The 57,100-nt window shown below is 53.5% G+C and carries 59 protein-coding genes, 1 other RNA gene and 2 riboswitches (2 of these 62 only partly in view); of the genes, 17 read left to right on the forward strand and 43 right to left on the reverse strand.

Annotated features, from left to right (window positions below; translation table 11 throughout):
* The 5 genes from M467_RS27650 to M467_RS27665 form a co-directional block, all read right to left on the reverse strand.
* Positions 1–215 carry the 5' end (the start) of a DUF58 domain-containing protein gene (locus M467_RS27650; protein WP_021067454.1) on the reverse strand. The gene continues 814 nt to the left of window position 1, outside the view, so 215 of the gene's 1,029 nt are visible here — the first part of the coding sequence; it begins with the start codon at positions 213–215; the stop codon falls past the left edge of the window.
* Between the two features lies 1 nt (position 216).
* A complete protein-coding gene (locus M467_RS27655; protein ID WP_021067455.1) occupies positions 217–1,125 on the reverse strand; it encodes an AAA family ATPase in 909 nt (302 codons plus the stop codon).
* 110 nt (positions 1,126–1,235) lie between these two features.
* A complete protein-coding gene (locus tag M467_RS31755) occupies positions 1,236–1,409 on the reverse strand; it encodes a hypothetical protein (RefSeq protein ID WP_021067456.1) in 174 nt (57 codons plus the stop codon).
* Positions 1,410–1,519: 110 nt separating this feature from the next.
* Positions 1,520–2,215 (reverse strand): amino acid ABC transporter permease, encoded by a 696-nt coding sequence (locus tag M467_RS27660; RefSeq protein ID WP_021067457.1) that lies wholly within the window; start codon positions 2,213–2,215, stop codon positions 1,520–1,522.
* A gap of 6 nt (positions 2,216–2,221) precedes the next feature.
* Positions 2,222–3,070: a transporter substrate-binding domain-containing protein gene (locus tag M467_RS27665; RefSeq protein ID WP_021067458.1), complete on the reverse strand. Its 849-nt coding sequence runs from the start codon at positions 3,068–3,070 to the stop codon at positions 2,222–2,224.
* Positions 3,071–3,403: 333 nt separating this feature from the next.
* On the opposite strand from M467_RS27665, the gene M467_RS27670 reads away from it, so the two are divergent.
* Complete coding sequence (locus M467_RS27670) at positions 3,404–3,799, forward strand: hypothetical protein (RefSeq protein WP_021067459.1); 396 nt, start codon at positions 3,404–3,406, stop codon at positions 3,797–3,799.
* Between the two features lie 80 nt (positions 3,800–3,879).
* Positions 3,880–4,422: a GNAT family N-acetyltransferase gene (locus M467_RS27675; protein WP_021067460.1), complete on the forward strand. Its 543-nt coding sequence runs from the start codon at positions 3,880–3,882 to the stop codon at positions 4,420–4,422.
* A gap of 155 nt (positions 4,423–4,577) precedes the next feature.
* Here the strand turns inward: M467_RS27675 and M467_RS27680 are convergent, their stop codons facing one another.
* Genes M467_RS27680 through M467_RS27690 form a run of 3 tightly spaced genes read right to left on the reverse strand, consistent with a single transcriptional unit; the run spans position 4,578 to position 6,387 of the window.
* The gene (locus tag M467_RS27680) at positions 4,578–5,027 is read right to left on the reverse strand and encodes a GNAT family N-acetyltransferase (protein WP_021067461.1); all 450 of its coding nucleotides are present in this window, start codon (positions 5,025–5,027) and stop codon (positions 4,578–4,580) included.
* Between the two features lie 17 nt (positions 5,028–5,044).
* On the reverse strand, positions 5,045–5,761 hold the full coding sequence (locus tag M467_RS27685; protein WP_021067462.1) for an MBL fold metallo-hydrolase: 717 nt from the start codon (positions 5,759–5,761) through the stop codon (positions 5,045–5,047).
* 14 nt (positions 5,762–5,775) lie between these two features.
* Positions 5,776–6,387 carry an NUDIX hydrolase gene (locus M467_RS27690; protein WP_021067463.1) on the reverse strand — a complete coding sequence of 204 codons (612 nt, stop codon included), beginning with the start codon at positions 6,385–6,387 and terminating at the stop codon, positions 5,776–5,778.
* A 147-nt stretch (positions 6,388–6,534) separates the two neighbouring features.
* Here M467_RS27690 and M467_RS27695 point away from each other — a divergent pair, with 147 nt between their 5' ends.
* Positions 6,535–7,035 (forward strand): DinB family protein, encoded by a 501-nt coding sequence (locus M467_RS27695; RefSeq protein WP_338041856.1) that lies wholly within the window; start codon positions 6,535–6,537, stop codon positions 7,033–7,035.
* 65 nt (positions 7,036–7,100) lie between these two features.
* Here M467_RS27695 and parC read toward each other — a convergent pair whose 3' ends face one another.
* The 3 genes from parC to M467_RS27710 form a co-directional block, all read right to left on the reverse strand.
* On the reverse strand, positions 7,101–9,506 hold the full coding sequence (gene parC, locus M467_RS27700; RefSeq protein WP_021067465.1) for a DNA topoisomerase IV subunit A: 2,406 nt from the start codon (positions 9,504–9,506) through the stop codon (positions 7,101–7,103).
* Between the two features lie 2 nt (positions 9,507–9,508).
* Positions 9,509–11,476 carry a DNA topoisomerase IV subunit B gene (gene parE, locus M467_RS27705; RefSeq protein WP_031200243.1) on the reverse strand — a complete coding sequence of 656 codons (1,968 nt, stop codon included), beginning with the start codon at positions 11,474–11,476 and terminating at the stop codon, positions 9,509–9,511.
* Between the two features lie 129 nt (positions 11,477–11,605).
* Positions 11,606–12,010 (reverse strand): CoA-binding protein, encoded by a 405-nt coding sequence (locus M467_RS27710; RefSeq protein WP_021067467.1) that lies wholly within the window; start codon positions 12,008–12,010, stop codon positions 11,606–11,608.
* A gap of 353 nt (positions 12,011–12,363) precedes the next feature.
* On the opposite strand from M467_RS27710, the gene M467_RS27715 reads away from it, so the two are divergent.
* Positions 12,364–13,419: a GGDEF domain-containing protein gene (locus M467_RS27715; RefSeq protein ID WP_021067468.1), complete on the forward strand. Its 1,056-nt coding sequence runs from the start codon at positions 12,364–12,366 to the stop codon at positions 13,417–13,419.
* Between the two features lie 15 nt (positions 13,420–13,434).
* Positions 13,435–14,445: a tyrosine-type recombinase/integrase gene (locus tag M467_RS27720; protein ID WP_021067469.1), complete on the forward strand. Its 1,011-nt coding sequence runs from the start codon at positions 13,435–13,437 to the stop codon at positions 14,443–14,445.
* Positions 14,446–14,508: 63 nt separating this feature from the next.
* On the opposite strand, the gene M467_RS27725 is transcribed toward M467_RS27720, so the two are convergent.
* The 3 genes from M467_RS27725 to M467_RS27735 form a co-directional block, all read right to left on the reverse strand.
* Entirely contained in the window at positions 14,509–15,651 is a 1,143-nt protein-coding gene (locus M467_RS27725; protein ID WP_021067470.1) for a hypothetical protein, read from the reverse strand.
* Positions 15,648–16,859, reverse strand: coding sequence for a hypothetical protein (locus tag M467_RS27730; protein ID WP_031200244.1), 1,212 nt, complete (start codon positions 16,857–16,859; stop codon positions 15,648–15,650). The genes M467_RS27725 and M467_RS27730 overlap by 4 nt, the downstream gene beginning before the upstream one ends.
* Positions 16,860–16,929: 70 nt before the next feature.
* Positions 16,930–18,102: a MalY/PatB family protein gene (locus M467_RS27735; protein WP_021067472.1), complete on the reverse strand. Its 1,173-nt coding sequence runs from the start codon at positions 18,100–18,102 to the stop codon at positions 16,930–16,932.
* A gap of 116 nt (positions 18,103–18,218) precedes the next feature.
* Between M467_RS27735 and M467_RS27740 the strand changes: the two genes are divergently transcribed.
* Positions 18,219–18,875: a M48 family metallopeptidase gene (locus M467_RS27740; protein WP_021067473.1), complete on the forward strand. Its 657-nt coding sequence runs from the start codon at positions 18,219–18,221 to the stop codon at positions 18,873–18,875.
* A gap of 37 nt (positions 18,876–18,912) precedes the next feature.
* On the opposite strand, the gene M467_RS27745 is transcribed toward M467_RS27740, so the two are convergent.
* From M467_RS27745 to M467_RS27765, 5 genes are all read right to left on the reverse strand, one after another.
* Complete coding sequence (locus tag M467_RS27745) at positions 18,913–19,818, reverse strand: methyl-accepting chemotaxis protein (protein WP_021067474.1); 906 nt, start codon at positions 19,816–19,818, stop codon at positions 18,913–18,915.
* 203 nt (positions 19,819–20,021) lie between these two features.
* The gene (locus M467_RS27750; RefSeq protein WP_021067475.1) at positions 20,022–20,426 is read right to left on the reverse strand and encodes a hypothetical protein; all 405 of its coding nucleotides are present in this window, start codon (positions 20,424–20,426) and stop codon (positions 20,022–20,024) included.
* Between the two features lie 34 nt (positions 20,427–20,460).
* Positions 20,461–21,717, reverse strand: coding sequence for a hypothetical protein (locus M467_RS27755; RefSeq protein WP_144060670.1), 1,257 nt, complete (start codon positions 21,715–21,717; stop codon positions 20,461–20,463).
* Positions 21,718–21,728: 11 nt separating this feature from the next.
* A complete protein-coding gene (locus M467_RS27760; RefSeq protein ID WP_021067477.1) occupies positions 21,729–23,021 on the reverse strand; it encodes a hypothetical protein in 1,293 nt (430 codons plus the stop codon).
* A gap of 104 nt (positions 23,022–23,125) precedes the next feature.
* The gene (locus M467_RS27765) at positions 23,126–23,509 is read right to left on the reverse strand and encodes a DUF302 domain-containing protein (protein ID WP_021067478.1); all 384 of its coding nucleotides are present in this window, start codon (positions 23,507–23,509) and stop codon (positions 23,126–23,128) included.
* 172 nt (positions 23,510–23,681) lie between these two features.
* On the opposite strand from M467_RS27765, the gene M467_RS27770 reads away from it, so the two are divergent.
* Positions 23,682–24,077 carry a Spx/MgsR family RNA polymerase-binding regulatory protein gene (locus M467_RS27770; protein WP_021067479.1) on the forward strand — a complete coding sequence of 132 codons (396 nt, stop codon included), beginning with the start codon at positions 23,682–23,684 and terminating at the stop codon, positions 24,075–24,077.
* A 27-nt stretch (positions 24,078–24,104) separates the two neighbouring features.
* Here the strand turns inward: M467_RS27770 and M467_RS27775 are convergent, their stop codons facing one another.
* The 5 genes from M467_RS27775 to M467_RS27795 all read right to left on the reverse strand — a co-directional run bounded on the left by M467_RS27775 (position 24,105) and on the right by M467_RS27795 (position 29,010).
* Positions 24,105–24,767, reverse strand: a complete 663-nt coding sequence (locus tag M467_RS27775; RefSeq protein WP_021067480.1) for a methionine ABC transporter permease — start codon at positions 24,765–24,767, stop codon at positions 24,105–24,107.
* Positions 24,739–25,773, reverse strand: coding sequence for a methionine ABC transporter ATP-binding protein (locus M467_RS27780; protein ID WP_021067481.1), 1,035 nt, complete (start codon positions 25,771–25,773; stop codon positions 24,739–24,741). Before M467_RS27780 ends, M467_RS27775 begins: the two co-directional genes overlap by 29 nt.
* Before the next feature lie 9 nt (positions 25,774–25,782).
* Positions 25,783–26,604: a MetQ/NlpA family ABC transporter substrate-binding protein gene (locus M467_RS27785; RefSeq protein ID WP_021067482.1), complete on the reverse strand. Its 822-nt coding sequence runs from the start codon at positions 26,602–26,604 to the stop codon at positions 25,783–25,785.
* A gap of 72 nt (positions 26,605–26,676) precedes the next feature.
* Positions 26,677–26,781: riboswitch (SAM riboswitch) on the reverse strand.
* 40 nt (positions 26,782–26,821) lie between these two features.
* Positions 26,822–27,838: an iron-containing alcohol dehydrogenase family protein gene (locus M467_RS27790; RefSeq protein ID WP_021067483.1), complete on the reverse strand. Its 1,017-nt coding sequence runs from the start codon at positions 27,836–27,838 to the stop codon at positions 26,822–26,824.
* Entirely contained in the window at positions 27,835–29,010 is a 1,176-nt protein-coding gene (locus M467_RS27795) for an aminotransferase class I/II-fold pyridoxal phosphate-dependent enzyme (protein ID WP_021067484.1), read from the reverse strand. The genes M467_RS27790 and M467_RS27795 overlap by 4 nt, the downstream gene beginning before the upstream one ends.
* Positions 29,011–29,087: 77 nt before the next feature.
* A riboswitch (SAM riboswitch) is annotated at positions 29,088–29,188 on the reverse strand.
* Between the two features lie 173 nt (positions 29,189–29,361).
* Between M467_RS27795 and M467_RS27800 the strand changes: the two genes are divergently transcribed.
* The 3 genes from M467_RS27800 (at position 29,362) to M467_RS27810 (ending at position 33,610) form a co-directional block, all read left to right on the forward strand.
* Entirely contained in the window at positions 29,362–30,462 is a 1,101-nt protein-coding gene (locus M467_RS27800) for an AI-2E family transporter (RefSeq protein ID WP_021067485.1), read from the forward strand.
* Positions 30,463–30,727: 265 nt separating this feature from the next.
* The gene (locus tag M467_RS27805; protein ID WP_021067487.1) at positions 30,728–31,972 is read left to right on the forward strand and encodes an MDR family MFS transporter; all 1,245 of its coding nucleotides are present in this window, start codon (positions 30,728–30,730) and stop codon (positions 31,970–31,972) included.
* A gap of 144 nt (positions 31,973–32,116) precedes the next feature.
* Positions 32,117–33,610 (forward strand): peptide MFS transporter, encoded by a 1,494-nt coding sequence (locus tag M467_RS27810; RefSeq protein WP_021067488.1) that lies wholly within the window; start codon positions 32,117–32,119, stop codon positions 33,608–33,610.
* A 49-nt stretch (positions 33,611–33,659) separates the two neighbouring features.
* On the opposite strand, the gene M467_RS27815 is transcribed toward M467_RS27810, so the two are convergent.
* Positions 33,660–34,955 (reverse strand): glutamine synthetase family protein, encoded by a 1,296-nt coding sequence (locus M467_RS27815; protein WP_021067489.1) that lies wholly within the window; start codon positions 34,953–34,955, stop codon positions 33,660–33,662.
* A 192-nt stretch (positions 34,956–35,147) separates the two neighbouring features.
* Here M467_RS27815 and M467_RS27820 point away from each other — a divergent pair, with 192 nt between their 5' ends.
* Positions 35,148–36,185, forward strand: coding sequence for an SDR family oxidoreductase (locus tag M467_RS27820; protein ID WP_021067490.1), 1,038 nt, complete (start codon positions 35,148–35,150; stop codon positions 36,183–36,185).
* Between the two features lie 40 nt (positions 36,186–36,225).
* On the opposite strand, the gene M467_RS27825 is transcribed toward M467_RS27820, so the two are convergent.
* The gene (locus tag M467_RS27825) at positions 36,226–36,549 is read right to left on the reverse strand and encodes a YflT domain-containing protein (RefSeq protein ID WP_021067491.1); all 324 of its coding nucleotides are present in this window, start codon (positions 36,547–36,549) and stop codon (positions 36,226–36,228) included.
* A gap of 103 nt (positions 36,550–36,652) precedes the next feature.
* The gene (locus M467_RS27830) at positions 36,653–36,880 is read right to left on the reverse strand and encodes a hypothetical protein (protein WP_021067492.1); all 228 of its coding nucleotides are present in this window, start codon (positions 36,878–36,880) and stop codon (positions 36,653–36,655) included.
* 112 nt (positions 36,881–36,992) lie between these two features.
* On the opposite strand from M467_RS27830, the gene M467_RS27835 reads away from it, so the two are divergent.
* Positions 36,993–38,051, forward strand: coding sequence for a GTP pyrophosphokinase (locus M467_RS27835; RefSeq protein WP_021067493.1), 1,059 nt, complete (start codon positions 36,993–36,995; stop codon positions 38,049–38,051).
* Between the two features lie 91 nt (positions 38,052–38,142).
* Complete coding sequence (locus tag M467_RS27840) at positions 38,143–38,580, forward strand: MarR family winged helix-turn-helix transcriptional regulator (protein WP_021067494.1); 438 nt, start codon at positions 38,143–38,145, stop codon at positions 38,578–38,580.
* Between the two features lie 101 nt (positions 38,581–38,681).
* On the opposite strand, the gene M467_RS27845 is transcribed toward M467_RS27840, so the two are convergent.
* From M467_RS27845 to M467_RS27865, 5 genes are all read right to left on the reverse strand, one after another.
* Positions 38,682–39,320 carry a class F sortase gene (locus M467_RS27845; RefSeq protein WP_235045189.1) on the reverse strand — a complete coding sequence of 213 codons (639 nt, stop codon included), beginning with the start codon at positions 39,318–39,320 and terminating at the stop codon, positions 38,682–38,684.
* Entirely contained in the window at positions 39,268–40,065 is a 798-nt protein-coding gene (locus M467_RS27850; RefSeq protein WP_021067496.1) for a DUF4397 domain-containing protein, read from the reverse strand. Before M467_RS27850 ends, M467_RS27845 begins: the two co-directional genes overlap by 53 nt.
* A 253-nt stretch (positions 40,066–40,318) precedes the next feature.
* Entirely contained in the window at positions 40,319–41,032 is a 714-nt protein-coding gene (locus tag M467_RS27855) for a glycerophosphodiester phosphodiesterase (RefSeq protein WP_021067497.1), read from the reverse strand.
* 11 nt (positions 41,033–41,043) lie between these two features.
* Positions 41,044–42,510 (reverse strand): carboxypeptidase M32, encoded by a 1,467-nt coding sequence (locus M467_RS27860; RefSeq protein ID WP_021067498.1) that lies wholly within the window; start codon positions 42,508–42,510, stop codon positions 41,044–41,046.
* Positions 42,511–42,576: 66 nt separating this feature from the next.
* Entirely contained in the window at positions 42,577–44,109 is a 1,533-nt protein-coding gene (locus M467_RS27865; protein WP_021067499.1) for an FAD-dependent oxidoreductase, read from the reverse strand.
* A 162-nt stretch (positions 44,110–44,271) separates the two neighbouring features.
* Between M467_RS27865 and M467_RS27870 the strand changes: the two genes are divergently transcribed.
* A complete protein-coding gene (locus M467_RS27870) occupies positions 44,272–45,288 on the forward strand; it encodes a D-alanyl-D-alanine carboxypeptidase family protein (protein ID WP_031200246.1) in 1,017 nt (338 codons plus the stop codon).
* A 358-nt stretch (positions 45,289–45,646) separates the two neighbouring features.
* On the forward strand, positions 45,647–47,128 hold the full coding sequence (gene putP, locus M467_RS27875) for a sodium/proline symporter PutP (protein ID WP_021067501.1): 1,482 nt from the start codon (positions 45,647–45,649) through the stop codon (positions 47,126–47,128).
* A gap of 145 nt (positions 47,129–47,273) precedes the next feature.
* Here putP and M467_RS27880 read toward each other — a convergent pair whose 3' ends face one another.
* The 6 genes from M467_RS27880 to M467_RS27905 all read right to left on the reverse strand — a co-directional run bounded on the left by M467_RS27880 (position 47,274) and on the right by M467_RS27905 (position 51,780).
* On the reverse strand, positions 47,274–47,498 hold the full coding sequence (locus tag M467_RS27880; RefSeq protein ID WP_021067502.1) for a hypothetical protein: 225 nt from the start codon (positions 47,496–47,498) through the stop codon (positions 47,274–47,276).
* Positions 47,499–47,581: 83 nt separating this feature from the next.
* Entirely contained in the window at positions 47,582–48,136 is a 555-nt protein-coding gene (locus M467_RS27885) for a hypothetical protein (RefSeq protein WP_021067503.1), read from the reverse strand.
* 79 nt (positions 48,137–48,215) lie between these two features.
* The gene (locus tag M467_RS27890) at positions 48,216–49,037 is read right to left on the reverse strand and encodes a YihY/virulence factor BrkB family protein (RefSeq protein ID WP_021067504.1); all 822 of its coding nucleotides are present in this window, start codon (positions 49,035–49,037) and stop codon (positions 48,216–48,218) included.
* A 108-nt stretch (positions 49,038–49,145) separates the two neighbouring features.
* Positions 49,146–50,564, reverse strand: coding sequence for an alanine/glycine:cation symporter family protein (locus tag M467_RS27895; protein WP_021067505.1), 1,419 nt, complete (start codon positions 50,562–50,564; stop codon positions 49,146–49,148).
* 59 nt (positions 50,565–50,623) lie between these two features.
* Complete coding sequence (locus tag M467_RS27900; RefSeq protein ID WP_021067506.1) at positions 50,624–51,529, reverse strand: Gfo/Idh/MocA family protein; 906 nt, start codon at positions 51,527–51,529, stop codon at positions 50,624–50,626.
* A gap of 68 nt (positions 51,530–51,597) precedes the next feature.
* Positions 51,598–51,780, reverse strand: a complete 183-nt coding sequence (locus tag M467_RS27905) for a hypothetical protein (protein ID WP_021067507.1) — start codon at positions 51,778–51,780, stop codon at positions 51,598–51,600.
* 256 nt (positions 51,781–52,036) lie between these two features.
* Between M467_RS27905 and M467_RS27910 the strand changes: the two genes are divergently transcribed.
* A complete protein-coding gene (locus M467_RS27910; RefSeq protein WP_021067508.1) occupies positions 52,037–52,903 on the forward strand; it encodes a DNA/RNA non-specific endonuclease in 867 nt (288 codons plus the stop codon).
* Between the two features lie 45 nt (positions 52,904–52,948).
* On the opposite strand, the gene M467_RS27915 is transcribed toward M467_RS27910, so the two are convergent.
* From M467_RS27915 to rnpB, 4 genes are all read right to left on the reverse strand, one after another.
* Positions 52,949–53,446, reverse strand: a complete 498-nt coding sequence (locus tag M467_RS27915) for an NUDIX hydrolase (protein ID WP_021067509.1) — start codon at positions 53,444–53,446, stop codon at positions 52,949–52,951.
* Positions 53,447–53,468: 22 nt separating this feature from the next.
* Positions 53,469–53,951 carry a VOC family protein gene (locus M467_RS27920; protein ID WP_031200248.1) on the reverse strand — a complete coding sequence of 161 codons (483 nt, stop codon included), beginning with the start codon at positions 53,949–53,951 and terminating at the stop codon, positions 53,469–53,471.
* A 441-nt stretch (positions 53,952–54,392) separates the two neighbouring features.
* On the reverse strand, positions 54,393–55,559 hold the full coding sequence (locus M467_RS27925) for a THUMP domain-containing class I SAM-dependent RNA methyltransferase (protein WP_021067511.1): 1,167 nt from the start codon (positions 55,557–55,559) through the stop codon (positions 54,393–54,395).
* A gap of 106 nt (positions 55,560–55,665) precedes the next feature.
* Positions 55,666–56,033: RNase P RNA component class B (rnpB, locus tag M467_RS31645), an RNA gene on the reverse strand.
* Positions 56,034–56,154: 121 nt separating this feature from the next.
* Here rnpB and M467_RS27930 point away from each other — a divergent pair.
* Entirely contained in the window at positions 56,155–56,559 is a 405-nt protein-coding gene (locus M467_RS27930) for a hypothetical protein (protein ID WP_021067512.1), read from the forward strand.
* Between the two features lie 39 nt (positions 56,560–56,598).
* On the opposite strand, the gene M467_RS27935 is transcribed toward M467_RS27930, so the two are convergent.
* Positions 56,599–57,100 carry the 3' portion of a S8 family peptidase gene (locus tag M467_RS27935; RefSeq protein WP_021067513.1) on the reverse strand. 953 nt of this gene lie beyond the right edge of the window, so the window shows 502 of its 1,455 coding nt (coding positions 954–1,455); the start codon falls outside the window, past its right edge; the stop codon is at positions 56,599–56,601.

Genomic DNA, 57,100 nt, shown 5'->3' on the forward strand with positions numbered 1-57,100 from the left:
TCATCGTTCGGGAACAGCTTCAGCTCGTCGGTCACTTCGACATGTACGTATTCAGCGAGCCGGAACAACAACTCCGGCATGATGAGCGCATACAGGCTGAAACCGATAATCACACTCGCGAGGAAGACGTTGCCGTATAGGGCGGTGAACACCCCGACGACGAACAAGAGCCACATATACCCGGACTCGAGGTAGCGAGGGCTGACGAGTTGCATATCACACCTCTGACGGGACCGGGATGGTCTCCAAAACGGACTTGATCAATTTAGACGGCTTCGTCTTGAGCGACGCCTCGACCGTCAAGACGATGCGGTGTCCGAGAATCGGCAAGGCGAGCGCGCGGATGTCTTCCGGTGATACGTAATCCCGTCCGTCCATATAGGCATGCGCCCGAGCCGCCATCGTGTAGGCGAGCGTCGCCCGCGGGCTCGGTCCGACCTCGATATCCCGGTGATGACGGAGCGCCTCGACGAAATCGAGGAGATAGTCCTCCATCGCCTCGTGGAACAAGACATCACGGACGGCTTGCTGCATCTCGGCAAGTTCGGTCTGTTGCAACGTGAACGGGGTCGCACTCAAATGCTCGTTCCGTAGCAACCGGCGTTCCGACTCCCGAGACAACGGAGCGAGCGACAGTTTGAACAAGAAGCGGTCGAGTTGAGCCTGCGGCAACGGGAACGTCCCTTGCCCATCGAACGGATTTTGCGTCGCGATGACGAAGAACGGGTCCGGTAGACGAAGCGACACCTCACCGAGCGTCACTTGTCGCTCCTGCATCGCCTCCAGCAGTGCCGACTGTGTCCTAGGTGTCGTCCGGTTAATCTCATCGACGAGCAAGATTGACGTGAAAATCGGTCCAGTCCGGCGTTCGAACGTGCCCGTCGTCGGATTGAACAGCTCCATCCCTAAAATGTCACTCGGTAGCGTGTCCGGTGTACATTGCACGCGTTGGAACGCGGCTGAGACCGATGTGGCCAGGCTTCGTGCAAGCGTCGTCTTGCCAGTACCAGGCCGGTCCTCGAGCAGAACGTGGCCCCCGGAGAGGAGAGCGATCGTCGACAGCTTAATCGCCTTCGACTGCCCGATCACTTGATCGTTTAAATGTGTCGTCCATTGTTGCACCATAATGTAAGTCCCCCGTCTATTTTCTGAATATTTATAAAAATCATAGCACACTCGCGGACCGAGATGGAACGCTAAAGAACGGTGTTGCTAAATATGTAGGTCGATCATGGTCAATCCGAAGAAGACGTTTTCGCTTTCTTACGGCTCGGGAACTCGATGATCAAGTAATACAAGACAATCATGCTTGTGAAAGGTTGCAGGACGCTGACCCATGTTGGCCCGTCGAACAAAATATACGTAAGTGTGATGAGAACGGATGATCCGAATAATAATTTTGAGAACATAGGCGACGTCTCTCCTTTGAATCGCAATATGGAATAGGTTGACTATACCATGTCACTTTCGCAATAACCGCCCGACAAAAAAACTGACCTGCCTGTATGAGGCAAGTCAGTCATCGTTTCGGTGTATCCAAATAGCGTTCGAAATGCCGCTCCAGCCAGTCCTGGAAGAACGACATGAACGTACAGATGCCCCAATAGATCAAGGCGACGACCAAATAGACGGTCATATAATCGAATTCCCGACCCCCGACGATTTTCGCCTTATTGAAAATCTCCGGAACCGTGATCATGGCGGCGAGCGAACTCGCTTTAATCAAATCGAGGAACACGTTCGAAAGCGGGGGGAGGGCAATCCGCGTCGCCTGAGGTAAGATGACCCCTTTCAGCGTCAACCACTTGTTCATCCCGAGCGAGCGGGCCGCCTCGACTTGTCCTGGATCGACGGCACGGATCGCAGCCCGGACGATCTCCGCGATATAGGCCGCCGAGTTCAGACTGAACCCGATGATTGCCGCCGTCAGCGCTGCGAACTCGATGCCGATGAATGGAAACCCTGAATATAAGATGAACAGGATAATCAAAATCGGTACCCCCCGCATGAACGAGATATAGAACGTCGACGGGAACCGTAGCAACCGCGACGGTGACAGTTTCCCAAGGGCGAGCACGAGACCGAGCAACAAGCCGAAGAACATGCTGACGAATGAGATCCAAAGCGTGTTCGGCAAACCGCCTAGCAGATAAGGGAATGAGCGCACAGCCAGGTCGACGTCAAAAATCGCTTCCCATTTCACACCTTCGAACATAAGTGCTTAGTCCAATTCGACGATGGTCGCGTCGACGTCTGGTTCGACCGAGACATCGGCACCGTTATAGAACGTTTCCGACAACTCTTTCACCGTGCCGTCTTCAAGCATCTCGGCAAGGACGCGATCGATGTTCTCTTGAAGCTCTGCGTTCTCCTTATCCATCAAGAACGCAACTTCCTGCGGGTTATAGGCGATATCCGGGTGAATCGTGATATCGAACTCCGGGAAGAAGGCGAGGGCGAGCGTCTGGAGATAGTAGTCGTTCAAGATGACGTCGGTCCGTCCTGTCGAGACGTCACGAAGGTACTGGTCGTTCGTGGCGTTGTCATAGATGACTTCCTCGGCCCCGTATTGACGTGCCACGTCCATGAAGACGGTTGTCGCTTCTCCAGCGGCCTTTTTGCCTTTCAAATCCTCAAGTGACTCGATCCCAGACAGGTCGCTCTTCCGAACGATGGCCGTCCCGTACGTGTACTTATATGGCGTCGAGAAGGCGAACTTCTCTTTACGGTCCTCTGTGACCGAGATATCGTTTGCGGCGACGTCAACTTGTCCGTTTTGGACGCTCGTCAACATGTTGTCGAACGCCATCTCTTTGAATTGGACCTCGAGGTCGAGGCGTTTCCCGACCTCTTTCATGAGCTCGACGTCAAACCCCGTCAACGTATCGCTATCCTCTTCCCGGAACGAGGCCGGGTAGAGTGTCCCCGCTGTACCGACCGTGAGTGTACCGTCTTCTTTGATTTCGTCCCAGCGCGAAGTTTCGGCCTGATCGGTGCTAGAATCACCACACGCCGCGAGCGGGACAGCCAGTAATAGTGATGCTGCCAAACCTTTTGTCATACGTTTCATTCAAGTTCCTCCTTAAGTTATCATCTGTCTAAAAATAGCATGACATACGCTTACAGGCAACTCCTAAAAGCGGATGAACAGCGTTAAAGTTATTTTTGAAACATAAATCCATAAAGCGCTAACATGTTGATGAATGAAGGATTCAATCGAATGACACAGTTTAGTAATTATGATGAAACAGATCAATGGATGTCGGTTTGAACAATACGGTTTAAGCAAAAATATCATCGTGTTGATCAGCCGACTCCGACCCATGTGAACTTTAATAATTCATGTATGATAGATAGTAAAGGCATATTCGTAACATATTAAAATGAGGAGAGCGGGGGGCAAATGAAAAAATGGGAGAGATGGACAGTCAATCCAGAGATACCGGCCAAACTATATCTGCAGGCTCTAATTGATGATAAAGACGGATTAAGACTCGTGTTTATGGATACGCATGAGAACACGTATACATTCTTGTTTGACGGACTAGTGCTGTCGTATCGACATACAGGCGAAGGAACGCTTATTAGAACGCTAGAACATTTATACAAACATTATGACATTGATTTTTTTAGCAATTGGACACTCTTTCAAGTGACCGATTCCAGCTATTTAAAATGGCTAGCTGAAGAATCAACAAACATTTACGAAGCGGTTTATAATATTCAGCATTACGTGTTTCTGACATCAAATGATGTAATTGAAGTGTTGTCGACAGACCCACCGACTTTGATTTCATGACCGCCATTTTACGGCTAGTCTAGTGAGACCATTTGGTTTTGGGATGGAGCGGTCATTACATTTGAAGGGAGAAAGATGCAATGGAAGAAGCACCGAACATCTCGATCAAAGCGTTAGATGAGTATTCCATCAGCGTCGTAAACGAAGCCAATAATGCGTTTCCAGTCATCGGGAAAATCATCCCGAGCTTTTGTGACGGGGTTTGGATGTATGAGGAACAGTTATATGAGAAAGCCCATGAGACGAGCTTCCCAGACGATTCACTAGACTGGCATGAATACATCAACAGTGAGGACAAACAAGTATTCTTGGCATTCGACGAGACGACATGTATTGGACAAATCCGTGTGGTGAAAGACTGGAACCGTTTTGCTTATATCGAGAACATCGCGGTCCGTGGCAGCTATCGCAACAGCGGGCTTGGGCATTTGCTGATAGAAGCTGCGCAGACGTGGGCAAAAAAGCAATCGTTGCTGGGATTGTCACTCGAAGCGCAGAACGATAACGTGATCGCGTGTCGATTTTATGCGAAAGAAGGGTTCGCGCTCGGCGGTGTCGATACGCTCAAACAGACCGGCAATCCGAGGATCGACATGACGTTGTATTGGTACAAGATATTCTGATTTTTTCGAGAGGAGAGACGTCAAATCTGACATTGAGTTTCTCTTTTTTTCTTCTAGTTAACATAACATATATTATCAGTAAAAATAAAACTCCGTCTCAATCCTTTAGTATACTTAAAGTAGTGAGACGGAATCTGAAATTTGAGATAAGGGATTCAAGATCGCGTAAATCGAATCAATGTGACACCCGGTTCCGGTTCGAACTCAGCGCTCGGTTCGAACCCGAGCTTCGTGTACAGCTTCTTGGCCGGACCGTTATGTTTTCCCGTATGCACATAGACAAGCTTGTCTTCATGCAAGCTGAGCACATGTTCGAGCAACGTCGTCGCGAGCCTCGCCCTGAAATATGTCGGATCGATACATAACTTCGTGACCTCGACCGTGTTCTCAGCCGCTTCGACCGTGATGAATCCGATCAACCGCTCGTCGTTATATAAGCCATAGCTTGTTCCTGGCAGATTTTGAATCACTTCGACCGTCTCATAACGCGCTGGAATCTCATCGAATCCGATCAGCTCGGCCTCGACTGCATAAGCGTTCCGTTGAATCTCGAGCATCTGCTCGGCCAGTTGATAATCTGTCGTCTGAATCTCGCGTAACTCCATCTGTCAGCACCTCCGGCTTATCGTGAAAATAGACGTGCTTGCTTGCGTTTGGCCCGTTTGAGTGCCAAATAGAGTCGGTGTGTCCCAGCGACGGGCTGTCCGTGCCCGACGAACGTGTGGCGCGGTGCCAGGTCGATCAATTTCTCCGCATGCTCGACCGCTGCCCGTTTGTCCCATGTCGCGACTCCCGGGAGCGGGAACAACGGGCGCACATCCCCTGCCACGGCGACTCCCCCGCGTGTCTGGAACGCGTCACCAGCAAACAAGTTCCGCTCCTTCTCATCGAAATAGGCGATGGAGCCCGGGGTATGACCGGCTGCGGGATAGACCTTCAGGCCGAACAAACGCTCACCTGGATCGAGCAACTTATCCGGCAAAGAGTGGATGGTCGGGAGCGATCCTTTTAGTTTAAGTGGCCGCTCATCCGGGTCGGTCGTCTTGTCCCCTTCAAGGAGACGGGCATCCCGACGTGAGACATATAGCTCGGCGTGCGGATGCGCCTTCAAGATGGCGTCGACACCACCGACGTGATCGCCATGGGCGTGCGTCAGCAAGATGGCGAGCAGCGGACGCTCCTGTGCCTCGATATAGGCTAAAATCGCTTCCGCATTGCGCTCGAGGGCGGTGTCGATCAAGATGAGTCCGAGCTCCCGTTCAATCAACTGGACGTTAATCGGTAATATAGGCGCATAGAATGTCAGTTGATGGACGTGATCAATCCGTGTGACTTTCATAGTATCCCCTCCCCTTAATCAAACAACGTGATCCAATCTTCTTGCCATCTAGCCTCAAAACACATATAAAGCTGTTCCTGTGTGTTCCGTGCGGTCGATAAAGGTGGTAAGTTGTCCCGCGTGAAGAACGCGACCTCGCTCGTCTCATGGCTCACCTGCGCCTCTCCACCAATCAGCTCGCATTCGATGAACAGTTTATAGTAATGCTGCGACAGCGGTGGATGGTCGTGATGATGCATGTCGAACAACGCGAGCAGCCGCACCGGTACGACATCATACCCGGCCTCTTCCTCAATCTCCTTAATGATATTTTGGGCCGGGGACAGCCCGACCTCACAAAAACCACCTGGTAACGTCCAAAGCCCGTCCGAACGCTCTTTGACGAGCAAGATTGCATCGTCCCGGAAGACGACACCACGCACATCGAGTTTCGGTGTCGGGTATCCATCGACGTGCGTCAATTTCGTGACCTCCTCCAAGGCGAGGTCTGACTGTCGTTCGAACATCTCGGTCGCGATTCGTTGGAGCTCGACGTAACGTTCGCGATCGAACTCGTCTTTCGTAAACGTCAAGCCAGCCTGTGCCAGCGCCTGGAGCCGTTTGGCCCAGTCGAGCCATTGAGACATAGTGATCCCTCCATGATTTATCCTCTTATCCCATTCGCCATACAATGGGCTTGTTCCTTTTAGCAATACCCGCTCCCATAAGAAAGTACCTATCCTCCCCGTGATATACTGAAGTGAGAACAGTGGCAAAGGAGGAACGATATGTCGATGGCAGTGTTATCCCAGTTCAAAGAAGACTTGGACGGCTATACCGAACGGCAGTTGCGCTATCAGGCAGCAGCAGACGTCTGGTCAATCGGGCAGATGTACGACCATATCATCGTGGTGGCCGAGGAATATGCAGACGAGATTGAACGGTGTCTCGCTTCACACGAAGAGCAACCGCTCGGAAAGACCGAATTCGGTGAACGATTGTTTCAGGCCGGTGGGTTCCCTCCGATTAAAATCCGTTTACCTGATGAGATGAACCAACCTCCGAACAACACGGACAAGCGTGAGACTCTCGAGCGACGACTCGACGAGTTGTCTGCGCGTTTGAAGCGACTTGAACCGCTCGTCCGCTCAGCTAACCGTGACGTCAAAGCCCGGCATGGTGGTTTTGGCTGGCTGAACGCACAGGAGTGGTACGACCTCATCGAGATGCATACCCGGCATCACTTGCGCCAACAGGCCGATTTGGAGCGCTATCTGATAGAGGCCGAGCTTTGAATCCATAAGAAAAACCCTGTATCAAAGACAATGGTCTCTGGTACAGGGTTTTCTTTAGTTCGATCTCAATCGAGATACACGTCCTCAATCTCTCCGAACGTCTCTTCATCAAACACGAACGAGCCGTTGGCGTAGCGGTCCAAGAGCGTCAACTGCTTCGTTTTGACCGTCTTCGCTTTCTCTTTCCCGATGATGTGGAGGGTTTCATCGTCATGCACCGGGAGCACACGGCGAATCTGATGCGGTTTCGATTTGACTTCGCGGATGAGCATCGTCCCGCGCAAGTTGCGGTTCGTGCAGTCGAACTGATCCTCGAGCTTCATCTTCTTGACCGCTCCACGTTGCGTCACAAGGACGAACAGCGGCGGTGTGAAGAAGGCGAAGGCATCGGCGACCATGTCCCCATCCTTCAAGTTCATCGCTTTGACGCCGGCAGCGCGCTGACCGACGACCGGCACGTCATCTTCTTTGAACCAGAGGCCGTAACCGCGCTCAGAGACGAGGAACAGTTGGCCAGGCCCGTCACTGATGCCGGCGAAGACGACCTCGTCGTCGCCTTTCAGTTTGAGCGCCATGAGCGCCTTCGACTTGCGTTGGGCGTCATAGTCACGGAGCGGTGTCCGTTTGACCATCCCTTCACGCGTCACGAACAGACAGTGTGCGTCGGTGTCGAACGTCGAGACGACATCGGCCGAAACGACTTGTTCGCCTTCGATCGGCACGAGGTTGGCGACATGCTGTCCGGCGTCTTTCCATTTCGACTCTGGAATCTGATGGACCGGGATGAGCAAGTAACTGCCTTTGTTCGTCCAGACGAGCAAGTGGTCCGTCGTCATCGCCTGGGTGACGAGGACGGGACGGTCTTTCTGCTTCATCTCCGGCATCTCGTCGCTCGAGGCGCCATATGAGCGCATCGATGAACGTTTGACGTACCCGTCGCGACTGACGAACACCATCGTCTCTTCGACGGCGATCATGACCTCTGTCTTCAGTTTCAACTCTTCGACCTCGGACTCGATGACCGAGCGTCGTGCGTCGCCGAACTCGTCACGGAGTGCGGTCAACTCTTTCGAGATGAGCTTCCGTTTCGTCGCGTCGACGTTCAAGATGTTGGCGAGGCGAGCAATCTCTTTTTGGAGCGCCTTCGCCTCTTTTTGGAGCTCGACGATATCCGTGTTCGTCAACCGATACAGTTGGAGCATGACAACCGCTTCGGCTTGACGGTCTGAGAACGAGAACCGCTCCATGAGCTTCTGCTTCGCCTCGGACTTGTCTTTGGCCGAACGGATGAGTTCGAGCGTCTCGTCAAGGACCGAGATGGCCTGTTCGAGCGCATCGACGATCTCGGCGCGTTTCTTCGCCTGGTCGAGCTCGAACGTCGTGCGTCGAGTGACGACCTCTTCGACGTGCTTCAAGTATGCGTCGATAATCGACAAGAGACCCATCTGTTTCGGTGTCCGGTTGACGATGGCGACCATGTTGTAGTTATAGGCGAGCTGCAGATCGGTATGCTTCAAGAAGAAATGGAGCACACCTTCCGCATCGGCTTCCTTCTTCAACTCGATGACGACGCGGACACCGGTCCGGTCAGTCTCGTCACGGACTTCGGCGACGCCTTCGACTTTGCGGTCGAGGCGAAGCTCTTCCATCTTCTTGACGAGGTTCGCCTTGTTCACCTCATACGGGAGCTCGGTGATGGTAATCTGTTCACGACCTCCCTTAAGTGGCTCGATGACCGATTTGGCACGGATGATGACCTTGCCTTTTCCGGTCTCGAACGCCTTCAAGATGCCGTCTTTGCCCATGACGATCCCGCCAGACGGGAAGTCAGGTCCTTGCATGTAACGGAATGCGTCATTCGTCGTCTCGACCTCACCTTTCAAGCGGGCGATGGCGAGGTTGAGCACCTCGGTCAAGTTGTGCGGCGGAATCTCGGTCGCATAACCGGCAGAGATTCCCGTCGTCCCGTTCATGAGCAGGTTCGGGAGGAGTGACGGCAAAACGAGCGGCTCTTCGGTCGAATCGTCGAAGTTCGGCGTATAGTCGACCGTGTTCTTAGAGATCGACGTCAGCATGACGCCGGCGATCTTCGACAGACGGGCCTCGGTATACCGCATCGCGGCGGCCGAGTCGCCGTCCATCGAGCCGTTGTTCCCGTGCATGTCGATGAGCGGGTAACGCAACTTCCAGTCCTGCGATAGGCGTACCATCGCCTCATAGACGGAACTGTCACCGTGCGGGTGATAGTTACCGATAACGTTACCGACCGTCTTGGCCGATTTGCGGTACGGTTTCTCGTTCGTGTTGCCTTCATGGTGCATCGCATACAGGATGCGGCGCTGAACGGGTTTGAGCCCGTCGCGCGCGTCCGGGAGGGCCCGGTCCTGGATGATATATTTCGAGTAACGCCCGAAGCGGTCACCGACGACCTGTTCGAGCGACAAGTTTAAAATGTGTTGAATCGTCGACATCTTTACATCACTTCCTCAATCGCTTTAGTCACGTGTTCATTGGCGATGATCGAATCATCTTCCTGGAGGCCGAAGGCGACGTTCTCTTCAATCCATTCCCGGCGATGGGCGACATTGTCTCCCATGAGCACCGAGACGCGCTTGTCGGCGACGGCAGCGTCGTCGACCGTGACACGGATGAGCGTCCGTGTGTCGGGGTTCATCGTCGTCTCCCATAGCTGGTCGGCGTTCATCTCACCGAGACCTTTGTAGCGCTGGAGGATATAACCCTTCTTATACACTTTGACGAGCTTCTCGAGCGCTTCTTCGTCCCAGGCGTACTCGAACTGTTCCGACTTGCCTTTCCCTTTCGAAATCCGATAGAGCGGTGGCAAGGCGACGAACACTTTGCCGGCCTCGACGAGAGGGCGCATATAACGGAAGAAGAACGTCAACAGGAGCACTTGGATGTGGGCCCCGTCCGTATCGGCATCGGTCATGATGATGATCTTGTCGAAATTACAGTCCTCAAGGTCGAAGTCGTGGCCGACCCCAGCCCCGATCGCGTGGATGATCGTGTTGATCTCCTCATTTTTCATGATGTCCTGGAGTTTCGACTTCTCCGAGTTGATGACCTTCCCGCGCAGCGGCAGGATGGCCTGGAACGTCCGGTCGCGGCCCTGTTTGGCCGAACCGCCGGCCGAGTCACCCTCGACGAGGAACAGTTCGTTCTTGGCGGCGTTCTTCGACGTCGCCGGCGTCAGTTTCCCGTTCAAGATGCTCGAACGTTTCTTCTTCTTGCCGTTGCGCGCCTCTTCCCGGGCTTTCCGGGCGGCTTCGCGGGCCTGGGCGGCGCGGATCGCCTTCTTGATGAGCATCGTCGCCATCTGCGGGTTCTCCTCGAGGAAGATCGTCAGTTGTTTGGCCATGACACCATCAGCGCTCGTACGGGCCTCGGGCGAACCGAGTTTCGATTTCGTCTGCCCCTCGAACTGGAGGAACTCTTCCGGGATCCGTACCGAGACGATGAGCGTCAAGCCTTCGCGGACGTCACCGCCGTCAAGGTTCTTGTCTTTTTCTTTCAACAATCCGTTCTTTCGGGCGTACTCGTTCACGATGCGGGTCATCGCCGTCTTGGCGCCGACCTCGTGCGTGCCGCCGTCACGAGTCCGGACGTTGTTGACGAACGAGAGGACGTTCTCGGAATAGGCGTCCGTGAACTGGAAGGCGAGCTCGAGCTCGATATCGTTCTCTGTCCCTTCGAAATAGACGATTGGATGAAGCGTCGCCTTATCGTCGTTCAAATATTGGACGAACTCGGCAATCCCTTCCTCGTAATGGAACGTCTCTTCTTTATCCGAGCGCTCGTCCGTCAACGTGATCGTCAATCCTTTTAACAAGAATGCCGATTCGCGGAGCCGTTCAGCGAGCGTGTCGTAGTTATATGTCGTCGTCGAGAAAATCGAGGCGTCCGGTTTGAAGTAGACGCTCGTCCCCGTCTGACGCGTCTTTCCGGTCTCGAGGAGCGTCGTCTGCGGGATCCCGCCGTCGGCAAACGTCTGCTCGAACACTTTGCCGTCGCGATAAATCGTGACGAGGACCTTGCTCGAGAGTGCGTTCACGACCGAGGCGCCGACCCCATGGAGTCCACCTGACGTCTTGTAGCCACCTTGGCCGAACTTACCGCCGGCGTGGAGGACCGTGAAGATGACCTCTGGCGTCGGTTTCCCGGAAGCGTGCATCCCAGTCGGCATACCACGCCCATGGTCGCGTACCGTGATGGCGTCATCTTTATGGATGGTCACATCGATTTGGCCACCGAATCCAGCGAGCGCCTCATCGATCGCGTTATCGACGATCTCATAGACGAGATGGTGCAAGCCGCGATGGTCGGTCGAACCGATATACATCCCCGGACGTTTCCGGACAGCAGTCAGTCCTTCGAGCACCTGGATGGCGTCTTCATTGTAATTAAATAAGTCTGTTGACATCTTCGTCACCTCAATTTCGAACACACGTTCGTTTTTCTATCCTATTGTATAGCTGTTTTTGGATTCTGGCAAGCCTCCCTCCGCGAGCGGGGCTCGTGAAAAAAAGGAGACCTACCAAGGAGGTAGGTCTTAACCGAGAAGGCGGGCGTGCTCGACATAGATGCATCGATTTTCGATGTAGTCGAGTCCGGCATCGCGAGCAATCCGCTCGGCGTCCGGGCTGGTGAGCCCGAGCTGGTTGAAGACGAGACCGACATCCCCATGTCGGACGGCATCTTCGGCCACGCCGGCCAAATACTCATTGCGTCGGAAGACGTCGACGATATCGACGCGCCCCGGGATGCTCTCGACCGTCGGATAGACTTTGCGTCCGTTCCACGTCTCGAGCGTTGGATTGACAGGGATGACCGTGTAACCTTGCAAAATCAAATAGTCTGCGATTTGGTTCGCGGTCTTGTTCGGGTTCGCTGACACGCCGACGACAGCGATCGTCTTCGCCTCGGTGAGCCATTGTTTCAAACGTTGATCGTCCATCCTGAAATCCCCCTTTTGTTTACGTTCTCAGTGTACCTTTACCTGAATCACCGTTTCAAGCTTTATTTTCTTTTAACATACAACTGTAACTCTTTCAAATTTTTAAAACAAATCAATTGGTTCACCATAACTAATTATGTAAACCGGATTATATGACGTTATTTCTCGGGTTCGTAGGTCGATGTGTGTCTCGGGTGGAAATGACGTGTAAACGAACGTTGCGTGAAATATCTATTTCACGCAATCATAAGGACGGATTTAAAGCGTTTCAGATAGTAAAATTGACTCGTTTCTCGAACGCCCATGGGCAAATCGATGGCAGTTCGGTATACTAAGGTTCAGGAGGTGTTCGCGTGGGAACTGCCTATGAGGAACGTCGCGGTACACTATATAATTACCGCATCACTTTTTACGGGAACGCGCTCGCTTGGCTCATCCATGTCGTGTTCTTGATCACGTTTTGGCAACTCGGCGTCACGGTACTCGCCTGGTCGAATCTACTCAGCATTCTGTATTACACGCTATCCTTTTATTTTGTACATAAACGATATTATCGGGCGTTCTTCGTCGGTCTGTTCATCGAGGTCGTCTATAACGCGATCATCTCGACGGTCGTGCTCGGTTGGGGTGCGAACGTCCACTACTTCATCATCATGGTCGCCTATGGCGTGTTCTTCATGCCGAACGTCCGTCGGTCCATCCGGGTCGCCTCGACGATACTCGCCATGACCATCTACGGTTTCCTATATATGAATGTGACGACAGGGACGCAACCGCTCACGCCGTCCTTCGAGCAAATATTGGGCCTCTTTTGTCTCTTGTCGACGATCGCCTTGATTGCCGGTCTGTCTTTCGTCTTCGAAGGGTCCGTCGTCGAAGTGACGTCCGAGCTCGAGCGGACGAACGAACGGTTGCACACGCTCGCCTCACGGGACGGGCTGACCGGGTTGTATAATCGGACGACCGGTTACCGATTGGTCGAAGATGAGATTCGCGAAGCCGTCATCAATGGACGGCCATACGCCGTCGCTCTAGGGGACATCGACCATTTCAAGGCGTTCAATGAGCAACACGGTCATGACTGCGGCGATCTCGTACTCAAGCAAGTCGCCTCCGCGCTTGCCCGAACCGACGGGATAGCCGTCCGTTGGGGTGGCGAGGAGTTCCTCATCTTCTTGGCGGACCAGTCCACTGCAGAGGCCACGGAGACGATTGACCGCTTGCGCCAACGCATCAAATCACTCGAGACGATTTATGACGGCCGTCGTCTCAGCGTCACGATGACGTTCGGTGTCACGACGCGAACCGGATTCGAGGCCGTCGACACGCTCGTCAAAGAGGCGGACGACCGGCTCCGGGCCGGCAAACAAGAAGGCAAGGACCGAATCGTCACGTCAATCCATCAGTAAGCAAGGAGAGATCTTTTGAGTATATTCCGCCAGCTCGGACAAGCACCGACTAAGGTCACGACGAAACGTTTCAATTTGAGCGGCTACGAGCGCATGCCGAGCTTCATCCAGCGTTTTTTGAATCACCTGGCAGCCAAACATTATTCGGAACAGACCGCCCAGCGCTATCTCTATGATTTTTTAGACTTTTTCCGCTGGGTCGAGGCCGCCAGCGCATCCGAGGTCGACCCATCATCGGTCGAGATTGACTCGTTCGTCGAGTTCGATCACGCGGGGGCTGAGGCGTATGCGACGTATCTCGCCCTCGAGCTCGATAACGCTCCGAGCGTCATCAACCGAAAATTGTCGTCGATGCAGTCGCTGTTCAACCATTTGATTGAGACGGGCGTGACGGCCTATAACCCGTTCCAGGCGGTCGAACGGCCGAAGCGCGCCAAGCGCAACCCGATTTATTTGACGGAGCAGGAGTGGCTCGACTTCTCCACGCTCGTCCGCAGCAACGTCGGTATGTCTGACCGCGAGGCGAGTTGGTACGAGCGCAACCGGGACCGCGATTTTTTGATGATTCAACTGCTTGGGTTGACCGGGATGCGCGTCTCGGAACTCGTCGGCCTCGATTGGAACGATATCGACCGCGAGAGCGGGACGATTCGCGTCATCGGGAAAGGCAATAAGGAACGGGTCATCCCGATCGCCTCCCCGCTCGAGCCGCTCCTCGACGCCTATCGACGTGACGGGTCAGGCCCGCTATTCCAATCGGAGCGAGGCAAGCGCATCTCGGTGCGGACGGTGCAACACACGTTAAAAGGCCACATCGACCGCTTGAAACCGTATTTGCCGTTCTTGACGCATAAACAGGTGACACCACACAAACTACGTCATACATTCGCCTCACGGCTCGCCATGAGCGGTATCGATGTGTTGACGATTCAACAGTTGCTCGGTCACGAATCGGTGGCGACGACGCAAGTCTATGCCCATATCGGCGACGAGAAGAAAAAACAAGCTATGATAGGTTTACGATAACTTATTATGTAAACCACTATAAAACACCTGAATCAATCACATGGATTGGTTCAGGTGTTTTCGTTATAACTGCTTCGTCGATAGGATGACAATCGTCTCATCGAGCACCGTGTAATAGGCGTCTTCAAACGTTTGCCGCTCATTTGTCTCGAGATTGAACACGGTCACGCCCCCACCTGTTCCATCTGCCGCCGACTCATGAATGAAATAGTTCGAGGCGAGCACGCGCTCGAAAGGAGCCGTGTCGAGGAAGCGGGCCCCGGTCGTCGCGTCAATCAATTCGGTATGGTCCGTTGACTCTTCCACTTTAATGAAAATAGTGGAACTGACATCGTCATACGTGAAGTCAATCGGCTCGTAGGCGCCCCAGTCGACCACCGCCACCTCGCGGAGCACGTCCGGTGCGGTCAACTCATAAATCGTCTCCTCGTTCGCCTCGTCGACGAAAGTCGAGAACCGAAGTAGCTTGTCCCGTTCACCCAAGTATTGGACCGTGTCCCCTTCCCCGTGCAGACGAATCAAGTCCTCGAACGGAATCTCATCTTGACGGGACCTGATTGCCTCGACTGCCTCGTCGAGCGAACAAATCAGAATCGCCTCCGAATGGTCGATCGCATCGTCCGGGGAGACCCGACCGTCCTCGAGTGCCTCGTAATAGGCAAACTCGTCCAAGCGGGCGTTGCAGACGATATATGGAATGCCATCGAGCTCGGTCGAGAACAGATAGAGCTCACGGAACTTACCGGCATGTCCGACGAGTCGCTCGTCACGGATTCGCTCTTGGAACGACGTCTCCGCATCATACAACCATGCCTCATCAGTATCTCCGAAACTCGTCAAGAAGAGGAAGTAACGGTCCGCGAGAACCCAATAGAGCGTGCTGTTACCACGTTTCTCGAACGTCGCCAGCACATCTTCTCGTCCAGCGCGATAGTCGAACGCAATCAACTCCGTGCGGACAACACCCGTACGGTCTGGTGTCTCGTTCAAGAAATAGACTCGTTCGTCACTGACGAACAGCTTCGAGATCCCATAGTCTTCATAGGCGCGATGACTGATCGGCGTGACGGTACCGTCCGCTTCATCATAGCGATAGATCGAGAAACTCGTCTCGCCGGTCTTCTCTCGATAGTAGATGGACGTCTCGGTGACGGCGATCAAATCCTCATGGCTGATTGGCATGGCACGTGCGTCAACGATTCTCATAGGGCACCTCTCTCATAGGAAGATTCAACCGGCTCGACGGTGACGATGCCGGGTGGTCGTTTCGGGAATGAAATCCGCAAATGGGCGAACTCGATGATCGATTGGTGAGGATCGGTCTTCTCGAGCCAACGGACGCGTTGGCGGTTCGCCAAGGCGTGGCCAATCTTTTCTTCAATTTGGAACTGGGAAATGCCACGATAGGCGACTTCTTGGATATAGGTCGATTCATCGGGCTCGAACTGTTGCCAAATGCCCATCACGAGCTGTCCGAGCGAGGAGACCCGTCGCTCAGGCAAACGGACCGTCCGGAGCGTCTGCTCCACTTCCTTCAAACATTCGAGCGGGTCGTCCGCGACGGCGAACAGTCGCTTAGCCGAGTTGTTCATGACCCGGTAACGTCGTTTCCCGCTCTCGAGCCGAAGCACTTGAGCATACGGTTCGACCGGCACCCCATGAAAGAACGTATCGGTCCCACCCCAGGAATAGCCGAAGGCGGGATCGAATTTCTGAATCGTGTTCATGAAGGCGAGCATGAAATCCTCGACTTCACGACGCTCGAGTCGTAACCATTCGGCGAGCGCGAGCGTGCCGCGGTCTTTTTTAATGCGATGCACCGGGAAGAACAAGTCCCCTTCGGCCAGGCGATGCGGTTTAAGTTCCGTCCCGTCGGCGCGATAGTCCGTCGCCGGACGGCCGCTTCGGCCCGCATAGATAATCCATTCGTCATCCGTGCTCTCAAACGCGTAGGCTTGGTGTGCCCAAGGCGGCGTCACGTATAGGGCCGGATACTCTTCATACGTCTCCAGGTGCAGATAGGAGCGGTCGGTCCACAGTTGCGCGAGCAGGTTAACGATTTCTCCCGTCTCGGACTCTTTCGGTGCGATATAGTTGCCGGTATTGCCGATATACGTCAAGACATGGAAGTCGTAGGCGTGATACAAGTGTCGGACGATGCGCTCGAACACGGCGGCAATCATTCGCTCAAACAATGGATGGTCCTCGTTCCGGTCGACCGATGTCGCATCGACCGTGCACATGAGCCACCCCATACGGACGTACAGGCGAATCCGGAGCGGATACGAGATCAATGGGGACGCAGACGCATGAATCTCCGTCAGACCGAGGTTGGCCATGTTCTCGACCTGTAACGTGAATCCGCTACGCCTCAGTTGCTCCTCCATCTTCTTTTTCCAATTGATCGTCTCCATTCGCATTCACTCGCTTTCCGTTGCCATCGGTCTTGTCTGGCTCATTGTGAAATTTTTCCCGTTTCTTGAATCAAACAAACGCCTTTCCACCGGCATGTTCGGTGAGACGCTTAAGCGCCTCGTCGAGAATGGCTCGGGACGTCCCGAAATTGAGGCGTTCGAACGTCTCGCCCGACTCCCCGAACGGGTGACCTGGCGACAAGAACAGACAGACTTCCTCGTGCAGCCACTTCTTCCGCGGTTCCGTTTCGAGATTGAGCGCCTTGAAGTCAATCCAGAGGAGATAACTCGCCTCAGGCATGAACGTCTTCAATTGGGGCAGCTCTTCCTGGAACCGCTCGACGAGGTACGTCGCCTGCTCCTCGAGTTCGGCCGTCAATTGGTCGAGCCAACGCTCGGCCCGCGAGTCGGAATAGGCGGCGATGATGGCCGTGTTCGCGAACGGTGTCGGTAACACATGGTGTTTGTTTTGGACTTGGATAATCCGCTTTCGCATCGCATCGTCCGGACAGATGATGTACGACGCGAACAGCCCCGCGATATTGAACGCCTTCGACGGTGCACTAACCGTGATGACCGAGTCATCGAGGCGATTGAGGGCGGTATGCCGTTGTGACGGATAGGTCAAGTCGGCATGAATTTCATCAGCGACGAGGATGACGTCATGGCGACGTGCCAGCTCGACGACATGCTTCAGCTCGGACTCGGTCCATACCCGTCCGACCGGGTTGTGCGGCGAGCAGAGCAAGAACAACTTCGCCTTCTGCATCTGTGTCTCGAGCGCGTCAAAGTCCATCTCGTAGCGACCATCGACTTGACGGAGCGGAGCGTCGAGCAACTCCCGTTTCAACCCGGTGACCAGTTCATGAAATGGCGGATAGACGGGCGACTGGATGACGACCCCATCCCCTTCCTCCGTCAACGCCTCGACGATATGCGTCAATCCCGGTACGACGCCACTCGAGAACAAGACGTGATCGGCATCGACCTTGAGCCCGTGACGACGGTCATACCAAGAACTCACGGCTGCTTGCGCTTGTCTCGAGAACAATGTGTACCCGAACTCTCCTGTCGCGGCCCGTGCCGTCAGCGCCTCCGAGATGGACGGTGCCGTGCGGATATCGATGTCTGCGACCCAGAGCGGCAGGACGTCGTCCTTGACGTGGAACCAACGGTCGAGCCCGTCCCATTTCACCGAATCTGTTCCCGTCCGGTCAAGCGATTGATGTAAGATTGATTTCATGTTCATCCCTCCTACTCCTACTGTAACAAAAAACGAGCGTTCGAGTCCGCAAAACGATGGCGGATTCGAGACGCGTCGGCTATAATCGACCGAGATACTTCAAGGAGGTGAACCTGATGACCGTGACCGTCATCCGCCATAAACGCCGGAAACGGGCGGCTTTCTTCGTGACGCCGGACGGCATCGAGCTGAGGATTCCAGCTAGGCTCCCGAACCGGATCGTCGAGACAATATTAACGGAACATGCCGGCTGGATTGAAGATCGCCTCGCGGCACTACCTAAGCGTGACGTCTTACCAGCCGACAGACTGCTTTTGCACGGAGAGACGTTTCCGCTCGTCAAAAGCAATACCGAGACAAGGTTCCGTTTCGACAGTGAAAACTTTCACTGTCCCGCTACGTGGGACGAGTCATCGCTTCGGAAAGCGTACGAGGCTTGGCTCCGCGAACGGGCCCTCACCTATGTGATTGAAAGGTCCCCCCACTATGAACGACAGCTCGGCGTGAAGGCGGAACGAATCCGCATCGGCCACCAAAAGACGCGCTGGGGGTCATGCAGCTCGACCGGGACGATCTCAATCAACGTCCGGCTCATGCTCGCCCCGCAGGACGTCATGGATTATGTCATCGCCCACGAATGGGTCCATCTCGTTCATTTCGACCACTCGAAAGCGTTCTGGTCGAAGCTTGCGTCAGTGTATCCAAACGTCGCCGGCGCGATGGCCTGGTTGAAACAGCATGGCCATACGCTGCAAATCAAAAAAACCAATTGAACGTGTCCCTTGTCAGGAGGCATGTCCGATTGGTTTTTTAAATGGCGGAAGTGAACCGCTCGGCTGTGCCGTTCAGCGATTCGGCCGACTGTTCGATATGCTCGAACCGCTCAAGCGTCTGTTCCATGATGCGGACACTCTCTTGAATGTCTGTACTGGAGCGGGATACGCCGTCGACGATTGAGACGAGCTCTTTGTTCATCCCGTCCGTGTTCGCGCGCACTTCGATGACGGCGCGTTCGACGAGACGTGACAGGTTCCGGACCTCGGTCGCGACGACGTTGAAGCCGAGACCGTGCTCACCTGCCCGTGCGGCCTCGATGGCGGCGTTGAGCGACAACAAGTTCGTCTGGGCGGCAATTTCCTTGATTGTGCTAGCGATTTTCGTGATCTCGGCGGCCTGCTCTTGCAAGTTCGTGAGCGTTTTCAAGTTTTGATTCGAGTCCGCATCAAGGCGTTCGATCGTCCGTTTCAACTGTTGACTCTCTTCCATGCCACGCCGGGCCCGGTCGTCAAGATTAGCGGCCATGTCACGGAACGAGCGCGCGTATTCTTCGATCGTCTGTTGGCGACTCGTGATGTCGGAGGCGATTTTGACGACGCCGACGACTTCATCCTGTTCATAGATTGGCATATAGGTCGCTTCGAGCCAAATTGAATCACCGCGGGCGTCGATGCGCTCGATTTTGTCGGCCGAACTGAAGCCGTCGAACAGCTTGTTCCAAAACGCTTGATAGTCCGGACTGCTGACGAAACTTGGCGTGCAGAACAAGTGATGGTGCATCCCGATCATTTCGTCACGTTTATATTTCATTGCCTTGGCGAAGAGGTCGTTCACATCGACGACGCGTCGTTGACGGTCGAATCGGATCATCGCCACGTTGGCCTCGAGGGCACGGAGCACCTCAGGGGATGAGAGGCTAGCAATCTTTGTCAGTTCCATTCCGATTATTCCTACCTTCTTTTCTCGATTTCCTTTAGTGCTTTATTCCTGGAATGTAGCGGAATTCTAGTGTACCCTGTGCGAAAAGTCCTGAATAGCGTCGGTTTTTGAAATCGAGTCAATATCTTGAATTTGAAGTGTTTTCCAGTTGGTTCACTGCTAAGTCCATGAACAAAGGACCCGTGCCATGCACGGGTCCCCTATCATTCCTGGTCATCGAATATTGATTTGAACAGCGTGACTTGGTCGGCCGTGAGTTCACCCCGGCTGTCCTTTGGATCGATGCCGCCGATTATCTGTTCTTCGTACCAAATTCCGAAGTCGAGTGAACGTTCTGGCGCATCGTTCGGCGTGAACACGAACGTCGCTTTCACATCCGGTTCCCGCTCGATCGGGACGGGCTGGTCTTCCCACTCGACTTCCTCCGTCGTTCGATCAAGCTCGGCATTCGTCTCAGCGTCGGTAATGGTGCGTGTCGGCCCGTATTCCCCATCAGTATGTATCGTTTGGTACTCGATACGAGACGGATCCACGTCTTCCTCGCTACTCGCACAACCTCCAAGCAATAGTCCCGCGCAGATGACATATCCAACTAACATGCGTTTCAACAGAACATTCCTCCTCGATTTACAACCAATCCGTTCATTCGAAAGCCTGTGGGAATAACTCTTGGAACGTCTCCGCCCCAGCGCTCGACAGTTTGAACACTTCCCCGGACTTCACGTCTTTCACGAAGACATCGACTTTCTTCGACCGTTGCTGGTAACTGACATCGAACTGTTGACCGAGATTCCCGTGCAACAGCGTCAAATACTTATAGTCGTTCGTATCACCACTCTTCGTCGACGGTCTAGCGGTCTCGAGGGCTTCGACCAATCGGTCATACGCTTTTCCGCTCACGTTCACCGCATCAGGGTAAGGGAGCGGGACTTCCCGGTGATACGGATACTGATGGAGGTAAGCGACCGCTATCTCGTCTAGATCTGCAGGATCTGTAAGGAGAGGGCTCGTTCGATAGCGCATCGACACGGTTTTTGTTACGTTTTGTCCGTCCACGTCAATCGTAAGGTCATATAGCGGATAAGGTGTCATCGGTTCCATCGTGCCACCGTTATGGATTCGACGGAAGGTTAAACTGTCAGCCCCGTTGAGCAAATCGGCATCTTGTAAAATGGAGGAGGAATAGCGAGCCTTGTCTCCACCATAAGACTGGAGCAGATGAGGCATGTTCGTGGCCTTATCTCGTCCTAATGCGATAAACACATCGGACGGTCTAAGGTTCGGCAAAAAGTGGAAGAATGGGTTAAAGTAGCCCCCTTCTTCAATCCCAATCTCAACCGTGCCGCTAAATCCAGGCGAAATCCTCATAAGTGTGACCGGATACGGTTCCATGTCTTGTCCATTGTCATAGAAGGCGTCCGGCTTATGTAACGCAGCCCGTTCATTTGCGGTCGCGATATGGACGGTCGGAAGGAACGAAATCTCCGTGCCGACCTCGTCTTTCAAGTAGGCAGGTCTTTCTGCAAGCTCGACGGCCCGGTACCCTTCCATCCCGTCCATCCGGTCTGATTTACAGAGCGCATAGATTGTATCCCCCTCGACATAGGTCACTTCATTAAAACTATATCCATAATAGTCATCATTCATAAGCGGGGCCCGGGTCGCATACGCCATCCCGAGGATTGAAAACGTCTCTCCATCTAGTTCGGTCAGTCGTTCCTTGTCTTCACATTGGTTCAAAATTGTTTCGGCATCCACTACAGGCTCTTGACTGTTCAACGTAACCCGTTCGGCTTGCCAGTGCTCCTCGATATGGCCATAGCGGACGACGTCCACGTCTTCCGAGCAGCCTGCCGTCAACCATAACAGTGACAATGACATCAACGCTCGTTTCTTCATGTTCAACCCACTCATTTCTTCTTCAAGTCAGGGAAGTAGGACAAGAACGTCTCGGCCCCTTCGCTCGTCAGTTTGTACGTCTCGTCGGTCGAGCGGTCGGTCACGTAAATATCCATCTTTTTCGAGCGCTGTTTATACGTCACCTCGAACTCTTGTCCCTTGTGTCCATCGACGATTGTTAGAAGCGGATAGTCGCCTTCATCACCTTGACGCTTCGTCGGTTCAGCGGAATCGATTGCTTGGACGAGGTCATCCATATCGTTCCCCGCTGCTTTTAAAAGAACCGGGTATGACAACGGAGATTCCGGGTTGAACGGCTGTTGATGAAGATAAACGAGTGGACCGACCACAAGTGGCATGTAGTCTTCGTCGGGGAGTGTCTCGAGCTGCTTTCGTTCCGCTGTCGATAATAAGTCAGAGGTGCGGTATGTGAACGTCATCGTCTCATTGACGACTTTTCCGTCACGAGTATAGGTGAACTCATACAATGGATAAGTCTGGTCCGGGATGAGCTCCGTCTCGAGGGGGAGGCGCTCGACGCTCAACGCTTCATATGTAAGCCCTTCTGCGGTTTGGTCAATCATCGACTCGAGTGGAGTCACCGAGAAATAAAGGTCCGCAAACATGAGCAGCAAATACGGTTTCTCAGTAATCGTATCGTAACCGATCGCTACTTTGATGTCTTTCATGCTGGCAATCGACGGGTCGAACGAGAACAACGGATATGGACTCGGCATTCCCCCGATTTCTACTTCAATCTCTCCGTACAGGGCCGGGGAAAAGGCAACGAGCGTTTCGAGGAACGGTTCGATCGGGTTGCCTGACTCGTTCAATTCATCGGCATCCCGTAAGGCGGTTTTGGCGGACTTATCGGCCGGCCCGACGACTGGATAACGACCGATCGGTGTCCCTGCTGATACGTCCACATCGTCAGGGAACGACTCGATCACTTCCGCCAAGAAGCGGTTCGAGGCCATATCACGACAAAGCACATAATTCTCATCCCCTTTCAAATACGATACAGCCTTGAACGCATACTCCTCACCCGTGTCCGTCATCGGATAGCGGTTCGCCACGATCGTATCGAACACGATCAAGTCGCCTTCCAGCTCGGTCGTCAACTCACCGCTACAGGCTTCAAGCGTCTCGTCGGCTGAATGGAGGGAAATCAACTCCTCCTTGGCATACTTGCTGACGGTCCAATGCGCGTCGACGTAAGACAAGTTTACGACGTCCGGCTTTTCCCCACCGCAACCAACCAATAAGCCTGTGGATAGTACAAATAAACCGACTAACTTTTTCAAATCATCCGCCCCTCATCATCTATTTGTACCAATTTTACCATTATATTACTTTAGGAGGGAACACGAAAAAACCCGTCCGACGACCTGGACGGGTTCAATGACCGTTACACAGTTTTATCGATGGCTCGGGTCAATCTCATCTCGACATCGCGTGCCACAGCTTGGAGCGACTCATCCTCGATCAGTTCGATCAGTTTCGTCGGCTTTGGCATCCCGACATGGGTCGACCCATCTTTCGTGAAGACGGCGAGCTTGCATGGGAGGAAATAACCGCCTTCCCGGTGCGCCGTGATGACTTTTTTCGCTTCTTTTGGATTGCACACTTCGAGGATGCGGTAGTCCCCATCAATCGCTTGACCTTTCTCTTCGAGCGTCTCACTCAAATTGAAGTCCCAAAGCACCCCGAACTCTTCCTCCTTGAGCGTCGTTTTCAGCTTCTCGACGACCGCTTCGACCGTCTGATCGGTCTTGACCGTGTAATCAAACATGTGAACCCCTCCTAAGATGTAGTCTCTCTCGTCTTGTACCCCAAGTGAGGACCGACAAATCGTCTGTTCGGTCGAAAAAAGTATATGTGATTTGAAACATATTCGATGTCCGTCACGTATGTATGAGAGAAAATAAAGAAGTCTATACTTACGTAAAGGAGAAGTGGTTGCCGTGACGGTCACCGTATTCACACATACAAGCTGCAGTTCTTCCCGTAAGACGATCGATTGGTTACGTGAGCAGAACATCCCGTTCATCGAGAAGAAATTGACCGACCAAGGGATGTCGTTCACCGAGTTCAAAGACATGCTCCGCCTCACCGAGAACGGGACGACCGACCTGTTGTCCGTCCAAAAGAGCGTGTACAAACAAGCGGCGGATCAACTTGATGAGATGTCGCTCCGTGAGCTGTACAGCTTCGTGGCGTCGCATCCCCAGATTTTGAAGAGTCCGATCGTCGTCGACGACAATCGAATTCAAATCGGGTTCAGCGAGAAAGAGATTCGTACGTTCATCCCGCGCCATGACCGCATTGCCGAATTGAAACGATTGCTCGACAACAAGTAAGAGCCCTGCCGAAGCAGAGCTCTTTTCTTATGCCTTCTTGAGTCGGGCCGCCAAGCGGTTTCCGAACGATTGAATCGATTGGACGAGTAGAATCAAGACGAAGATGGTCACGTACATGACCTCCGGCTCGAATCGGAGATGCCCGTATTGATAGGCGATATCGCCGAGTCCACCGGCTCCGACGAGTCCTGCCATCGCGGTCGCCCCGATCAGACCGATCGTCGCAATCGTCAAACCGAGCACGATTGAAGAGCGGGCCTCCCGGATCAACACATACCAGATGATTTTCCGGGTCGAGATGCCCATCGCTTCATACGCCTCGACGACCCCGCGGTCGACCTCGAGCAGCGCCGACTCCATGAGCCGCGCGATATACGGCGCCGTGAACACGATGAGCGGCAACAGCACGCCTTGGACGCCGATCGTCGTTCCCATGATGAAACGGGTGAACGGGAGGATGAAGAATAAGAGAATGATGAATGGGATCGAACGGACGACGTTGATGACACTCGACAAGATGCCGTAGAAATAACGGTTGGCGAGCCGCCCGTGCGGTCGCGTCAAGACGAGTAGCGTCCCGAGCGGCAACCCAATCAACGTCGAGATGACGAGCGCGATGCCCGTCATCGTGAGCGTCTGAATCGTCCCCGTCCAAATCAAGTCACCCCAATTTTCCCAAAACTGAAGCATGGTTCGTCACCTCCTTCACTTTCACACCACTCGCTTCTAAGAAGCGGACGGCTTGGTCGGTCTGGCCCTCATCGCCGTCCAAATGGACGAGTAGATTACCGACGAGACCGCCTTTAAGCTTTTTGATGCCGCCCCCGATGATATTCGGCAGCAAGCCGTACCGTTTCGTCAACTGGGCGAGCACGGCCTGTTCACTTTGATGGCCGATGAACGACAAGTTGACGAGCGTCCCGTGCGTGCTCAATTCTTCGACGACCTCTTTCGGGACATCGAGGTTCGTCTTCAAGAACTTGCGCGTCGTCGCATGCTGCGGGTCCGAGAACACGTCGAGCACGTCTCCTTCTTCGATGATCCGGCCGGCCTCGATGACCGCGACCCGGTCGCAGATGCGCTCGATAACTTCCATCTCGTGGGTGATCAAGAAAATCGTCAGCCCGAGCTCGCGATTGATGTCGAGAAGCAGGTCGAGAATCGACTCGGTCGTCTCCGGGTCGAGCGCGCTCGTCGCCTCGTCGCTGAGCAGGATGTCCGGCTCATGTGCGAGGGCGCGGGCGATGGCGACACGTTGCTTCTGTCCGCCCGAGAGTTGCTCCGGATAATGTTTCCGATGATCCGTCAATCCGACGATGTCGAGGTACTTGTCGACGCGTTCGCGGATTATCCGCTTATCGAGTCCTTCGAGACGGAGCGGGATGGCGACGTTCTCTTCGACGGTCGCCGTCTTGAGCAGGTTGTAATGTTGGAAGATCATCCCGATGCGATGACGTAGCTTCGAGAGCCCTCGTTTGTCGAGCTTCGTGACGTCCTGTCCTTCGATTTCGACCTGGCCCGACGTCGGGCGTTCGAGCAGGTTGATCATGCGGATGAGCGTGCTCTTTCCTGCCCCGCTTCGGCCGATGATGCCGAAGATCTCGCCTTTCTCGATGGTGAGCGAGACGTCGTCGAGTGCGGTGACAGCACCTTTATTTACCGTGAACGTCTTCGTGATTCCTTTAAGTGCGATCATAGGCCCTCCTTAAAACGCCGGGACGATTGAGCCGTCGAACGTCTCTTCGATGAACGTCCGGACCTCGTCCGAGTGATAATACGATTTGAGCGTCGCGACGACTTCGTCATCCTTGTTGTCGGTACGGACGACGACGTAGTTCGGATACGGGTTGTCGACCGTGTCTTCATGGAACAAGGCGTCCTCGTTGATCGACAGGCCGGCACCCATCGCGAAGTTCGTGTTGATGGCAGCGAGTGCGACTTCCGGGAGCTGGGTCGGGAGCTGCGACGCCTCGAGTTCGATGAATTCAAGGTTGAGCGGGTTCTCGGCGATGTCACGTTTTGTCGCCTTGTCCGTCAATCCTTCTTTGAGCGTGATGAGTCCCGCTGTCTCATAGAGACGGAGCGCGCGTAGCTCGTTCGCCGGGTCGTTCGGGACGGCGACCTTGTCACCTTCTTTCAAGTCCTCGATGTCGGTCAATTTCTCTGAGTAGAGACCCATCGGGAAAGCGACGGTCTTGAACACGTCGTCGATTTTATAGCCTTTATCGGACTTTTGCAGTTCTAGGAATGAGAGCGTCTGATAACTGTTCACGTCGAGGCTACCCTCGGCGAGCGCCGTGTTCGGCGTATTATAGTCGTTGAACACTTTGATATCGAGTTCGAGGCCGTCTTCGGCCGCGAGTTCTTTCACTTTCTCGGCGATCTGTTGGTGCGGCCCGCCCGTGACGCCAATCGTGAGCGACTCCGTGCTGAGCGCCTCGCTCGCGTCCGATTGTCCGCATGCTGAGAGCGCGATGGCGGCGAGTAGTGATGTTCCTGCAAGTACTGTTTTCTGTTTAATGTTCATTTGTTTTCCTCCTCCAAAATGAAAGCCCGCTACTCATTCAGAGTGGCGGGCACGACAAGTCAAAGTCGGACACGCTCATCTCCCAGACGATTTCGTCTGTTGGAATTAGCACCATGATCATAACGATCTGGTTGCCGGGTTTCACAGGGCCAGTCCCTCCACCACTCTTGATAAGCAATCGGTCTATTAAGTTGTTATCATCTTACTTTTAATTCTTTTAATTGTAAATAGATAATTGTAAATTTTCAAAAATTATTTTCAGAAAATCTTTATCGAGCGGTGCCGGCAACTGTTGCAGCTCGGTCTCCGTCATGACGGAGTCGACGAGGACCGGGATATGCTCAAATCCGACCCCGAGCGCCTCGAGCGTCGTCGGGGCACCGAACCGTTTCAACCAAGCCTCCAAATAAGGGGCATCGGCCGAGCGCCGCAACCGCTCCTGGACGATCAGTCCGAAGCCGACCTTGTCTCCATGCAAGAAAGAGTGGGTCGACTCGAAGCGGCTGAGCGCATTATGGACCGCATGGCCCACGGCGACGCGTGTCCCGGCGTCACCAAATCCACCGACGGCGCCGCCGATGGCGAGCACGTGATCGACCGCGAAGCGGACGTCGTCACTATACGACTCAAAAGCGTGCTCGCTCAATTCAAGTTCGACGAGACGCCCGCACTGCTCGGCCAAGACGAGTCCGGTGTTGACGCCGGCGTCAGCTGAGCTGTCACCACTCAAATAACGGGCTTCGTAAAACTTCGCGACCGTGTCGATGACACCTGCCCGAAAGTATTCATATGGTGAGCGCGAGATGACCCGTGAGTCAACGATGACCCGTTCGATGACGACGCGGAACATGTCGTAGCGGTCGTAGCTCCCGTCCTCCTGATAGACGACGCTGAGCGGTGTGAACGCCGCACAGTTCGAGGCGAGCGTTGGGACGACGATGAGCGGGACGTTCCGTTGATAGGCGACGAGTTTGGCCGTATCGACGAGCTTGCCGCCTCCGACGGCGATTAACACGTCGGCGTCAAACGGTTTGAGCCGTTCGACTTCCGAGTCCGTGCACTCCCCGCTGAACCTTGTTGCCGGATAGTCCGCGATGGCCGGAAAGATGGCTCGGACGACGTCATACCCGATCTGACCGTGCAGGACGTGGGCACGGCGGCCGTCGACTAAGTCATCAAGACGGTCGAGCGCGTCATCGGCGTGGTCATATTCAAGGACGGCCTGACGAATCATGCCCGCACCTCCTCATAGGCGGCAAACAACCGCTCGATTCGTTCGACGGCCTCGTCAATCTTCGGTTCCGGTGAGACGAGGCCGAAGCGGACGTATCCGTTCCCTTCCGAACCGAAGAAATAGCCCGGGGTGACGGCGACACCGGCTTCATGCAGCAGTTTCCGCGAGAACGACTTGGCATCACCCTCAGGCACTTTCGCCCAGACGAAGAACGAGCCTTCCGGCGGTTCGACGGCCCAGCCGGCTCGGTTCAACCCGTCGATCAGGCGATCACGCCGTGCCTCGTACAGTCGTGCCAAGTCATCGCGAATGGTACGGGGCGCCTCGAGCGCAGCGACAGCCGCCGCCTGGATGGCCGAGAACACGCTGACGTGGACGTGGTCCTGATACGTGTTGATCGCCTCGATGATGTCCGCGTTCCCGACAGCAAAGGCGACGCGCCAACCGGACATGTTGAACGCTTTCGACATCGTATATACCTCGATCCCGACTTCTTTCGCCCCTTCCGCCTGCAGAAAGCTAGGCGGGACATGGCCATCGAATCCGATGCTGCCGTATGCGAAATCGTGGACGACCATCAAGTCCCGCTCCCGGGCGAAACGGACGGTATCGTCAAAGAAAGCGGGTGAGGCGACGGCTCCGGTCGGATTGCTCGGGTAGTTCAAATACATGAGTCTTGCATCTTGCGTATCGAGCGTCTCATAGTCCGGCAAGAAGCCGTTCTCTTCCCGGAGGACGAGGTCACGGACGACGGCACCGGCGAGGCGTGCCCCCGAGATGTAATCAGGATAGCCGGGATTCGGTAGCAAAATCCCGTCGCCAGGTTCGAGTACGCATTGCGGCAACGTGATGAGACCAGATTTTGAGCCGATGAGAATCGCTACTTCTGTCTCGGGATCGAGTTCGACTCCATACTCATTCAAATAGAACGTCGCCACTGCTTGCTTCAGGCGGGCCTGACCGCGGAACGGACCGTATTGATGGGTCGAGGCGTCGAGGAGCGCCGTCTGAAGCGCGTCACAGATCGGCTCAGGCGTCGGCAGGTCAGGCGTCCCTTGTCCGAGTCGGATGATGTCGCGGCCGGCTTGTTCGAGTTCGGCCACCTCGTTCGCGAGTCCGACGAAATGTTGAGGTGGTAACGTTTTAAGTAGATGTGAGCGTCTGTCAGTCATGAATAGTCCTCCTATGCAAAAAACACCCCTTTCCGCGGAAAGGGGTGTCGAGATACGGACGTATTCAAACAACCACCTTTCCATCTCTCAAGGTCACCTTGCTGGAATTAGCACAGTATTGAATCAATCTGTTGCTGAAGCTTCATCGGGCCAGTCCCTCCGCTTCTCTTGATAGAAAGTGTTTTATATGCGATTTGTCTTTTTGTAATATGTCACTTAGTTAACCAAACGTTACCAATCTTGTCAATCCTTTTTTGAAAATGAGCATGTCCTCTTGAATCCCGATAAAAAAACGTTCATAGTGAAAGTGAACGTTATTCTACAAAATTTAAAACATGAGGGGATGGACCTTTGGAATTAAACCGTCAATTGATTTGGAAGTTGAGCGTGATCGGCCTGATCCTGCTCGTGCTCTGGAAAGTCATCAGCGAACCGGATACGATTTCGCAGATGATGCATTATACGTTCCAGTTGCTGACGCCGATTATTATGGGAATCGCCATCGCGCTGCTCCTGAATACCGTCCTGTCCTATATAGAAGAACGGTTTCAACTAAAACGATATCAAGGCTTGCTGATCGTCTATATCATCTTTATCGGGATTCTCGTCATCTCTGCGGTAACGCTGTTCCCACGCATTTATTCGAGCCTCGCCTCGCTCATCGAGGAACTCCCGTCCTATATCCGTCAAATCGACGGGTATCTGTCACAGTTGAACACGTATTTGAAAGAGTATAACGCGACAGTCGCCCAGGCCATCGATTTCAGCCGGTTCGAGGAGCGCTACTCGGGCTGGGTCGAGACGGCCGTCTTGTCGTCGGTCAGCTACGTGTCGAGCTTCACGATGACGCTCATCAACTTCTTGATTGGGATCGTCATCTCGATTTATCTTTTAAAAGACAAAGAGATTTTTGCCCGCATGTTCAAGCGGCTGTTGTATGCGATGTTCCCGGTCGCGTCAGCCAAGACGACGATCGACATCTTCCAAGAGATGGATTACATCTTTAAACGCTATATCATCGGGAAGTCGCTCGACTGCCTCATCATCGGGGTGCTGGCCGTCGCCGGTCTGTTGATTATCGGGGCGCCATACGCGCTTCTCCTCGGCGTCATCGTCGGTGTCTTGAACTTCATCCCGTACGTCGGGCCGCTGCTCGGGATGATCCCGGCGTTCATCATCACCTACTTCTATGACCCGTTCACGGCGCTCATCGTCCTCTTGTTCATCTTCTTGTTGCAACAATTCGACGGACTCTGGCTCGGGCCGAAGATTCTCGGCGACAGCGTCGGCATCACGCCGTTCTGGGTCATCACGTCGATCATCATCGGCGGCAGCCTGTTCGGCCTCGTCGGGATGTTCATCAGCGTGCCGGTCACGGCGATGATTCAAGTCGTGTTCTCACGCTTGATCGACTACCGGCTCAGTCGCAAAAATTTGAATGAATTGTTATGACACATTGACGATTTAGGTTGACACATTTCACAGAAATATCATAATCTTGAAGAGAAGACAGTCCAATGCAGAAAGGAGAGGTACCGATGTCAGTCATTCAACGCTCGCACGTCCAAGTCCATATTGACCGGCAGGCGCCTCTCCGTGATTTGAATCCGTGACGTTCGCCTGCCTTCCGAGGCATGTCTAAGATCGTAGGGACGCGTATGCCTTTGTGCATGCTGCGTCCCTTTTTACATTCCAATAATTAAAGCAGGTGAACCTAATGATTCAATCACTCAAACGACTCGACCGCAATATTTGGATCCGCTTCCTCGGGGAGACGATCACCGGCGTCATGATGTTCATGATCGCGCCGTTCCTTGTCCTCTATTACAGCGACAAGCTCGACAGTTATATCCAGGTCGGTGTCATCATGGCGACCGGTCCGATCATGGCCCTCATCGGTTCGGTCGTCGGCGGACGGCTCGCAGATTTGTATGGCCGCAAACCGATCATGATGATCGCCATCCTCGGCGACGCGCTCGCGCTCGTAGGTTTCGCGTTCGCCGAGACGTTTTGGCCGCTCCTCCTTTTGAACGCCATGCTCGGTTTGACGAACTCGTTGTTCCATCCGGCCGCGAGCGCGATGGTGGCGGACGTGACCGAGCCCGAACAGATGAACGAGGCGTTCGGCCTGTTGCGGATGGGCCATAACATCGGGGCGGCGCTCGGCCCGCTCCTCGGCAGCGCCGTCCTGTTCATCGACCGGCAGTATATCTTCTTCTCGGCGTCATTCGTCTTTATCCTTTATGCGCTCGTCCTCGGCCGCTTCATCCGGGAGTCGCTCCCGGAGACGACCGAGGCCGATACACCGTCTAACCGGGACGTCCTACGGGTGTTCTATAACGATAAGGTGTTCCTCGTCTTCATCTTCGCCGGTGTGTTCATCTCGATGGGCTTCTCGCTCATCGAGAGCATGTTGCCGCTGTTCTTGCGCGAGTCGATGCCGTCGTTCACCGACCGTGAGAACCCGTTCGCCTATATGCTCGCCTTGAACGGCATCATGGTCGTGTTGTTCCAGTTCCCGATTGCCTCGAAACTCGGGCGCAAGCCGTTCGGCAACGTCATGCTCGCCGGGGCGACCATCTTCGGGGTCGGCATGATCCTGATCGCGGTCATGCCGCGTCTCCTCTACTCCCTCGGGACACCGTACCTCGTCCTCGTCAGCGTCTTGCTCGCGGTATACGCGTTCTATACGCTCGGTGAGATGATCATGTCCCCGGTCCAACAGACGTTCATCGCCTTGATCGCTCCGGAGAATATGCGTGGGGCCTATAACGGGGCCGCCAGTATCCAATGGTTGATCGGCGGGGTGACGGCTCCAATCATGGCGAGCCTATTCTTCGATCAGCGGGCCGGACATATCGCCTTGATTCTCGTCGGGGCGGCCAGTTGTGTGTCAGGCCTCATCTACTGGCAGCTCGGACGTCGCGTCAGTGCGGCCGAGGCGAAACAAAAGACGGCTTGACCTATATAAATCACACTGAACCTAGTCGTTTAGTGTGATTTTTTAATTCGTTGCAAATTCGTTAAATTTTGAATATTTGCTTCTATTATTCTTTACAAACATAATGATTCTTTTTATGATAATACGGTTAAGGAGGGATCTTTCATGGAAAGGATCGATAAACAGAAAATTGTGGACAGCGTGCCACAAAAAGGTTTTTTCGGACAGCCGAAAGGGTTGTTCACGCTATTCTTCACTGAGTTTTGGGAACGGTTCTCGTATTACGGGATGCGTGCGATCCTCGTCTTCTACATGTATTACGAGGTATCAGATGGCGGTCTCGGTCTCGACCAGAACGTCGCCTTGTCCATCATGTCGGTGTATGGCGCACTCGTCTACATGTCGGGGGTCATCGGGGGATGGCTCGCTGACCGTGTGTTCGGGACGTCCCGGGCCGTCTTCTTCGGCGGTGTGTTCATCATGCTCGGTCATATCGTACTGTCGATTCCGGGTAGCCTGACGTTCTTGTTCATCTCAATGGCGTTGATCGTCATCGGGACCGGTCTCTTGAAACCGAACGTCTCGAGTATCGTCGGTGATTTATACAATGAGACGGACCGTCGTCGTGACGCCGGGTTCAGTATCTTCTATATGGGGATCAACCTCGGTGCCTTCATCTCGCCTTTGATCGTCGGAGGGGTTCAAAAGAGTTATGGCTTCCATTGGGGCTTCGCGCTCGCCGCGGTCGGGATGTTCATCGGTCTCGTCGTCTTCATGGTCACGAAGAAAAAGAACCTTGGTCTCGCCGGTTCATACGTACCGAACCCGTTGACACCGTCTGAAAAGAAAAACGCAATCAAGTATACGACGATCGCAGTCGTCCTCATCGGTGGTCTGTTGGCCGTGTTGATTCCACAAGGGTTGTTCACGATTAACACGTTCATCGGTCTCGTCGGTGTGTTCGGGATCGCGATTCCGACGATTTATTTCATCGTCATGTATCGTAGCCCGAAAACGACGGAAGTCGAGCGGTCACGGATTATCGCCTATATCCCGCTGTTCATCGCCTCGGTCATGTTCTGGGCGATTCAAGAGCAAGGCGCAACGATTTTGGCCAGTTATGCGGATAAGCGGACCGACCTTGAATTTTTAGGGTTCACGCTGTCACCGGCCTGGTTCCAGTCGCTCAACCCGTTGTTCATCATCATGCTCGCTCCGGTGTTCGCATGGCTTTGGGTCCGACTCGGTGACCGTGAGCCGAGCATCCCGACGAAGTTCGCCTTCGGGATTTTGTTCGCAGGGTTAAGTTTCTTGGTGATCTTGCTCCCGGCCTACTTCGGTGGTCCGGACACGCTCGTCAATCCGCTCTGGCTCGTCCTCAGTTACTTCATCGTCGTGCTCGGTGAGCTCAGCCTGTCGCCGGTCGGTCTGTCGGCGACGACGAAACTCGCCCCGGCTGCCTTCTCGGCCCAGACGATGTCACTCTGGTTCTTGTCGAACGCGGCGGCACAAGGGATTAACGCCCAGCTCGTTCGTTTCTATTCACCAGAGAACGAGATGCTCTACTTCGGGATTATCGGTGGAGCAGCGATTGTACTCAGTATGATTTTGTTCGCTCTCGCCCCGGTCATCAAAAAGTATATGCGCGGGATTCATTAAGCGTAAAAGCCCATTCCTCGGCCGAGGAATGGGCTTTTGTATACGTTGCTTATTTACGGACTTGGATGAGCGACAAGTAGCGGTCGATCAAGTCATGGTTGAAGTAATCATGGAACCGGTCCGACTTGAGCGATTGAATCGACTCATGGAACGTCGCCGGGAGTGACGAGATGCCTTGGCTTTCAATCTGCTTCGCCGAGTACTCGAACAAGTCGTCCTCGTTCGGTGCCGACGGCTCGAGCTGTTGCTCGATGCCCTCGAGTCCGGCATAAATCAATGCCGCAAGCGCGAAGTACGGGTTCGCACTCGGGTCTGGGTTACGGACTTCGACGCGCGTCGCGCTTCCACGTGACGCCGGAATCCGAATCATCGAACTGCGGTTCGATGGGCTCCAACAGATGTTGACCGGTGCCTCGAAACCTGGCACGAGACGTTCATACGACTCTGGGAGCGGGTTCGTGAAGATAGCCGTTGCGCGGGCATGCTTCAGAATCCCTTCGATGAAGTGACGGGCCGTGAGCGATAGACCGTAGTCTGACTCCGGCTCTTCGAATGCGTTCACCGTCGGGTTGCCGTCCTTATCGTTCTTCCATACCGAGATGTTGAGGTGCATCCCCGAACCATTCACGTCACGGAGCGGTTTCGGCAAGAATGACACTTTTGCACCTTTCTCTTGGGCTGCCAATTGAACGATTTCTTTAAAGAACTGGATGTTGTCGGCCGTGTGGAGCGCGTCATCGTATTTAATCCCGATTTCGTGCTGGGCCGGTGCGACTTCGTGGTGGACCGCCTCGATGTTGAAACCGACTTCGCTCAAGCGGTTGGCGATATGTTGGCGGACCTCATACCCTTTGTCTTCCGAACGTGTCGAGAAGTAACCCGCCTCATCGTAAAATTCACCATTCTCGTCGAAGATGAAGAATTCCGGCTCAGCGCCGACGAAAATCGAGTAGCCGTCACGTGCAGCCCGCTCGAGGGCATCCTTCAAGACGTTGCGCGGGTCGAACTCGTAACGTTCGCCGTCCGGTGTGCAGACGTCACAGAAAAAGGCGAGAATGCTCTCGTCCCCATCCTGCTCGTAGCGTGGACGATCTAAATCCGGTCTCAAGAATAGGTCTGAGTTTTTGATGGAAGAAAAACCGGCGATGGATGAACCGTCAAACATCGTCTTCCCTTCAAAGACTTCCGGCAACAATTTTGCAGAGAGAGTCAGTAGCTTCAAGTCTCCAAGCACGTCGGAGAAGTACATGTGGATTTGTGTGATCCCTTTCTCCTGAACCGTTTTTTCAATCTCTTCTTGCTTCTTCCTGTTGCCATCCTTGTCTGTTCCGAATAGATTAGCCATGATTCTAAAAAACCTCACTTAAGTTATTTGACAGATCAACACTGTCATGACGTACCTTGCGTACGCTTCTCCTTAAGTCATAACCGACTTTAAAAATTGTTAAACCCCTAATTTTATTCTTTAGGTTGAAAGTGGCTCATTCCGTTGCCACTTGTTATGATGGGGAGAGACTGAAAAGAGAGGAAGAACGCTGTGAATATTTTTATGACCGGTGCGACCGGATTTTTGGGAGGACGGCTCGCCCGCGAGCTGATTCATCGTGGGCATACGCTGTGCGTCCTCGCCCGTACACCTGAGAAAGTGGAGGCGATGTTCTCACGGGACGAACGTCGCTCCATCACTGTCCTGGCCGGGGATTTGACGGCCCCGTTCCTCGGAGCAGACGAGCGGTTCATCACCGACCATGACCGTTCCTTCGACTTGGTGCTCCACATGGCGGCCCTCGTCAAATTCGATGAGGAGCTCCGTGAGGAACTGTTCGAGACGAATTTGACCGGGACGAGACAAGCGCTCGCGCTCGCAAAGGCGCTGCATTGCCCTCGCTTCTTCCACGTCAGCACGGCGTACACGCTCGGAGCACGCGAGGTCGGCGATGAGACGTTGTATGCGACCGACCAGACGTTCCATAATCCGTACGAGGAGAGCAAGGCGCACGCCGAACAGGCCGTCTGGGCGGAACGGGACCACCTCGACGTCTCGATTTTCCGTCCCGCCATCATCGTCGGTGACTCGAAGACCGGTGAGGCCGACTCGAAGTTCACGATGTATGGCTATATGCGCGCCCTCGAGGTGTTCAAGCGCCGTCTCGAGCACCGTGGGGCACCGGATGGACCGATCCGTCTACTCGGCTCTGAGACCGGCACATCGAACCTCGTCCCGGTCGATTACGTGGCCGATGTGCTCCTCGCTGCCATCGAACACGCCAAACCGGACACCATCTATAACGTGACGAACGATGCCCCGCCGCGCAACGTGACCATGCTCGACTATATGAAGCAAGCACTTGCGTTCCCGCACTTGAAGATCACGGAGACGGCAACGTCTTCGCTCAGCCAAGCCGAGCAGACGTTCAACGAGATGGTGAAGGTGTTCAATCCTTACTTGAATCGCGATATCGCGTTCGACGACGCCAATACGAAACGTCTGTTGCAGGACGCTGGGTTCAAACCGCTCGATTTGAACGAGCGGTCGCTACGCCGGATCGTGAACGCCTATTACGAGACGAAATGACGAAAAGAGCCGAAACTGACGAGGTCAGTTCCGGCTCTTTTTATGACTTGTCGCAGACGAGGACGATTTTCCCGGCCTGAATCTCTCCTTCGAGCGATTCGACCATCTCTTTCGTCAGACCGAGGCTCTCGAGCTGCTCGATCCGGTCATCCGAATTTTTTGTAAACTTCGACATGAGCGACTCCCACAGCCCTTTTTCAGTGATGCGGTATGGTTGCACACCCGCTTCTGCAGCGAGCCGCACCGTCAATTCTTCATCTCTCGCAAATAAGTAAATGTGCTCGTTGACACATCCCCCTGACACCATCCCGTTCACTTCATGGTCGACCGAGGTCATATCCCGCACGATTCTTGTTTCTAACATATTCATCCTCCTAAACGTCCGCTGATCTATAATCGAATAATATACTATTCCCGAAAAATGAGTCACAAAACCCATTTCGTCCAGCGATTTGAAAAAGAGGGGTTCAAGAAAACGTGGCGCTCCAGTCCTCGATCCCGAAATGGTCGACGATGCCTTGGATGCGGGTCCGTTCGTCCGATTCAGACGACACATCTTCGCGACTGACCCGAACGATATTGATGCCGGTCTGCCAGTCGATCTTTCCAGACCGATAGCCTGCTTGTTGCAACAACCCGGCAACGATCTCGAGCTTCTCGCGCTCGGTCGATTTCAACGTATGGCTCACTCTCACGCGTGACACTCCTTCCCGTTCCAAACCGTATTGTATCATAGGGACGGACAACAGATGCGACACCGATTTCTTTGATGCTATACTACATATAATGAGACAAGGAGTGATGTTGATGCCGAGACAGGATATGAACACGATCATGCTCGACTATATGAATGAGAAAGAAGATTACGAGGCGTTCGCAGCCAAGCTGAAGTTACTCCTCAGCGAGCTGTTGAACGACGCCGGCATCCAGTTCCACTCGATCGTCGCCCGGGCGAAGGAAGCCGAGAGCCTGTATGCCAAATTGTCCCGCAAACCGTATCAATACCGGTCGTTGCGCGACGTCCAGGATTTGGCGGGGATTCGGATCGTGACCTATTTCCACGACGATGTCCGTGCCGTGGCCCAAATCCTCGAGGATGAGTTCCGGATCGACCGCGAACAGTCGATCGATAAATCCACGTTGCTCGACCCGAATGAATTCGGCTATTTGTCGGTCCATTACGTCGTCGGCTTGAGCGACACGCGGCTCGCCCTCGGGGAGTACCGTCGCTATGAAGACAAAGAAGCCGAGATTCAAGTCCGGTCCATCTTGCAGCACGCGTGGGCCGAGATCGAGCATGACCTCGGTTATAAGAACCCGAACGCCGTGCCACCGGAAATCAAGCGCAGCTTCAGCCGTGTCGCGGGGCTCCTCGAGATTGCCGACTCCGAGTTCGTCAATATCCGCAAACAGTTGCGGACGTTCGAACAAGAGACCGTCGAACGGATCGTCGAATCGCCCGATAAGGTGAGCATCACGCGAGATAATTTGAATTACTATATCGCCAATGACGTCACCGTCGAGAAGCTTGACAACGCCATCTTCCAAAGCGATTGGCTACTCGACACCGACTTGTCGACGATCATCGAACTGACGCGTATGTTCCATTACGCGGAGATTCGCACGTTCCAGGACTTGAGCGACACGCTCGACCTCTACTTCAATCGGGCTATTCAATGTGCGACGCTGTTGCCATCGTCTCTCCTGCCCCGTCAAGGAATGGGTGTCGTCTATGCCGTCCTCGCGAAATTGCTCGCAGAAGGGGATGACCAGCAAATCGAGTTCTTCTTCCGACGCTTCTATCCGGATTTGAAACATTACGACGAGGTCATCCAAGAACTTCGTACCCGCGAAGAGCCATCATAACTTTACAGACTTCATGTTTTTGTTGTAGAATGTTTTTATGTTCTGAAATATATGCAAATAATGATATTTTATGTAGGAGGTACTCTTGAGGATGACAACACCTGTACAAACAGCATCCCGCCGTCAGCTCGTCGCCGATGCTGAGCGAGGGATTCGCATGAACTATCGCGGAGTGAAAAAGAACCTCCGGTCGATGTTCTCACAATACTTGACGCGAAACGAATTTTTCATTCTCCGCTCGCTTTGTCAAAACAGTCCTCAAATCGCCTCGGCTCTATCGAACGAGTTCCAATTCTCGGCTTCGATGATTACCGCTCTCGCGGATGAACTCACGAAAAAAGGGTTGATCTCCCGTGAACGCAGCGAACGTGATCGTCGTGTCGTCGAATTGCAAGCGACTGAAGAAGGCCGTGCCTTGTTCGAGACACTGGAAGACATGAAAATCGAGTATTTGATGGACGTGTTCACCGATTTCTCAGATGACGAATTGATTCTTCTGTCAAGACTGCTTGACCGAATGGACGCATAAGAACGACTGGGCCGATTATCTCGGCCTGGTCGTTTTTTGTTTCGCCACGCTACAACAAAAAAACCGAGTGTGGTTGGACCACACTCGGGTTCATTCTTGATTTAAGACTTGGCGATCGCCGTGACGACGATTCGGTCCCGGTATCCGTACTCTGGGTCATAAGGACCCGCACAAGTGATCAGCTGGAGCCGTTCCGCCTGGGTCGCCGCAAAGATCGAGGCGAGCGGGACGTCTTCGAGCCGATACCGTTCGACGGAAACGACTTCATACGCGATTGCCTTTTTGCCACGCTGGAGCGTCACCGATTCTCCGAGGCGTAAGTCGCCAAGGTTCGCGAAGATGGCCGGACCACTGAGGTCATCGAGATGACCAGATAGGACCACGTTTCCGGTCGCCCCTGCTTTCGCCCCGTACCGATACCAGCCGACCTCATCTGTCTCCGTCGGGGTATCCATCCGGTCGAGTCGGTCTTTCCCGACCGGTTGGATGACCGCGTTGACATCAATTGACGGAATCTTCAGTCGTTTTGGGATAAATGTGTCGGTACGGAATGACTGCCGATCAATTTCGGTCGCTGCTAGGACGAGCGGTTCGGCGAAGCCGACCGTCGTCAATTTCGCGTCCGCATCCGGTGCGTCTGCGCCCGGTGCAATCATAAGGAACGATAACGTTCCGATGAAGAGTAGTTTAAGCGTCTTGCTTCTGACGACGAAAGACGTAGAAGCCAGCTGCTGCTGCACCAAGAACCGCTGCTGCGAGCAACCAGTTCATCGATGCTGTCTGAGCGAGACCACCTTGACCTGTGTCAGGTGCTCCAGCCATTTCCCCACCGTCTGCTGCGAGAAGGACTTCAAACGCTGGTTCGCCTTCAAGGAGTCCGATGGCGAATGCCGTGTAGTTTTTACCGCCTTCGAGAGCGACACCGTCAAGTGCCTTCACGACGTCAGTCGCGCCGGCCGGACGAACTTCAAGGTCATACGTGCCAGCGTCGAGTGTACCGTAGTCACTCACTGCTTTGAACTCGAGGTTCGAGAAGAGTGGGTCGCCGCCTTTAGGAGCGACATCGACTGCCGGTGCGTCAGGTGCGAAGTGAGCGACACGGACTTTCGATTTTCCATCTTCGAAGTTGGCATCGTCTTCCATTGCTGCGATCTCGATGTTTTCAAGTTGACCGATTGCTGCCGCTGTGTAGAATTTGCCTGCTTCGATTGAGAGGTCTGCCGCAACGACGACCGTCTCTGCATCACCAGCTGGCTTGATTTCCACGTTGTAATCTCCAGCCGGGAGAGTCAAGTAGTCTGTGAGCGCTTTGAACTCTGCGCCTTCGACCGCGACTTCACCGTTGACGTACACATCTACTGCAGGTGCGTCAGGTGAAGCGTGGAGTACACGTACCATCGCGTTCTCGTGTCCATCTGCACTGACCGGCACGATGAGTGCGAACGCCAAGGCGAGTGTACCAAGTAAAGACATCAATTTCTTCATGTGAAATTTCCTCCTTTTTCTGCTTGGGTTGACCGATTGACTGCATACAACAAGTTTGATGCGGTGCTGCAATGTGTGCTACATCTGATTGCTATGTAGCTGGTGACATCTTAAATTTAAGACAACGGAGCAACGGCGTAAAGGTGACGGTGTGCTCTCAATATGCCGCTCAGCACATTTGAAAGAAACCGCTTTCTTTACATTAACCACACTTCCCCTTCCCTATTGTTTAAAAACCCCGTAACGCGTAACGTTACGGGGTTGAATGTGCTTTTGCCCAGTCGATGTCATTTACGAACACCGCATCGACGCCGAGTTGACTGAACCGCTCTAGGTCGTGGACTGTTTTCACGGTATAGGGACGTACGGAGAGACCTTCGTCCTGAAGATGAAGAATCTCTTCATCGGTCATCGTCAGGACATTCGGATGAACGGCGGTCGCGCCGACTTTCTTGCAATATGCGACGAGGTCATAGAGCGGTTGTGCCAACAATACGGCACACTCAATTTCTGGCGCCAATTGGTTCAAACGCTGGAGCGTCGAATGGTTAAAAGAAGAGAACATGACTTGTCCAACTGGAAGACGCTGGTTTCGAATGGTGTCAATCAAGAGTTGTTCAATACCAGGATACCGCTCGATATCCGTCTTGACCTCGAGATTGAGGACCATCGATGTCCCTCGGCACAGATCGATCAGTTCGTCTAACGTCGGAATCTGTTCTTGGATAGCGAACGTGACACCGGCATTATAGCCTCGCAGCTCTGATAAAGTCATATCGGCGACACGTCCACGCCCATCTGTCGTCCGATTGATCGTCTCATCGTGGATAAGGACGAGCTTTCCGTCCTTTGTCATGTGCACGTCCGCCTCAATCCCATCGCTTTGTGCTTCGAGTGCGGCCCGGAACGCCGTCATCGTATTCTCCGGATGATGGGCCATCACCCCTCGGTGCGCGAAAAGTTTCATTGGTTTCCGCCTCAGTTCGTTTTGTATTTGTTCGTCAAATAGCGGATGAGCGGGCGGACCGAGATGTCCTCTCCGGTCACTTGCTTGATGAGTTCGTTCGGTGTCAGCGCTTTACCATGGCGGTGGACATTGTCCTCAAGCCATTGTTTGATTGGACCGAACGTGCCCGTGCTGACGAGCGACTCGAAGTCAGGATGCTCATTCTTGAGTGATTCCGTCAATTGAGCGGCGTAAATCAGACCGAGGGCGTAACTCGGGAAGTAGCCGAACGACCCGCCGGCCCAGTGAACGTCTTGTAGGACGCCTTTCGCATCACTCGGCACATCGACACCTAGATATTCCTTATAGAGCGCGTTCCATGCCGCTGGCAAATCCTCGACCGACAAATCCCCTTGGATGAGTTGCTTTTCAAGCTCATAGCGGATGATGATATGCAGGCTGTATGTCAGTTCGTCCGCCTCAATCCGGATGAGAGACGGTTTCGCCTCGTTCACGCCGGCATAGAACGTATCAAAATCTATGTTCTGCAACTGTGGATGCTCGGATTGAAGGCGCGGATAGACGCTTTTCAAAAACGCCTCGCTTCGTCCGACAAAGTTTTCAAAGAAGAGGGACTGTGACTCATGGATGCCCATCGAGGCACCGCCCCCGAGACCGAGTTCGTCGAGTTCCGAGTCGATTTGCTGTTCGTACGTCGCGTGCCCGGCCTCGTGCATCGTACCGAACAAGGCGTTACGGAAATCGGTCTCATCATATTTCGTCGTGATGCGCACATCGCGACGGTTGATCGTGATCTCGAACGGATGCACCGTGGCATCGAGACGGCCGCGCGTCAAATCATAGTCGACGACACGCATCCAGTCCTCACACAGTCGTTGCTGAACGGCCTTGTCCATCGACCAGTCGAGCCCTTGGACCGGTTCAGGCAGCTGACGGATCAGCGGGACGAGCTCGTCGCGAAGCGTCCGGAACAATTCATCGAGCTGGTCGACGGTCATCCCTGGCTCATAATCGTAAAGGAGGGCGTCATACGGATGCGATTCGTAGCCGAAATAGTCGGCGAACTTCCGCTGAAATCCGATGATCTTCTCGAGATATGGAGCGAACATGTGCCAGTCATTCTGATCCTTTGCTTTCTCCCACGCCGTCTCAGCCTCAGAGACGAGCGTCACATACGCCTGATATTCTGAGGACGGAATTTTGGCATTCCGTTCATATTGGGTTTTGGCGACCGCGACCGAACGCAACTCGATCGGTGTCAAGTCCTCCGTCTCGGTCATCTCGGCCAACAGCGCCTTGAACGATTCGCTCGTCTGGCGTTTGAACGCCTCGGTCGACAGATAACCGATCGTCTCGGCCCGTAGCGGTGCCGACTGTTCCGGCATCTGGGTACGCATGTCCCAATACAGTAAAGAAATCGCCTCGTCGAAGGCACGCAATTGTTTGAAATGGTCACGCCACTGCTTTGTTAGTTCCATTCTGATTCCACCCCTATGACAGTTATATCGTTACTTCTTTACTTTAATATAGACGACCCGCGTTGCCTATTGTTTCGGCACATCGGTTTTCCGCTCATAGGCGAGCGGTTGTGTCGCCGGTCCTTCCAACACGTTTCCTTTCGTGTCGAACCGTGAGCCGTGGCATGGACAATCCCATGAGCGTTCCGCATCGTTCCAATTGACGGTACATCCCATATGGGTGCATCGTGTCGAGACGAGATGGCATTCGTTGTCGAGGTCACGGTACGCGCCGACCTTCTTGCCGTCGACTTGGACGATCCCGCCTTCATCAAGTTGCAGGTCGTCGAGTGTACCCGGTCTTTCCAGTGACCCTTTGACGAATTGAACGGCCGTGTCGAGGTTCGTCTTTAAGAATTGTCCGACGTCGGCCGGTTTCAATTTCGAGCGTTGTGGGTCCAATAAGTCGTTGAACCGATTCGGGCGCCCGGTCAGTCGATCGGCCAGCAACAGTCCGCCGGCAATCCCGTTCGTCATCCCCCACTTGGCGAACCCGGTGGCGACGAACACGTCCGGCTCACGGCTGAACATTTGCCCGATGTACGGGAGGTGGTCCAACGTGATCAGATCCTGGGATGACCAGCGGAAACTCGCTTTCTTGGCCCCGAACGAATCATGGGCGAAACGGTCCAAGCGGTCATATCGCGAGCGGGTCTCGGTGACGTGTCCACTCAAGTGCCCTTCGCCTCCGACGAGCATATACGTCTTGTCGCCCTCCTTGAACGTACGGAACGACCGGCTCGGTTGATCGACACTCAAATACATACCGTCCGGGACGCTCTGTTCCGTCTCACAAGCGACGATATAGGAACGCTCGACCTCAAACTTCGAGAAGTACAGCCCCCGGATGTCGTTGAACGGGTAATGGGTGGCGACCACGACCTGATTCGCCTGGACCCGTCGCCCTGTCGACGTCGTGACGATCGGGCGCGGCCCCGAACTGATTTCAGTCGCCCGTGTCTTCTCGTGGAGTCTCCCGCCAGCCGCGACGAAACGGTTGGCGAGCTCGTGTAAGTATTTGACCGGATGCATCTGGGCCTGGTCGCGAATGACGATCGCTTGTTTGACCTCGAACGGGAGGACCGCCTTCACTTCCTCGGTCGCGTCTCCCCCGGGCAGCTCAAGTTGTGCATACGCCTCGCGCTCGGCGACGAGTTGACTCGACCCATCGATTGAATATAAGTATGAATCTTTCGTCTCGAAATCGATGTCGAACCCGGCCTCGACCTGTTGCCGCAAATAGGCGAGTCCCTGTTCGTTGAACTCATAATAGAGGCGCGCCGTCTCTTGATTGAACGTCCGAATCAATTTGGAATAGACGGTCCCATGCTGAACAGAACATTTCGCGGTCGTGTGGCCGGTCGTCCCCCGGCCGATCTCAGCCGCTTCGAGCAAGACGACTTGCTTGCCGCGCTGTTGCAACTCATATGCCGAGACGAGCCCGGCGATTCCTGCCCCGATGACGACGATGTCACACGAGACAGAGCTCTCAAGTCGCGGATAAGGTGTTGCCGCATTGTGCTGACGCCAGAGTGAATTGGTGAACGGATGACGATGCATAAACGTACCTCCTCTAATAAGATAAGTGTCTGTTACTGTGTATACCCCTTCCGATTCATTTCATACGCCTCAATTATTGACCTGATTCTTGATTTTGAAGACGATTTCAGGAGGCCTCATCCATTATGGTAGAAAAGTAAACAATGAAGGAGCGATTATCTAGTGAAACGAAACCGCAGACATCGAAGAAACACGTTCATCAGGAGGCGACTCTTTGTCGGCCTCGCCATGATTGGATTACTTGCCATCATCCCTGCATTGATCGGCTTTAAACAAGAAGCAGAACCGAAACCCGTTGCGCCGGCCGCGGCCGCCGTACCGGTCAAACAAGGACCGTCGTTCCCCGAGATTCCAATCAAACCATGGACGACGCAACCGCTCGTGTCGCCCGACACGGCCGAACTTCTCGTCGGATCGATGGCTTTCGTCAATTTGACAGATGGCCAGGTGCTGATTGACAAGAATGGGGCCGACCGCGTCTTCCCGGCCAGTACGACCAAACTGATGACCGCACTTCTCGCTTATGAGAAGGCCGTCGCCGAGAAAGAACTCGATCAAAACGTGGTCATCGTCAAAAAATCTACTTTGGATATCCCATGGGACAGCCATATCGTCCACCTCGCGGTCGGTGACCGCTTGACCGTTCGCCAGGCCTTGTACGCGACATTGCTCGAATCAGGAAATGACGCGGCCAATAGTCTAGCCGAATACGTGAGCGGCTCGACCAATGAGTTCGTCGAACTGATGAACGCACGCGCCCAAGTGCTCGGACTGACCGGGACCCAGTTCCGGAATGCCCATGGCTATTCCGACCCGAATCATTATACGACCGCGCTCGATATGGCTCGCATCACGTATGCGTTCGGCACTTATCCTGAACTTGTCGAGATTGCCGGGACGTATGAATATGAGGCAAAGTTTAAAGATGCTGCCGGAAATCAAAAGCGACGCTGGTGGTATCATCTCGGATCGGCCGTCAATGAACGGAGCATCCATTACTCGAAACTCGTCACAGCGACCAAGACCGGCTATACCGACGAATCAGGCTATACGATGGTGTTCTTGATGGAGCGGGACGGGAAACAATATGCCTTGGTAACGATGCAAGCCAAATCCGGGCAGACGTTCCCGACGATGCGTTCTGTCGAAAAAATCGCGTTCAATCTCACTACCGAGTGATTTAAGCAAACAAACGACGGTTTCTCCCTGTACAGGGAGAAACCGTCGTTTGCGTTTAAAGACATAAAATATGACGAGTTACATGACAAACAGATGACACAGAAGTGTCACAAACATAACTAATTGTCAGAATATTTAAACTTTAATCATGAAAAATAACGCACTCACCCGTTGATACTATGCGCTTTAGAGCCGTTTTTATGAAAAGATGACAGTTTGCAATGATTTCCGTGGTCCGTTATGGTTAGTCACAAGTTCGCCTAGTCATTCAAGTTTGACTCATTTGTGTGAGACACACACATGATTGAACCGTGATTGATTGAATCGACACAATTGAAAGCAAACAGGAGGTAATCAAATGTTATGGCAAGAATGGGTATCCATCGCGCTTTACCTCGTGATGATGCTCCTCATCGGATACGTCGCTTATAAACGGACGACCGATTCATCAGATTATATGTTAGGTGGCCGCAAGATGGGGCCAGGTGTTACCGCCATGTCAGCCGGAGCTTCGGATATGAGTGGTTGGATGTTAATGGGACTTCCGGGCGCAATGTATGCCACGGGATTATCAGCGATTTGGTTAGCCGTTGGATTGGTCATCGGAGCTTACTTGAACTACTTGTTAGTCGCTCCCCGTCTACGTGTCTTCACAGAGATGGCAAATGACTCGATCACGATTCCTGACTTTTTAGAGAATCGGTTCCGAGATCACTCGAACTGGCTACGGATCCTGTCTGCATCCGTCATCATCATCTTCTTCACGTTCTATACGTCAGCCGGACTTGTCTCTGGCGGGAAGTTGTTTGAAAGCTCATTCGGGCTCGACTATCAGACAGGTGTCATCGTGACGATTAGCGTCGTCGCACTATATACACTGTTCGGCGGTTTCACAGCCGTCAGTTGGACGGACTTTGCGCAAGGTGTCATCATGTTCCTCGCTCTCGTCCTCGTCCCAGTCGTCGCCTTGACGGACGTCGGTGGTGTATCAAACGCCGTCGATACGGCTACGACAATCAATACCGAATTGTTCGACCTGTTTGAAGGAACGTCGACGCTCGGAATTATCGGTCTCCTCGCTTGGGGACTTGGGTACTTCGGTCAGCCACACATCATCGTCCGCTTTATGGCGATTCGTGATGTGAAATCATTGAAGACGGCACGCCGCATCGGTATGGGCTGGATGACAGTCTCAATCATCGGTGCTGTCATGACGGGACTTGTCGGAATCGCCTATTTCCGTGGTCAAGGGAATCCTCTCGCTGACCCGGAGACAGTGTTCATCCGCTTCTCAGAAGTGTTGTTCCACCCGTTCATCACTGGATTCTTGCTTGCTGCGATTTTGGCAGCGGTCATGTCGACAGTTTCGTCACAGCTTCTCGTGACATCGTCGGCATTGACAGAAGACTTCTATCGTAAGTTCTTCAATAAAGATGCCAGTGAGAAAACAATGGTCCTCGCCGGTCGAATCGGTGTCTTGGCGGTCGGACTTGTCGCGACACTCATGTCGCTCAGCCCGTCGAACACGATTTTGACGCTCGTCGGTTATGCGTGGGCCGGATTCGGTTCAGCGTTCGGTCCAGCGATTCTCTTGTCGCTTTACTGGAACAAGATGACGCGCCAAGGTGCACTTGCCGGTATCCTCGTCGGCGCCATCACGGTCATCCTTTGGATCGTGACTGGACTCTCGGCCGTCATCTATGAGATGGTACCAGGCTTCTTCCTCAGTATGCTTGCCATCGTGCTCGTCAGCACGTTCACGAGCCAACGTGAGCAGAAACGGATCAACCGTGAATTCAGTGAAATGGAAGCTGAACTCGCCGTTGCGAAAAAAGAATAACATCAATCAAAAACGCGGGCCGTTCGGCTCGCGTTTTTTGTTGCGCACTGTCACGTATCCTTACTCTAACGCGACTTGTTTTATAAATGGCCGTGACAATGGATTAAAGAAAAACCACAGACATCTTGTCTGTGGTCTGAATAAATTACATCGCTCTCGCCATGAACCAGAGTTGAATGAAGAATGGCACGAGGACGAGCACGAGCATCGCGTTGCGCATCCGACGATTCCGGTTCCAATAATACGCCATCAAGACGAACGGATGGAGCGCCGTCAGTTGGTAAGGGTTGAACCAGAACCAAGTGAGCAACAAGACGATAAAGAAATATAGGACCGAGCGCTGTCTCGTGGCACGCCATTCTCGCCACATATCGAACGCCCCTTTGAAGAACACAATAAATGTTACTACCCAAAATACCATCACAATCACACTATTCAATGATTAGACCACCTTCATGAGACATTTTCGATATAGAATCCGCCCCAGTAGATATGCCGATACGTGTACTCTTTTCCACTCTCTGCCGTGATGATAATCTCATCCTCTGTCAACACGAGCACGTGAACCGGAATCTCACCTTTTCGAAGCATCGGACTGAACAATTGGAACTGCTTGTTCAACCACTTCCGTTCTGTGAAGTCACGGTAATGGTGCAAGGCGAGCGAAGGATGGACCAAGAACACGCCGAGCACAAAGGCGATGGCTCCAGGCGATGCTGAGACTTCAAGCAGTAAGGAGAAAACGAGGACGAGCGATAGCACCGCATAGCCGAATTCGAGTAACTCCATCAACGAAGCCCGGCTGGCAATCACGTACTGCATGACACGAAACGCCACATACAGCAAAAGACTGACCGCCACATACTGGGAAAACGGGGCACTGCTCATCGAAACGTCTAGATAGAACAAGACCGGTAGTAACATAACCCACTTCCATAATTGTAAGGCGAGGTAAAACAATGTTTGATCGATGAAACGACGATTGTGTACGAGCCGTTGCATATCCATGTTTCCCACCTCCGATTAAAAGATGTGACCTTAACCGTATCATTCCCTGAATCAAAGAATGATAACAAGCATTTACACGTCAACCGGATATTTCTTTTCGTTCGATAAGCGTGGCGTTCAACAGCCCCCCGAGAAGGATGACCGAGGCCGCCAAATAGAACCAGATCAGCAAGATGATGAAAGCACCGAGTTGACCGTAAAACTGTTCATAGTTTGCATACTGTGAATAGTAGCTGAACACGTTCGAAACTGTCAAGATGCCGATGGTAGCAAACGCCGCCCCGGCCCAACTGTCACGGAATGTTCCGCGATGGCTCGGCAACCACTTATAGACGAGCAAGAAGACGCTGAACAGGACGAGCGTGCCGACGACCCAACGGAAATAGAACCAGATTTGAGCATATCTTTCGACGATGTCGTCGATAAAGATGATATGTGTCGCCAACTCCCGGAGCGCAGTCTCGATGACCGGAATGAGCAACGAGAACGGCAAAACGAACATGAGTGCGAGCGTCACGGCGATGTCTTGCAACACGCCCCGCCAGAACGCCTTGTTCCGAATCAGGCGATAGGCGTCATTGAGCGACCGGACGAGCGATTGGACCGCCATCGATGAGATCCAGAGCGCCGGCAAGATGCTGAGTGAGGCAATCCGCAACCGTGAATCATCAAAAATCGCCTCGATGTTCCCTTCCAGCAATCGATAGCTGGCTTCAGGCATGACCAGTGCGAGTGCGGAAATCACGTCCCCACTTGAGAACGGCAGCCACCCGACAATCCCGAGTACGAACAGTAAGAACGGGAACGTCGACAGGATGAAATAATAGGCCAACATGGCGGCTTGGTCAAAAAATCGTTCGGCAAAAAATCGTTTGAATGTATGAAGGAATGGTTGTATCATTTCGTGCACTCTTTTCTATAATTTATTAAATAAATACGGTATTTGAAATAAGAAATTTGATAAAGGAAAGGCAAGAATGGCGCGACGCGTCCGATTCTTGCCCCGATCTTAACTGATGTTCTCTCGTTTCGTTTCCCACGCCTCGACATGTTCTTTACCAGGTAAATCCACATCATCACGATTGAACACCGGATCACGTCCGGCTCGCTTCTGCGCCACATAATCGTCGAGCAGCGCTTTGGCGACCTTACTGAGTCGGAAGATGGCATACATATTGACGAGCGCCATCAAGCCCATAAAGATATCGGCGATCGACCAGACCAACCCCGCCGATCGAACCGATCCGAACAAGACCATCCCGACGACCGCAATCCGGTAGATGACCAGATACACTTTTCGTTCGGAGATGAACTCGATGTTCGTTTCCCCATAATAGTAATTCGCCAAAATCGAACTGAACGCGAACAATAGGATGGCAATCGTCATGAGTGTCGTCGCGAGCGGCCCAATCTCTGTCAAGAGCGCCTCTTGCGCCAACTCGATGCCTTGGAAGTCCTCTGAACCCGGTACTCCCGAGATGAGGACAATCATCGCCGTCGCCGTACAGATAAAGAGCGTATCGACGAACACGCTGAGCGATTGAATCAAGCCTTGTTTGACCGGGTGGCTGACCTCCGCGGTCGCGGCCGCATTCGGTGCCGATCCCATCCCTGCCTCGTTCGAGAACAAGCCGCGGCGAATCCCTTGTAGGACGGCCGCACCGACTGCACCGCCGAGCAGTTGTCGGAAGCCGAGAATCCCTTCTGAGAAGATGGCCGAAAATACGGCCGGGATGGCCTCTAGGTTTGTGAACACGACCCAGAGGGCGAGCAGGATATAGCCGCCGGCCATAATCGGGACGATAATCCCCGACAACGTTGAAATCGAGCGAATCCCGCCGAAGATGACGACGGCTGTCACGAGAGCCAAAACGATGCCGACCCAGAGCGTATCGACTTCGAAGACGTTATTGATCGATAAAGCAATCGTATTGGCCTGTACCGAGTTGAACGCGAAGCCAAACGCGAACGTGATTAAAATCGCGAACACGATGCCGAGCCACCGTTGACCGAGTGCCCGCTCGATATAGTAGGCTGGTCCACCGCGCCACGCCTTCCCATCGTGCACTTTATACACTTGGGCGAGCGTGCTCTCGACGAAGGCAGAAGCCGAACCGATCAAGGCGATGAGCCACATCCAGAAAACGGCGCCCGGTCCACCGAGTGCGATGGCCGTCGAGACGCCGGCGATATTCCCCGTCCCGACCCGAGCGGCCGTTCCGATGGCGAACGCCTGGAACGACGAAACTTGCCCTTTCTCGTGTTTGATTCCTTTGACGAACAGCAACTTGAACATCTCGGGCAACATGCGGAACTGGACGAATCCCATCCGGATGGTGAAATACAACCCTCCGGCAATCAAAACGAAAATGAGTACGTACGTCCATAACAGGTCGTTCACCTGCATGACGAGCTCACGAATATCCATGCGCATCCCCTCCTTTTACGGAGTTAATACCCGCTCGATGGGCCACAGAAACGACACGGTCAACGCGAAGCCTCTTCTAGTATGCGCTCACAGAGCGCGTGCGTCGTCAAACTGTCCTCTGCTCGCACCGAGTCATTCGGTTCACCGGCGAGGAGCTTCAGGAACTCGTCGAGCATGGTCGTGAAGCCGCGACGCGTCAAATTCGACTCCCATGGGTTCAGCGCCCGCTCGAGCATGCCGTCACGGGTGAAATCATACACGCGCTCAACGTCGCGCGACACCCGCTTCAGACGAGGCGACATCACTTCCATCACTTCTTCCGTACAGCCGTTGTCCCGGTTCATGATGCCGATCGCTTCGACCCCTCCGGCCGTGAATTGAATCTGGAGCTGTTTCAACGTCCCGGCCTCATGGCGCGTCCGCACGGCCAAATTCTCGACAGGGGCGAGCCCTGTCAAATAGCGGAGCGTATCGACGACGTGGACGAAGTCTTCGATGATGAACTCACGCAGTGTCGCCGGTTGATACGTCCGATTCTTTTGAATCAAAATCAGATTCGGGTCGGACACTTCTTTCAAGGCAGCCGTCGCCGTCGCGAAACGGCGGTTGAACCCGGTGATGAGCTCGACGCCCTGCTCGGCAGCGAGACGTACGAGCCGCTCCGTGTCCTCGAGCATGAACGTGACCGGCTTATCGATGAAGACGGGCACACCTTGCGCGAGCACGTAACCGACCTGGTCGGCATGAACGGATGTCGTCGAGTGAATCAACGCGCCGTCCATCGTCTCGAACGGGACGTCTTCGAGTGATGCATACTGACCGGCAAAACGATACTTCTCGACGAGTTGACCCGCTTTCGCCTCGTCTCTCGAGACGAGATAGACGTCGATCCCTTCTAAACCGGCATAGACCGGCAAATACGCCTTCTTCGCGACGTCCCCTAATCCAACAACGACAATCTTCATGTGTACATCTCTCCTCTTCCTAAGACTGAACAAAACCCCAAGGCGTGTGCCCGGGGTCAAAGGTTCGTTTAATGGACCGCTACAATTTCAAAACTGGTGATTGGTTTACGAATCGCATCTGACACGATCTGATACAAGTCGGCCAACTGCTCGTTATCATGTAAATCGGGCGTCCGGTCGAGAACGACCTCACACGTCCGCGTCGTCTGTTCTTTGTCCTGGAACGCATATTCGATGGTATATGTCTGCATGATACGTCTCCTCTCAAGCGATGTATACGTATGTATAGCCTGAAACGAAACGATTGAAACGCCATAACCCGCTCGACCGCCGGACCGTTCCCATCCATTGTACCACTAGTCCCAAGGGAGGCGCGTCATCGAATCGTGACAATTTCTGGCTCGTTTATGACAAGCACGACTGAAACAAGTCCCAATCCGATAACTTGTCAATCGTGTCGAAGATTCCTAGAATGAACAAGTATGCCTCACACATAGGAGATTTCAAATGAAATTAAACATTACTTATTTAGCATTCCCGCTCTCGATTCTGCTATTGGCAGGTTGTACGATCGAGGAAGCCGGGACCAACAAGGTGACGGACACCCCAGAACAATCCACCGTCGAGACGACGGCACCGACCGAACCGCAGACAGAGGACCGCTTCGCCGGCTATGACATGATTGAAGTCGAGGGTGGAGATTTGTCAGGTGAACGCGAGAATAATGTCGTCGTCGATATCGGATACGGGGAACGCGAGTATTGGGCGTTCACGAACGAGCACGGTCAACTCGTGAAAGTGATTGCGGACGAGATTGTGCTGCAAGATGACGACCGAGAAGACGTGACGTCGGATGGTCGATACTACGCTGACGAGGCGAAAGTGCCCGGGGTCGAACACCGCGACCTCGACGAAGGTCACGTCATCGCCGATTCGCTCGGCGGCGTCTCGAACGCATTCAACATCACGCCCCAAAACAGCACGCTCAATCGCCACGGCGACCAGGCGTATATGGAGAGCGTGATCCGGAGCGCAGGCGGCGCGACCGACTTCGAGGCGATCATCACATATCCGGATACGAATACTCATATCCCTTCACACTATGAGTACACATACACGGTCAAAGGAAATGTCGTTACCGACTCGTTCGACAATGTCAACCCGGATGAGGTGAATGAAGAACTTGGATTGACGGAGAGCGCACCATCGGCCACCGAAGCAAGCGGTGACGTCACGCGCGTCGATACGAACGGCAACGGCCAAGTGACGATTCAAGAGGCGAAGGACGCCGGCTTCACCATGCCGATCACGAGCGACCATTGGCTCTATCCGCACATGCGCGATAATGATGGCGACGGGATGGTTGGCGAGTGATCCAATATCTGAATCAAAAACGAGATGGTTGGCCAATGGGGCCAATCATCTCGTTTTATGTACAATGCTTGAAGCTTCATCCAGTTGGTCGTGCGTGTACGTCAACAACTCATGCCCGTCATAACGGAACGTATGGCGTCTAGGCATAGGATGGTCTAGCATCGGCTGTAAGTACTGCTTCAAGTTGCTGATGATTCCCATATTGTCAGGATGAAGCACCCAGTCGATTTGCTTCCATTCCAAAATCCCTTCACGTGTCCTCTGTACCTTGTCAGCGGCTTCATGTTTCGTGACTTCCACGACGAACAGATGCATCCCGACCTGCTGTTCTCCGTGCAGGATGACCTCCCCTTTATACAGAGGATGCTCAATCTTATATCCGGTCTCTTCGAATACTTCTCGACAGACCGACGCTTCAACCGTCTCGCCCGACTCGATTTTCCCACCTACGCCGTTCCATAGTCCCATCGCTGGCGGCTTCTCGCGATTCAACAGTAAGACTTCATTTTCTGATTTCAATAGACATAACGTATACCGATACATCGCTCTACCCCCCTGCCTTGTCTCATTCAGTATGTTGTGACCCTTGCATCCGCTTCTCTTCTGACCAGTCAGCGAAAGACATCATTTGAAACGAAGCGGTCGGATCCGTCTCAAGAAATGCGATCAGTTCGAGCGAATTCCCGTCCGGATCGTCGAAATAGATGGCGGCATGTGCGTGCGGGAAGTTCGGCAAGACTAACGGCTGCTCAGCAGGCGTCATCTTGAAGGCGGTCCGTACTTTGATGTTCCGTTCATCGAGCCACGCCTTCACCGTTTCCAGGCTTTCGGGGTCGATTCGAAACGCCACGTGACGAATCGATGGATGGTACGGCACCTCGACGCGATCACTCTCCCACAAACCGAGCCAACTCTCTCCTTCGATGATCCATAGAAATGCCAAGGACTCGTTTTGGAAGGCCAGCTTCATTCCGAGTTTTTCATAAAATGGAATCGACACCGTCAAATCACTTACCGGCAAGTGTGCCTCATATATACCTCTTATCATCCATTCTTCATCTCCCTATCTTAGCCATATTATGAGTATAATCCTTATATATGGAAATGTAAGTTATAATAGCTTGAATGTTGAACGGTAGAGCGATGTATAGGAAAGTGAGTGATGTAATGTGTTACAGGATGCGATGACGCAATGTTTAAAAACTTGTATGGCCCCTTCACTGCCGTCCGACTCCAGGGAGGCTATTCGAACGTCTCGTCGTCACGTATTAGAAGGACAAGAAGAACGCGCAATCGATTCTTGAACAGACGGACTTAGGACGGGCCATGCCCATTTATGAGACTGGGCCGACTGTCTGGCACATACATCCATTCCGTCACCTACAAGGGCGAAAAACCCACGACAAGTAAAAAAACCGCTCCTAGGAGCGGTTTTCGCTTGTCTTCAGTATCACAAACAAAAAGTGTGTAATGTTTGTGCAATGACGACTTATTTCGTATCAGAAGTCGGCTCAGCTGAACGTCTCGGCGGACGTTTACCGAAGAACTGGTAATACTGCGTCTCGATATTCCCGTTATACAGCTTACGGCGTTTCGTCGCCGGACGGCCGTACGCTTTCTCGAAATCCTCATAGCTCGTCAACATATAGACGCTATAGCCCGGATATTTGGCGAACTGCTGGCCGATCCGCTCGTACAGGTCGATAATCTCTTCTTCGGTCTGCAACCGTTCGCCGTATGGCGGGTTGCCGATGATGACACCGTACTCTTCTTTCGGCTTCAAGGCAGCCGCGTCACTGTGGACGAACGTGATGGCGTCACGGACGTCGGCAAGCTCGGCGTTATCCTTGGCGAGCTTGACCATGCGTGGGTCGAGGTCGATGCCGTAGATTTTGAGCGGTTTGTCCCATTCCGCTTTCTCGTTCGCTTCATTGATTGCATCATACCAGGCTTTCTTCGGTACGCACGGCCAGTCTTGTGAACAGAACTCACGGTTGAGACCAGGCGCGATGTTACGACCGATGAGCGCCGCCTCGATGGCGAGCGTCCCTGAGCCGGTGAAAACGTCGTAGAACGGCATGTCCGGCTTCCAGTTCGTCAGCTGAATCATTGCCGCAGCCATCGTCTCTTTGAGCGGTGCCTGTGAGTGGAGCTCACGGTAACCACGACGGTGAAGCGCGTCACCTGACGTGTCGATCGTGATCGTCGCCACATCTTTCAACAAGGCGACTTCAATCGGATAGTAGGCGCCCGTCTTCGGCAGCCACTCGCCCGGCTTATCGTATCCGCGTTGCATCGCGTCGACGATCGCCTTCTCCGTGATTTTCTGACAGTCGCGGATCGAGAACAACTTCGACTTGACCGAGCGGCCGTCGACGATGAATCGAGCGTCCCACGGCATGAGATCCGTCCAAGGCAGTTCGACGACACCGTCAAACAGTTCCGTGAACGTCGTCGCTTTGAACTCGGCGACGACGAGCTTGACGCGGTCTGCCGTCCGGAGCCATAGGTTCAATCGCGGAATGTCTTCCATTTCTGCGTCGATATAGACGCGTCCGTTCTCGACCTCACACGTGTAGCCGAGGTCGCGCACTTCTTTGGCGACGAGTGCTTCGATGCCCATCGCTGCGGTGGCAATCAGTTTTCGTTTTGCCATACTATCCCTACTTTCTATAAGTGTTACTCCTAAAATGGTCATGTAAAAAGGAGCTCAAGTAGGATTGCTTGAACTCCTGGTCAATGTTAAATGAGAGACTATGCTGCCCTGTAAGCCATGTTCTGTACTCCGGTGCTCATAACGGTCTCCCTGGCACGATGGAGTGACAATCATCTATCTGCGCCGATTGGCGCCTTCCGTCCCGTTCGGTTCCAGTCAGGAAGTTCCCCTACCATAGTTTGGGTTTCTCGCTCGTGGGGTTTACCTCGTTCCACTCTGAACGTTTCCGATCAGACTCCGTCACTGTGGCACTTTCAAGAAGCTTGCACCATATCCGAGGACTTAGGTGCTTCTTCTGCCGTCAACTTGCGTTGCCTACACTTATCTTTTCGTGTAGCACGATCACTACAGCCATCACAGGCTGTGCGAGCATGGACTTTCCTCAAGACTTGCGTCCCGCGATTGCCCAGACCTCATAGTCACTTTACCCATTGTAGCGGATAACCCGTGAAATGACAACCGAGAACCTGAACTTGATTTTCACCGGCGTCAGCGCTAAAATAAGGCGTGTTCCATTGAACAAGGAGGGATTTTGATGCGTCAAGATGCAAAAAACGGTTGGATTCAACGACTGACCTATGTGATTGAAATCGATGACATTAAAGCGCTCCACCCGAATAACGGCGTGTTCGCCTTCTACCGGAATAATCGACTCGTCCGAGGATTCGAGCCGTTTGACATTAAAGCACCGAATGAGCTGTCCAAACGTCCGTATCACTTCGACCATCATAACTTGGCCCACTTACAGGAACGTTTTCCTGAATCGATTCCGACGTTCGACGCGTCGACACAGACACGTCGTGCATGGAGCGAGGATGTCCGTGTCGGTCTCTGTGAGATTATCGTCGACGGGAAACTGAGTTTTGAACATATCGACGACAACGGCAACGTCTTAGAAGCGAACATTCGTTGGAGCGGTGAAGCCATCACAAAAGCATAAATCAACACCCGGAGCCAAGCGCTGGCTCCGGGTGTTTTTTCATGTCGATTCCGCCGAGGTGTCCGTCTCGGCTTGGACCGGTTGTGGCGCATACTTGACCGTCACCACTTTCTCAGAGATGTCGGTCGGTTTCAAGATGACCGTGTACGCAGCACTCGTGTCGCTCCGGACCGGGAACTTGCCCGGTACGTGAAGCGCCTCATAGACGATTTTTTTGTTCGCATCGAGCACGGTGACGACCCCTTTTCGCGTCGTCGCCAATTCGAACGTGCCTCCGTCGGACGCTTTGACCGCAACCGCCGGCTTGACGGGATTCACGTATTTGAAGGACCGACTGGCCGTACGTTTATGTTTCCCATTCGTGACGACGGCTTGGAGCTTGTACGAGCCGCTCGGCAGCCAATCGCCGCCGGCATACATCGTGAACATCGAATTCCCTGCCGACAGCGTCTTCACTTTACGGGTACCTTGATATAACGTATACGTCGTTTTCAAATTCGGTTTTTTCATGACCGTCAGTTTCGCTTCTTTGACGTAACGG

Origin of the sequence: Exiguobacterium chiriqhucha RW-2 (assembly GCF_000416965.1) — a bacterium.
GTDB lineage: Bacteria > Bacillota > Bacilli > Exiguobacteriales > Exiguobacteriaceae > Exiguobacterium > Exiguobacterium chiriqhucha.

Bases quoted from the DNA above. Each gene is read 5' to 3' on its own strand.
- M467_RS27655 (WP_021067455.1), bottom strand. From the start codon at position 1,125: ATGGTGCAACAATGGACGACACATTTAAACGATCAAGTGATCGGGCAG.
- M467_RS31755 (WP_021067456.1), bottom strand. From the start codon at position 1,409: ATGTTCTCAAAATTATTATTCGGATCATCCGTTCTCATCACACTTACG.
- M467_RS27660 (WP_021067457.1), bottom strand. From the start codon at position 2,215: ATGTTCGAAGGTGTGAAATGGGAAGCGATTTTTGACGTCGACCTGGCT.
- M467_RS27665 (WP_021067458.1), bottom strand. From the start codon at position 3,070: ATGAAACGTATGACAAAAGGTTTGGCAGCATCACTATTACTGGCTGTC.
- M467_RS27670 (WP_021067459.1), top strand. From the start codon at position 3,404: ATGAAAAAATGGGAGAGATGGACAGTCAATCCAGAGATACCGGCCAAA.
- M467_RS27675 (WP_021067460.1), top strand. From the start codon at position 3,880: ATGGAAGAAGCACCGAACATCTCGATCAAAGCGTTAGATGAGTATTCC.
- M467_RS27680 (WP_021067461.1), bottom strand. From the start codon at position 5,027: ATGGAGTTACGCGAGATTCAGACGACAGATTATCAACTGGCCGAGCAG.
- M467_RS27685 (WP_021067462.1), bottom strand. From the start codon at position 5,761: ATGAAAGTCACACGGATTGATCACGTCCATCAACTGACATTCTATGCG.
- M467_RS27690 (WP_021067463.1), bottom strand. From the start codon at position 6,387: ATGTCTCAATGGCTCGACTGGGCCAAACGGCTCCAGGCGCTGGCACAG.
- M467_RS27695 (WP_338041856.1), top strand. From the start codon at position 6,535: ATGGCAGTGTTATCCCAGTTCAAAGAAGACTTGGACGGCTATACCGAA.
- parC (WP_021067465.1), bottom strand. From the start codon at position 9,506: ATGTCGACGATTCAACACATTTTAAACTTGTCGCTCGAACAGGTCGTC.
- parE (WP_031200243.1), bottom strand. From the start codon at position 11,476: ATGTCAACAGACTTATTTAATTACAATGAAGACGCCATCCAGGTGCTC.
- M467_RS27710 (WP_021067467.1), bottom strand. From the start codon at position 12,010: ATGGACGATCAACGTTTGAAACAATGGCTCACCGAGGCGAAGACGATC.
- M467_RS27725 (WP_021067470.1), bottom strand. From the start codon at position 15,651: ATGAGAATCGTTGACGCACGTGCCATGCCAATCAGCCATGAGGATTTG.
- M467_RS27730 (WP_031200244.1), bottom strand. From the start codon at position 16,859: ATGGAGACGATCAATTGGAAAAAGAAGATGGAGGAGCAACTGAGGCGT.
- M467_RS27735 (WP_021067472.1), bottom strand. From the start codon at position 18,102: ATGAAATCAATCTTACATCAATCGCTTGACCGGACGGGAACAGATTCG.
- M467_RS27740 (WP_021067473.1), top strand. From the start codon at position 18,219: ATGACCGTGACCGTCATCCGCCATAAACGCCGGAAACGGGCGGCTTTC.
- M467_RS27745 (WP_021067474.1), bottom strand. From the start codon at position 19,818: ATGGAACTGACAAAGATTGCTAGCCTCTCATCCCCTGAGGTGCTCCGT.
- M467_RS27755 (WP_144060670.1), bottom strand. From the start codon at position 21,717: ATGAAGAAACGAGCGTTGATGTCATTGTCACTGTTATGGTTGACGGCA.
- M467_RS27765 (WP_021067478.1), bottom strand. From the start codon at position 23,509: ATGTTTGATTACACGGTCAAGACCGATCAGACGGTCGAAGCGGTCGTC.
- M467_RS27775 (WP_021067480.1), bottom strand. From the start codon at position 24,767: ATGCTTCAGTTTTGGGAAAATTGGGGTGACTTGATTTGGACGGGGACG.
- M467_RS27780 (WP_021067481.1), bottom strand. From the start codon at position 25,773: ATGATCGCACTTAAAGGAATCACGAAGACGTTCACGGTAAATAAAGGT.
- M467_RS27785 (WP_021067482.1), bottom strand. From the start codon at position 26,604: ATGAACATTAAACAGAAAACAGTACTTGCAGGAACATCACTACTCGCC.
- M467_RS27790 (WP_021067483.1), bottom strand. From the start codon at position 27,838: ATGATTCGTCAGGCCGTCCTTGAATATGACCACGCCGATGACGCGCTC.
- M467_RS27795 (WP_021067484.1), bottom strand. From the start codon at position 29,010: ATGACTGACAGACGCTCACATCTACTTAAAACGTTACCACCTCAACAT.
- M467_RS27805 (WP_021067487.1), top strand. From the start codon at position 30,728: ATGATTCAATCACTCAAACGACTCGACCGCAATATTTGGATCCGCTTC.
- M467_RS27810 (WP_021067488.1), top strand. From the start codon at position 32,117: ATGGAAAGGATCGATAAACAGAAAATTGTGGACAGCGTGCCACAAAAA.
- M467_RS27815 (WP_021067489.1), bottom strand. From the start codon at position 34,955: ATGGCTAATCTATTCGGAACAGACAAGGATGGCAACAGGAAGAAGCAA.
- M467_RS27825 (WP_021067491.1), bottom strand. From the start codon at position 36,549: ATGTTAGAAACAAGAATCGTGCGGGATATGACCTCGGTCGACCATGAA.
- M467_RS27835 (WP_021067493.1), top strand. From the start codon at position 36,993: ATGCCGAGACAGGATATGAACACGATCATGCTCGACTATATGAATGAG.
- M467_RS27840 (WP_021067494.1), top strand. From the start codon at position 38,143: ATGACAACACCTGTACAAACAGCATCCCGCCGTCAGCTCGTCGCCGAT.
- M467_RS27850 (WP_021067496.1), bottom strand. From the start codon at position 40,065: ATGAAGAAATTGATGTCTTTACTTGGTACACTCGCCTTGGCGTTCGCA.
- M467_RS27855 (WP_021067497.1), bottom strand. From the start codon at position 41,032: ATGAAACTTTTCGCGCACCGAGGGGTGATGGCCCATCATCCGGAGAAT.
- M467_RS27860 (WP_021067498.1), bottom strand. From the start codon at position 42,510: ATGGAACTAACAAAGCAGTGGCGTGACCATTTCAAACAATTGCGTGCC.
- M467_RS27865 (WP_021067499.1), bottom strand. From the start codon at position 44,109: ATGCATCGTCATCCGTTCACCAATTCACTCTGGCGTCAGCACAATGCG.
- putP (WP_021067501.1), top strand. From the start codon at position 45,647: ATGTTATGGCAAGAATGGGTATCCATCGCGCTTTACCTCGTGATGATG.
- M467_RS27880 (WP_021067502.1), bottom strand. From the start codon at position 47,498: ATGTGGCGAGAATGGCGTGCCACGAGACAGCGCTCGGTCCTATATTTC.
- M467_RS27885 (WP_021067503.1), bottom strand. From the start codon at position 48,136: ATGGATATGCAACGGCTCGTACACAATCGTCGTTTCATCGATCAAACA.
- M467_RS27890 (WP_021067504.1), bottom strand. From the start codon at position 49,037: ATGATACAACCATTCCTTCATACATTCAAACGATTTTTTGCCGAACGA.
- M467_RS27895 (WP_021067505.1), bottom strand. From the start codon at position 50,564: ATGGATATTCGTGAGCTCGTCATGCAGGTGAACGACCTGTTATGGACG.
- M467_RS27900 (WP_021067506.1), bottom strand. From the start codon at position 51,529: ATGAAGATTGTCGTTGTTGGATTAGGGGACGTCGCGAAGAAGGCGTAT.
- M467_RS27905 (WP_021067507.1), bottom strand. From the start codon at position 51,780: ATGCAGACATATACCATCGAATATGCGTTCCAGGACAAAGAACAGACG.
- M467_RS27910 (WP_021067508.1), top strand. From the start codon at position 52,037: ATGAAATTAAACATTACTTATTTAGCATTCCCGCTCTCGATTCTGCTA.
- M467_RS27915 (WP_021067509.1), bottom strand. From the start codon at position 53,446: ATGTATCGGTATACGTTATGTCTATTGAAATCAGAAAATGAAGTCTTA.
- M467_RS27920 (WP_031200248.1), bottom strand. From the start codon at position 53,951: ATGATAAGAGGTATATATGAGGCACACTTGCCGGTAAGTGATTTGACG.
- M467_RS27925 (WP_021067511.1), bottom strand. From the start codon at position 55,559: ATGGCAAAACGAAAACTGATTGCCACCGCAGCGATGGGCATCGAAGCA.
- M467_RS27930 (WP_021067512.1), top strand. From the start codon at position 56,155: ATGCGTCAAGATGCAAAAAACGGTTGGATTCAACGACTGACCTATGTG.